Source organism: Xenorhabdus sp. BG5 (assembly GCF_015163665.1).
Lineage (GTDB): Bacteria > Pseudomonadota > Gammaproteobacteria > Enterobacterales > Enterobacteriaceae > Xenorhabdus.
In genome coordinates this window covers 57376-115046 of record NZ_JADEUG010000006.1, presented here as the reverse complement: position 1 = coordinate 115046, position 57671 = coordinate 57376, and the positions used below count along the sequence as shown (strand labels likewise).

The 57671-nt window shown below is 43.4% G+C and carries 56 protein-coding genes (2 of these 56 only partly in view); 10 read left to right on the top strand and 46 right to left on the bottom strand.

What is annotated here, in order from left to right:
- The 3 genes from IQ209_RS05300 to IQ209_RS05290 form a co-directional block, all read left to right on the top strand.
- Nucleotides 1–76, top strand: the 3' portion of a protein-coding gene (locus tag IQ209_RS05300; RefSeq protein WP_193849654.1) for a M4 family metallopeptidase. The gene continues 995 nt to the left of window position 1, outside the view; the window shows 76 of its 1071 coding nt (coding positions 996–1071); its start codon lies beyond the left edge, outside the window; the stop codon is at nucleotides 74–76.
- 232 nt (nucleotides 77–308) lie between these two features.
- Complete coding sequence (locus tag IQ209_RS05295) at nucleotides 309–1367, top strand: M4 family metallopeptidase (RefSeq protein ID WP_193849653.1); 1059 nt, start codon at nucleotides 309–311, stop codon at nucleotides 1365–1367.
- A gap of 219 nt (nucleotides 1368–1586) precedes the next feature.
- A complete protein-coding gene (locus IQ209_RS05290) occupies nucleotides 1587–1808 on the top strand; it encodes a protealysin propeptide domain-containing protein (protein WP_193849652.1) in 222 nt (73 codons plus the stop codon).
- Nucleotides 1809–2058: 250 nt separating this feature from the next.
- Here the strand turns inward: IQ209_RS05290 and der are convergent, their stop codons facing one another.
- The 20 genes from der to trmJ all read right to left on the bottom strand — a co-directional run bounded on the left by der (nucleotide 2059) and on the right by trmJ (nucleotide 20914).
- Nucleotides 2059–3552 (bottom strand): ribosome biogenesis GTPase Der, encoded by a 1494-nt coding sequence (gene der, locus IQ209_RS05285; RefSeq protein ID WP_193849651.1) that lies wholly within the window; start codon nucleotides 3550–3552, stop codon nucleotides 2059–2061.
- Nucleotides 3553–3714: 162 nt separating this feature from the next.
- Nucleotides 3715–4887, bottom strand: coding sequence for an outer membrane protein assembly factor BamB (bamB, locus tag IQ209_RS05280; protein WP_193849650.1), 1173 nt, complete (start codon nucleotides 4885–4887; stop codon nucleotides 3715–3717).
- 16 nt (nucleotides 4888–4903) lie between these two features.
- Nucleotides 4904–5524 (bottom strand): YfgM family protein, encoded by a 621-nt coding sequence (locus tag IQ209_RS05275; RefSeq protein WP_193849649.1) that lies wholly within the window; start codon nucleotides 5522–5524, stop codon nucleotides 4904–4906.
- A gap of 14 nt (nucleotides 5525–5538) precedes the next feature.
- Nucleotides 5539–6816: a histidine--tRNA ligase gene (hisS, locus tag IQ209_RS05270; RefSeq protein WP_193849648.1), complete on the bottom strand. Its 1278-nt coding sequence runs from the start codon at nucleotides 6814–6816 to the stop codon at nucleotides 5539–5541.
- 103 nt (nucleotides 6817–6919) lie between these two features.
- Complete coding sequence (ispG, locus tag IQ209_RS05265; protein ID WP_193849646.1) at nucleotides 6920–8041, bottom strand: flavodoxin-dependent (E)-4-hydroxy-3-methylbut-2-enyl-diphosphate synthase; 1122 nt, start codon at nucleotides 8039–8041, stop codon at nucleotides 6920–6922.
- Between the two features lie 91 nt (nucleotides 8042–8132).
- On the bottom strand, nucleotides 8133–9143 hold the full coding sequence (rodZ, locus tag IQ209_RS05260; RefSeq protein ID WP_193849712.1) for a cytoskeleton protein RodZ: 1011 nt from the start codon (nucleotides 9141–9143) through the stop codon (nucleotides 8133–8135).
- Between the two features lie 123 nt (nucleotides 9144–9266).
- Nucleotides 9267–9638, bottom strand: coding sequence for a fimbrial assembly protein (locus tag IQ209_RS05255; RefSeq protein WP_339378915.1), 372 nt, complete (start codon nucleotides 9636–9638; stop codon nucleotides 9267–9269).
- Between the two features lie 128 nt (nucleotides 9639–9766).
- Complete coding sequence (locus tag IQ209_RS05250) at nucleotides 9767–10945, bottom strand: bifunctional tRNA (adenosine(37)-C2)-methyltransferase TrmG/ribosomal RNA large subunit methyltransferase RlmN (protein WP_193849643.1); 1179 nt, start codon at nucleotides 10943–10945, stop codon at nucleotides 9767–9769.
- 220 nt (nucleotides 10946–11165) lie between these two features.
- The gene (gene ndk, locus IQ209_RS05245) at nucleotides 11166–11594 is read right to left on the bottom strand and encodes a nucleoside-diphosphate kinase (RefSeq protein WP_193849641.1); all 429 of its coding nucleotides are present in this window, start codon (nucleotides 11592–11594) and stop codon (nucleotides 11166–11168) included.
- A gap of 718 nt (nucleotides 11595–12312) precedes the next feature.
- Entirely contained in the window at nucleotides 12313–12741 is a 429-nt protein-coding gene (locus tag IQ209_RS05240) for an enhanced serine sensitivity protein SseB C-terminal domain-containing protein (RefSeq protein ID WP_193849639.1), read from the bottom strand.
- Between the two features lie 98 nt (nucleotides 12742–12839).
- Entirely contained in the window at nucleotides 12840–14135 is a 1296-nt protein-coding gene (gene pepB, locus IQ209_RS05235) for an aminopeptidase PepB (protein ID WP_193849638.1), read from the bottom strand.
- A gap of 156 nt (nucleotides 14136–14291) precedes the next feature.
- Nucleotides 14292–14486, bottom strand: a complete 195-nt coding sequence (iscX, locus tag IQ209_RS05230; protein ID WP_189759909.1) for a Fe-S cluster assembly protein IscX — start codon at nucleotides 14484–14486, stop codon at nucleotides 14292–14294.
- A gap of 14 nt (nucleotides 14487–14500) precedes the next feature.
- Entirely contained in the window at nucleotides 14501–14836 is a 336-nt protein-coding gene (gene fdx / locus IQ209_RS05225) for an ISC system 2Fe-2S type ferredoxin (RefSeq protein WP_193849636.1), read from the bottom strand.
- A gap of 2 nt (nucleotides 14837–14838) precedes the next feature.
- Nucleotides 14839–16686 (bottom strand): Fe-S protein assembly chaperone HscA, encoded by a 1848-nt coding sequence (hscA, locus tag IQ209_RS05220; RefSeq protein ID WP_193849634.1) that lies wholly within the window; start codon nucleotides 16684–16686, stop codon nucleotides 14839–14841.
- Nucleotides 16687–16771: 85 nt separating this feature from the next.
- The gene (hscB, locus tag IQ209_RS05215) at nucleotides 16772–17293 is read right to left on the bottom strand and encodes a co-chaperone HscB (RefSeq protein WP_193849632.1); all 522 of its coding nucleotides are present in this window, start codon (nucleotides 17291–17293) and stop codon (nucleotides 16772–16774) included.
- A 42-nt stretch (nucleotides 17294–17335) separates the two neighbouring features.
- Nucleotides 17336–17659: an iron-sulfur cluster assembly protein IscA gene (gene iscA / locus IQ209_RS05210; RefSeq protein ID WP_193849630.1), complete on the bottom strand. Its 324-nt coding sequence runs from the start codon at nucleotides 17657–17659 to the stop codon at nucleotides 17336–17338.
- A gap of 78 nt (nucleotides 17660–17737) precedes the next feature.
- A complete protein-coding gene (gene iscU / locus IQ209_RS05205; RefSeq protein ID WP_193849628.1) occupies nucleotides 17738–18124 on the bottom strand; it encodes a Fe-S cluster assembly scaffold IscU in 387 nt (128 codons plus the stop codon).
- A gap of 24 nt (nucleotides 18125–18148) precedes the next feature.
- Complete coding sequence (locus IQ209_RS05200) at nucleotides 18149–19363, bottom strand: IscS subfamily cysteine desulfurase (RefSeq protein WP_193849626.1); 1215 nt, start codon at nucleotides 19361–19363, stop codon at nucleotides 18149–18151.
- Between the two features lie 62 nt (nucleotides 19364–19425).
- On the bottom strand, nucleotides 19426–19926 hold the full coding sequence (iscR, locus tag IQ209_RS05195; RefSeq protein WP_193849624.1) for a Fe-S cluster assembly transcriptional regulator IscR: 501 nt from the start codon (nucleotides 19924–19926) through the stop codon (nucleotides 19426–19428).
- Between the two features lie 253 nt (nucleotides 19927–20179).
- Complete coding sequence (gene trmJ, locus IQ209_RS05190) at nucleotides 20180–20914, bottom strand: tRNA (cytosine(32)/uridine(32)-2'-O)-methyltransferase TrmJ (RefSeq protein ID WP_193849622.1); 735 nt, start codon at nucleotides 20912–20914, stop codon at nucleotides 20180–20182.
- Nucleotides 20915–21039: 125 nt separating this feature from the next.
- On the opposite strand from trmJ, the gene suhB reads away from it, so the two are divergent.
- On the top strand, nucleotides 21040–21843 hold the full coding sequence (gene suhB / locus IQ209_RS05185; RefSeq protein ID WP_193849620.1) for an inositol-1-monophosphatase: 804 nt from the start codon (nucleotides 21040–21042) through the stop codon (nucleotides 21841–21843).
- Between the two features lie 86 nt (nucleotides 21844–21929).
- On the opposite strand, the gene IQ209_RS05180 is transcribed toward suhB, so the two are convergent.
- The gene (locus tag IQ209_RS05180) at nucleotides 21930–23171 is read right to left on the bottom strand and encodes a 3-phenylpropionate MFS transporter (RefSeq protein WP_193849618.1); all 1242 of its coding nucleotides are present in this window, start codon (nucleotides 23169–23171) and stop codon (nucleotides 21930–21932) included.
- 87 nt (nucleotides 23172–23258) lie between these two features.
- Nucleotides 23259–24512 carry a serine hydroxymethyltransferase gene (gene glyA, locus IQ209_RS05175; RefSeq protein WP_193849616.1) on the bottom strand — a complete coding sequence of 418 codons (1254 nt, stop codon included), beginning with the start codon at nucleotides 24510–24512 and terminating at the stop codon, nucleotides 23259–23261.
- Between the two features lie 360 nt (nucleotides 24513–24872).
- Between glyA and hmpA the strand changes: the two genes are divergently transcribed.
- Together hmpA and IQ209_RS05165 are read left to right on the top strand one after the other, a co-directional pair.
- Nucleotides 24873–26063 (top strand): NO-inducible flavohemoprotein, encoded by a 1191-nt coding sequence (hmpA, locus tag IQ209_RS05170; protein WP_193849614.1) that lies wholly within the window; start codon nucleotides 24873–24875, stop codon nucleotides 26061–26063.
- A gap of 464 nt (nucleotides 26064–26527) precedes the next feature.
- Nucleotides 26528–27280, top strand: a complete 753-nt coding sequence (locus tag IQ209_RS05165) for a M48 family metalloprotease (protein WP_193849612.1) — start codon at nucleotides 26528–26530, stop codon at nucleotides 27278–27280.
- Between the two features lie 135 nt (nucleotides 27281–27415).
- Here the strand turns inward: IQ209_RS05165 and glnB are convergent, their stop codons facing one another.
- The 6 genes from glnB to purL all read right to left on the bottom strand — a co-directional run bounded on the left by glnB (nucleotide 27416) and on the right by purL (nucleotide 37724).
- Complete coding sequence (glnB, locus tag IQ209_RS05160) at nucleotides 27416–27754, bottom strand: nitrogen regulatory protein P-II (protein ID WP_045971762.1); 339 nt, start codon at nucleotides 27752–27754, stop codon at nucleotides 27416–27418.
- 15 nt (nucleotides 27755–27769) lie between these two features.
- Entirely contained in the window at nucleotides 27770–29392 is a 1623-nt protein-coding gene (locus IQ209_RS05155) for an NAD+ synthase (protein ID WP_193849610.1), read from the bottom strand.
- Nucleotides 29393–29499: 107 nt separating this feature from the next.
- Nucleotides 29500–30837 carry a two-component system response regulator GlrR gene (gene glrR, locus IQ209_RS05150; protein ID WP_193849608.1) on the bottom strand — a complete coding sequence of 446 codons (1338 nt, stop codon included), beginning with the start codon at nucleotides 30835–30837 and terminating at the stop codon, nucleotides 29500–29502.
- Nucleotides 30838–30839: 2 nt separating this feature from the next.
- Nucleotides 30840–31700 carry a two-component system QseEF-associated lipoprotein QseG gene (gene qseG, locus IQ209_RS05145; protein WP_228005728.1) on the bottom strand — a complete coding sequence of 287 codons (861 nt, stop codon included), beginning with the start codon at nucleotides 31698–31700 and terminating at the stop codon, nucleotides 30840–30842.
- Between the two features lie 5 nt (nucleotides 31701–31705).
- Nucleotides 31706–33145, bottom strand: coding sequence for a HAMP domain-containing sensor histidine kinase (locus IQ209_RS05140; RefSeq protein ID WP_193849606.1), 1440 nt, complete (start codon nucleotides 33143–33145; stop codon nucleotides 31706–31708).
- A gap of 694 nt (nucleotides 33146–33839) precedes the next feature.
- A complete protein-coding gene (gene purL, locus IQ209_RS05135; protein ID WP_193849708.1) occupies nucleotides 33840–37724 on the bottom strand; it encodes a phosphoribosylformylglycinamidine synthase in 3885 nt (1294 codons plus the stop codon).
- Nucleotides 37725–37989: 265 nt separating this feature from the next.
- Here purL and mltF point away from each other — a divergent pair, with 265 nt between their 5' ends.
- Nucleotides 37990–39522: a membrane-bound lytic murein transglycosylase MltF gene (gene mltF, locus IQ209_RS05130; protein ID WP_193849604.1), complete on the top strand. Its 1533-nt coding sequence runs from the start codon at nucleotides 37990–37992 to the stop codon at nucleotides 39520–39522.
- 4 nt (nucleotides 39523–39526) lie between these two features.
- On the opposite strand, the gene tadA is transcribed toward mltF, so the two are convergent.
- The 3 genes from tadA to IQ209_RS05115 form a co-directional block, all read right to left on the bottom strand.
- A complete protein-coding gene (tadA, locus tag IQ209_RS05125; protein ID WP_193849602.1) occupies nucleotides 39527–40054 on the bottom strand; it encodes a tRNA adenosine(34) deaminase TadA in 528 nt (175 codons plus the stop codon).
- A gap of 204 nt (nucleotides 40055–40258) precedes the next feature.
- Entirely contained in the window at nucleotides 40259–41164 is a 906-nt protein-coding gene (locus IQ209_RS05120) for a DNA-3-methyladenine glycosylase 2 (RefSeq protein WP_193849600.1), read from the bottom strand.
- An 87-nt stretch (nucleotides 41165–41251) separates the two neighbouring features.
- Nucleotides 41252–41899 carry a hypothetical protein gene (locus IQ209_RS05115; RefSeq protein ID WP_193849598.1) on the bottom strand — a complete coding sequence of 216 codons (648 nt, stop codon included), beginning with the start codon at nucleotides 41897–41899 and terminating at the stop codon, nucleotides 41252–41254.
- 249 nt (nucleotides 41900–42148) lie between these two features.
- Between IQ209_RS05115 and IQ209_RS05110 the strand changes: the two genes are divergently transcribed.
- Nucleotides 42149–42409: a YfhL family 4Fe-4S dicluster ferredoxin gene (locus IQ209_RS05110; RefSeq protein WP_193849596.1), complete on the top strand. Its 261-nt coding sequence runs from the start codon at nucleotides 42149–42151 to the stop codon at nucleotides 42407–42409.
- Nucleotides 42410–42411: 2 nt separating this feature from the next.
- Here the strand turns inward: IQ209_RS05110 and acpS are convergent, their stop codons facing one another.
- From acpS to IQ209_RS05050, 12 genes are all read right to left on the bottom strand, one after another.
- Complete coding sequence (gene acpS / locus IQ209_RS05105; RefSeq protein ID WP_193849593.1) at nucleotides 42412–42792, bottom strand: holo-ACP synthase; 381 nt, start codon at nucleotides 42790–42792, stop codon at nucleotides 42412–42414.
- A complete protein-coding gene (pdxJ, locus tag IQ209_RS05100) occupies nucleotides 42792–43523 on the bottom strand; it encodes a pyridoxine 5'-phosphate synthase (RefSeq protein ID WP_193849591.1) in 732 nt (243 codons plus the stop codon). Before pdxJ ends, acpS begins: the two co-directional genes overlap by 1 nt.
- Nucleotides 43524–43591: 68 nt before the next feature.
- Nucleotides 43592–44329: a DNA repair protein RecO gene (recO, locus tag IQ209_RS05095; RefSeq protein ID WP_193849589.1), complete on the bottom strand. Its 738-nt coding sequence runs from the start codon at nucleotides 44327–44329 to the stop codon at nucleotides 43592–43594.
- A gap of 9 nt (nucleotides 44330–44338) precedes the next feature.
- Nucleotides 44339–45244 carry a GTPase Era gene (gene era, locus IQ209_RS05090; protein ID WP_193849587.1) on the bottom strand — a complete coding sequence of 302 codons (906 nt, stop codon included), beginning with the start codon at nucleotides 45242–45244 and terminating at the stop codon, nucleotides 44339–44341.
- Nucleotides 45241–45921 carry a ribonuclease III gene (rnc, locus tag IQ209_RS05085; RefSeq protein WP_189760412.1) on the bottom strand — a complete coding sequence of 227 codons (681 nt, stop codon included), beginning with the start codon at nucleotides 45919–45921 and terminating at the stop codon, nucleotides 45241–45243. Before rnc ends, era begins: the two co-directional genes overlap by 4 nt.
- A 227-nt stretch (nucleotides 45922–46148) precedes the next feature.
- Complete coding sequence (gene lepB, locus IQ209_RS05080; RefSeq protein ID WP_193849585.1) at nucleotides 46149–47120, bottom strand: signal peptidase I; 972 nt, start codon at nucleotides 47118–47120, stop codon at nucleotides 46149–46151.
- A gap of 22 nt (nucleotides 47121–47142) precedes the next feature.
- Nucleotides 47143–48939, bottom strand: coding sequence for a translation elongation factor 4 (gene lepA / locus IQ209_RS05075; RefSeq protein ID WP_193849583.1), 1797 nt, complete (start codon nucleotides 48937–48939; stop codon nucleotides 47143–47145).
- A 229-nt stretch (nucleotides 48940–49168) separates the two neighbouring features.
- Nucleotides 49169–49633, bottom strand: a complete 465-nt coding sequence (rseC, locus tag IQ209_RS05070) for a SoxR-reducing system protein RseC (protein ID WP_193849581.1) — start codon at nucleotides 49631–49633, stop codon at nucleotides 49169–49171.
- Complete coding sequence (gene rseB, locus IQ209_RS05065; RefSeq protein WP_193849579.1) at nucleotides 49633–50592, bottom strand: sigma-E factor regulatory protein RseB; 960 nt, start codon at nucleotides 50590–50592, stop codon at nucleotides 49633–49635. The genes rseC and rseB overlap by 1 nt, the downstream gene beginning before the upstream one ends.
- On the bottom strand, nucleotides 50592–51239 hold the full coding sequence (gene rseA, locus IQ209_RS05060; protein WP_193849577.1) for an anti-sigma-E factor RseA: 648 nt from the start codon (nucleotides 51237–51239) through the stop codon (nucleotides 50592–50594). Before rseA ends, rseB begins: the two co-directional genes overlap by 1 nt.
- Nucleotides 51240–51285: 46 nt before the next feature.
- On the bottom strand, nucleotides 51286–51861 hold the full coding sequence (gene rpoE / locus IQ209_RS05055) for an RNA polymerase sigma factor RpoE (RefSeq protein ID WP_193849575.1): 576 nt from the start codon (nucleotides 51859–51861) through the stop codon (nucleotides 51286–51288).
- A 279-nt stretch (nucleotides 51862–52140) separates the two neighbouring features.
- Complete coding sequence (locus IQ209_RS05050) at nucleotides 52141–52908, bottom strand: tRNA1(Val) (adenine(37)-N6)-methyltransferase (RefSeq protein ID WP_193849573.1); 768 nt, start codon at nucleotides 52906–52908, stop codon at nucleotides 52141–52143.
- A gap of 142 nt (nucleotides 52909–53050) precedes the next feature.
- Between IQ209_RS05050 and srmB the strand changes: the two genes are divergently transcribed.
- Nucleotides 53051–54391, top strand: a complete 1341-nt coding sequence (gene srmB, locus IQ209_RS05045) for an ATP-dependent RNA helicase SrmB (RefSeq protein WP_193849571.1) — start codon at nucleotides 53051–53053, stop codon at nucleotides 54389–54391.
- A gap of 76 nt (nucleotides 54392–54467) precedes the next feature.
- On the opposite strand, the gene IQ209_RS05040 is transcribed toward srmB, so the two are convergent.
- Both IQ209_RS05040 and grcA read right to left on the bottom strand, forming a co-directional pair.
- Complete coding sequence (locus IQ209_RS05040; protein ID WP_228005727.1) at nucleotides 54468–55511, bottom strand: phospholipase; 1044 nt, start codon at nucleotides 55509–55511, stop codon at nucleotides 54468–54470.
- Nucleotides 55512–55710: 199 nt separating this feature from the next.
- Nucleotides 55711–56094, bottom strand: a complete 384-nt coding sequence (grcA, locus tag IQ209_RS05035) for an autonomous glycyl radical cofactor GrcA (protein WP_193849569.1) — start codon at nucleotides 56092–56094, stop codon at nucleotides 55711–55713.
- 335 nt (nucleotides 56095–56429) lie between these two features.
- On the opposite strand from grcA, the gene ung reads away from it, so the two are divergent.
- Complete coding sequence (gene ung, locus IQ209_RS05030; protein WP_193849567.1) at nucleotides 56430–57110, top strand: uracil-DNA glycosylase; 681 nt, start codon at nucleotides 56430–56432, stop codon at nucleotides 57108–57110.
- 66 nt (nucleotides 57111–57176) lie between these two features.
- Here the strand turns inward: ung and grpE are convergent, their stop codons facing one another.
- Nucleotides 57177–57671: the 3' portion of a nucleotide exchange factor GrpE gene (grpE, locus tag IQ209_RS05025; protein ID WP_193849565.1), read on the bottom strand. It continues 87 nt past the right edge of the window; the window shows 495 of its 582 coding nt (coding positions 88–582); its start codon lies off the right edge, out of view; its stop codon occupies nucleotides 57177–57179.

Sequence of the window (57671 nt, the reverse complement as noted above, 5' to 3'; positions counted from 1 at the left end):
ATTATTCAGCAAGAAAACGTCAGATATTGTTAGTCATGGTTGGAAAGAAGTTGGTGTTCTACTTTCCGAAGAATAATGAAATTACCATTAATAAAATACTAATTCATATTTTAAGCAGTAACGTTAAGATAATCCTAAAATAAATAATAAAGGGTTAAGGATAACCCTTTATGATATTTATAAATTAATATTTTAGATCCAAACAAAAACATCTTCCATTAGTAGCAAATACCATCACTTAGATTAATAATTAATTAAGGCCCTAGAGATAAAAATATGCATAACACCTAAAAAGCGGGGGTATCATTATGCGCAACCATCAAGATAAATTAAATAAATCTGGTATCATCCCACCATTTTTATTGGAATACGTTGTTAAAATTTGCGGCCAAATCGACAAAGCGTACATATTAAAAACATTAGATCATGTTTACAATCTAATGAATAGCTCTGCTGAAATGGATATATTAATTCATGGATATCAGCCAGGTTTTGACAATAAATTAAACAGAACTATCTACAATGCTGAATATAATGATCAATACCCAGGGGATAAATTAATTTTATGCGAGGGCATGGCTATGATTGATGATATTGCAGCCACTGAAGCTTATAACTACCTTGGTAAAACATATGAGTTTTACCATGAAATTTTTGGACGTAATTCAATTGATAACAAGGGTCTTAAATTAGTTTCTACTGTGCATTATCAAAAAAATTATATGAATGCATTTTGGAATAATAATCAAATGGTCTTCGGAGATGGTTATGCCCCTTATTTTAACTGTTTCACCTCCTGCATTGACATTACTGCACATGAACTAACTCATGGAGTAACTGAAAGTGAAGCAAATCTTGATTATGCTTATCAATCGGGTGCATTAAATGAATCGATCTCAGATGTATTCGGTATTATGGTAAAACAGTATGTAAATAACCAAAAGGCTAACGAATCTGATTGGTTGATAGGCCAGGGAATATTTGGCCCAGCACTTAATCCGGACAATGATCCTAATGTTGCCTTGCGGTCATTCAAAAATCCTGGAACAGCAAACCCGAAAGATAATCAAGTGGGTCATATGGACCAATATCAGGATTTATCCGTCAGAGATGATAACGGAGGTGTCCACAAATATTCTGGTATTCCTAATAAGGCATTCTATTTATTGGCAACAGAGTTGGGAGGGTATTCTTGGGAGCAAGCTGGAAAAATTTGGTATAACACCTTATTGGACAAACGATTATCCCACAAAGCCAGTTTTAATGATTTCGCACAGCTGACCATTGATAATGCTAACACATTATTTGGCAAGGAAATTTCAGATATAGTGATGCATTCATGGAAACAAGTCGGAACTTTACTCTAAAAGTTGTAATATCCCTCCAATCATTCAAGACCAGGGAAGGTCTTGATTACGTTTATATATTTATCCTTAATTTATTAAACTAATCATCTTATCCCGCCAAGCCATATCATAAAAAAATTTACATTTTTAGTAGTGACTAACATGGTTAGTTTGGCTACTATTCAGATTAGGCTAAATATACACCAACACGATAACATACATACAAAATAGGGCATTATCATGATTGACAATAGAACAAGAAAACAAAATATAATCCCCCCTTATTTATTAGAATATATTGCAAAAACCTGTGATGTTAACGATAAGAAGTATGTTTTGCAAACATTGGATCATGTTAATAAACTCATGAAGCAATCAACCAAAGAAGATGCCTTAAACTCTGGAGATAATTCTTTATTATATAAAAACAAAAAAAATACTGAACCAGAAGATAGCTATTAATTACCAGGAAAGTAGCGTTACTCTCTGATTTACATACTATTTAATACAATAAAAAAGAAAAGCCTAAATTATTAAAACTAAATTCGCAATAAACCTATTAATAAGTTTGACAGCTTTTCAAAGCTAATTAGATTAATTTTTAAAATTATTCCTATCTGTTCTGTTTTATGATGATTAAACTATTCTTTAAATGCAGAAATAATAAAGGGCTAATAATAGCCCTTCTATTTATATCAATATTTTTAAATAATTACCGTTTTTTCAGATGTTCCATTAAACGCTTACGTTTACGGAGCTGAGTTGCTGTTAATGTATTTTTCTTATCCGCATAAGGGTTAGCCCCTTCTTTAAATTGGATGCGGATAGGTGTTCCCATCACCTTTAAAGAACGACGGAAATAATTCATCAAATAACGCTTATAGGAATCAGGTAAATCTGTTACTTGATTACCGTGGATAACCACAATAGGTGGGTTATATCCACCAGCATGGGCATATTTCATTTTCACCCTACGACCACGGATCATTGGCGGCTGGTGATCATCTTCCGCCATGCGCATTATACGGGTCAATAAGGAAGTACTAACGCGACGGGTTGCACTTTCATAGGCTTCCAGAATTGATTCAAATAAATTCCCAACACCACTACCATGTAGCGCAGAAATAAAGTGAATACGGGCAAAATCAACAAATCCCAAACGCAGCTCAAGCATATCCTTAACGTGATCTTTATCTTCCTGACTCATGCCATCCCATTTGTTGATGGCGATAACCAGGGAACGACCACTGTTAAGAATAAAACCAAGCAGAGAGAGATCTTGATCAGAAATGCCTTCACGAGCATCCACTACCAGCAATACAACATTGGCATCTTCAATCGCCTGAAGCGTTTTAATCACAGAAAATTTTTCAACTGTTTCAGTGACTTTTCCACGCTTACGCACACCCGCGGTATCAATCAAAATATATTCACGGCCATCACGCTCCATGGGAATATAAATGCTGTCACGGGTTGTACCTGGCATATCAAAAACGACAACACGCTCTTCACCGAGAATACGATTGGTTAATGTGGATTTACCTACATTAGGACGACCAACAATCGCAAGTCTCAAAGGCAAAGTTGTGGGATCAAATGCCTCCTCTTCTTTTTCCTGTTCAGCAGAAGCATCTAATTCGGCTTGCTCCATCTCTGCCCAATAAGCTGCGTTAGCTTCTTCCTCAGTTAATTCGACTTCTTCCGTTTCTTCTTTATCAGAAAACGGCAATAACACACGTTCAATCAGTTGTGTCACACCACGACCGTGGGAAGCCGCGATGGAATAAACATCCCCTAAACCGAGTGAATAAAACTCAGCTATCGAAGTATCAATATCGATACCATCGGTTTTATTCGCCACCAGAAAAGTTGCTTTTTCACGGCTACGCAGATGCTTGGCAATCGCATGGTCAGCAGGCATCAATCCCGATCTGGCATCAACCATAAACAGAACAATGTCCGCCTCTTCTATGGCCATCAGAGATTGCGTAGCCATATGCGTTTCTACGCCTTCTTCCGTACCATCGATACCGCCCGTATCAATGATGATGAATTCCTGCCCTTCAACCTCTGCCCGTCCATACTTACGATCACGGGTTAAGCCAGGGAAATCCGCTACCAGCGCATCTCTGGTTCGGGTTAATCGGTTAAATAAGGTGGATTTTCCAACATTGGGGCGCCCAACCAGCGCAACGACAGGTATCATTTTCTTGATGCCTCATGACTAGATTTAAATCGATATCCTGCTGAAAATGGCTTCCCAATATCGTTCACCACAGCAAGATACAAAGATACTAAAAAGACGAAACGGCCCCTGTTATTGTCCAGGAGCCGTATAATTCCGTGTTATGTAAAACACGCTCTGAAATTAGCGGGTATACAGATAAACTGTCCCGTCCTTCGCTTGGAGCATCAGTTTATCGCTGGCAACAACCGGACGACTCAACAGGCCAGAACTATCAACCTTGTTCTGCGCCACAAATTTGCCATCAGCCATATTCAACCAATGCAAGTAACCTTCAACATCACCAACAACCAGATAACCATTGTACATTTCCGGTGCCGTCAGGTTACGGTGCAAGAGATCATTTTGCGACCATAATGTCACACCATCACTCTTACGCAGGGACAAGATACGGTCATCTTGATCAACAATGAAAATATTGCTATCAGTGACTACCATATCATGCACCGATCCCAGATCACGTTTCCAGATAATCTGGCCTGAACGCATATCCATTGCTACCAAATTGCCATTATAAGCAATCGCGTAAATCACATTGTCAGAAATAACCGGAGTCATATCAACATCATTCAGGCGATCTATTTCGGTAGAACCTGTTACCTGAGAAATACGCTGTTGCCAAATGAGTTGCCCCTCAGACAACAGCACCGCACTAATACGGCCATTGTCACCACCTACAATAGCTGCACCATAGGCTACGGCAGGCGCGGATTCACCACGAACGGATAACGAAGGCGTATCCATATTCACTGACCAAGCAATACTACCATCGGTTTCGTTTAATGCTTGCAACATACCATTGCCGGTATGAATCAAGACAAAACCATCACTCACGACAGGGCGGGACAACGCTTCGCCAGCAACCGTTGATTCCCATTCAACCTTACCGTTCGTTGCATCCAGTGCGATGACTTTGGCTTTTTCTGTTCCGACATACAGCCGATCACCGGATACAGTCAAACCACCAGAAAGCAGCGCTGGCAAACGGGATGACAATAAACCTGCTTTTTCTGACAGATCCGTTGCCCATATCTCTTTGCCGCTGTCTATATCAAATGCTTTGACAACACCATGACGGTCAGCAACGTAAGCTGTTGAACCCTGCCAGGTTGGTGATAAATGAGAGTAATACTCTCCCGTACCACTCCCAACGGACTTATCCCAAACGATACGAGGTTTGAATTGATTTTCAACCTTTGGCAACGGTGACATTGTTACCGTATCCTGTTCACTTGAACAACCTGCCAGCAGAACAGAAGCAACCAGCCCAACCAAGAGTGTTTTTCGCAGCTGCATTATGAAGTTGGCTCCCTTAGTTGGATAAATTATTAAGTTTGATTTTCATAAAATCCTTAATTACCTGCGGGCCCTCAAGTCCAAGCCCTGTGGAATAGGCTGCACGAGCGCCAGCAATATCCCCTTTTTTAGCCAGAATATCCCCACGAATATCCTCAACCATAACCTGCCAGCCTTTGCCTTTGACCAAATCCAGCGTTTTCAATGCAACATCTGTTTTATCTTCCGCCAATTGAACCCGGGCCAGACGAAGGTTAGACACTGCTTGCATGTTCCCATCTTTGGCTTTACCGGATGCGGCTAGCAAATTTTTCTCTGCCTGAGCCAAATCATTCTGAGCAGTAGCCTGTTTTGCCAGTTCCAGATCAGCCATAACACCGTAAACATTGTCCGTCTCATTAGCAAATTTTTCTACGGCAACAACATTTTCTTTCGACCCCGACGCCAGTGATTTGTTCAACTCTTCAAATACTGCTGCCGTATTATGCAATTGGTTGGTTTGATGAGTCTGCCAGTAACGCCAACCCAACAAAACACCAATGCCTAGCACCAGACCAACAGCAAGGTATTTACCGTTGGTAGAGAAAAAACGCTTGATCGCGTCAACTTGTTCAGTTTCTGTGGTATAGACTTGCACTAGAGTCTCTCTCCTTAGCCTAACAGTTCGCTCAAACGCGCTGCGACCGCTTGTTGTGACAACGTTTCTTGTTCACCGTTGCGTAAATCTTTCACTGTAATATTGCCTGTCTGAATTTCATCTTCTCCCAGAATCAAGGCAACTTTGGCACCGTGTTTACTCGCACGCGTCAACTGTTTCTTAAAGTTACCACCGCCATGATTGGTCATCAGACGTAATTCTGGCAGTTGATCACGGATTTTTTCGGCCAATATCAATGCCGCTTGCTGGCTACCTTCACCAAAGGAAGAGAAATAAACATCGGCAACGGACAGATCAGCAACAAAGTCAGGATTAACCTCCTGCACCAACAGGACCATACGTTCCATGCCCATGGCAAAACCAACCGCTGGTGTTGCCTTACCGCCCAATTGTTCAACCAAGCCATCGTAACGACCACCAGCACAGATGGTTCCCTGCGCACCCAACGCCGACGTCACCCATTCAAAAACCGTACGGTTGTAATAATCAAGGCCGCGAACCAGACGCTGGTTGATACGGTATTTGATCCCCGCACTATCAAGTAGCTGACACAGTCCATCAAAGTGTTCTTTTGACTCGCTATCAAGATAATCAAACAGCTCCGGTGCATCATTCAAAAGTTGCTGAATTTCAGGGTTTTTAGAGTCCAATACACGCAGTGGATTGGTATACATGCGGCGTTGACAATCCTCGTCCAATTTCTCTTTGTGTTGTTCAAGGAATGCCACCAGTGCCTCACGATAATTGGCGCGTGCCTCTAATGAACCAATGGAGTTCAATTCAAGTGTGACGTGATCCGCAATGCCGAGCTCGCGCCACCAACGTGCTGTCATTAAAATAAGTTCAGCATCAATATCTGGCCCTTGTAAGCCAAACACTTCAGCCCCTAACTGATGGAATTGACGGTAACGGCCTTTTTGTGGACGCTCATAACGGAACATAGGGCCGATATACCATAAGCGCTGTTCCTGATTGTACAGCAGACCATGCTGAATACCGGCACGGACACATCCTGCGGTATTTTCTGGGCGCAGGGTCAAGCTTTCACCATTGCGATCGTCAAAGGTATACATCTCTTTTTCGACAACATCAGTGACTTCCCCAATTGCACGTTTGAATAACGGGGTCTGCTCTACAATCGGTGTCCGAATTTCACTAAAACCGTAACCTGACAGCACACGCTTTACCGTAGATTCAACTCGTTGCCAGATGGACGTTTCAGCAGGAAGGCAGTCGTTCATGCCACGAATAGCTGGGATATTTTTTGTCACGTTTTATCTCTTATTAATATTTATACAATGCCACCGATTATAAAAGCGAATACTTGCAAGGTTCAATCTGCAAGCAAACCTATATGCTCATATCCCCAATAAATTACTCATCAAGCTGATTGATACTGATTCGGTTTTTAGCATCGAGGATAGTTGCCTTCGCCCGGATTTTCGCCTCAAGTTGATCAATCAAATTGTTATTGTCAAAACGCTCTTTTTGACGAATACCATCTTCATAAAAGCCACTTTTTGTTTTCGCACCCGTTACGCCAAGCGTTGAAACTTCTGCTTCCCCTGGGCCATTCACGACACAACCAATGATAGAAACGTCCATCGGGGTGATTAAGTCTTCAAGACGCTGTTCAAGCGCATTAACCGTACCGATAACATCAAATTCTTGGCGCGAACAAGTTGGACAGGCAATGAAATTAATGCCCCGTGAACGAATACGCAATGCTTTCAGAATATCAAAACCGACTTTAACTTCTTCCACTGGATCTGCGGCCAACGAAATACGTAACGTATCGCCAATTCCTTCTGACAACAAAATGCCAAGGCCAATTGAAGATTTCACCGCACCAGCACGGGCTCCACCTGCTTCCGTAATCCCCAAATGCAGCGGTTGATCAATTTTTTGTGCCAGTAAACGGTATGCCCCAACCGCCAGGAAAACGTCCGAGGCCTTGACGCTTACCTTAAATTGGTCGAAGTTCAGGCGATCAAGAATATCCACATGACGCATTGCCGATTCAACCAACGCTTCGGGTGTGGGTTCACCATATTTTTCCTGTAGATCTTTTTCCAGTGAACCACCATTAACCCCAATGCGAATCGGAATGTTATTGTGGCGAGCGCAATCGACAACTTGACGAATACGCTCTTCGTTACCGATATTGCCAGGATTGATGCGCAGACAGTCAACACCATATTCCGCAACTTTCAAGGCAATGCGGTAATCGAAATGAATATCGGCAACAAGAGGGACATTGACTTGCTGTTTGATCGACTTAAACGCTTCGGCTGCATCCATTGTTGGAACAGACACCCGAACGATATCAACACCGACACGCTCTAACGCCTTAATTTGATTGACTGTTGCTTCAACATCAGTTGTTCGTGTGTTAGTCATTGATTGCACTGCAATCGGTGCGCCATCCCCGATAGGCACATTACCGACATAAATACGTGTAGATTTACGTCTTTTTATCGGTGATTCATTATGCATTTTTACATTACTCCCCTACATCCCTGTATTTTTGTTTATAAGAATGACAACTATGCTGTGGTGAATAATTTGGCCAAAACAGTTAAGGCATTTATTTCAGAGTCAATTTAGCCGTGATGCCTTTCTTCACGAAGGAACTCAGATCCACGGGTTTCCCCTGGAACTGCACCTTAACCTTGGATGGTGCGCCAATATTTACCGAATAAGGTAAATTACCGGAAAGTTTTAGGCTATCCCCTTTCTTTTTTATGCCACTAAACAACACCTTACCTTTAGCATCTTCGACTGCCAGCCAACATTCACCGCTGAAATCTATCACTAACTCACCGTTGCTCGCAGTGCTGATACTGTTTACATCAGTCGATGATGGGCTCACAACAACACTATTCGCCTCTACATTAGCAGTCGTATTTTCTGGCGTTGCATTGTTTGCAGGCTGAGTAGTTGCTGTGGATACCGGCGCACTGGAAGATACGGGAGACTTGCTGTTTACTTCTGTGCCATTTGCCTCTGCCGACGATGTTTTTTCTTGGGAAACACCAGATTGAGCAGTCGTTGCGGATTGATTTTCTTTAAGAGGCGCTACATTATTTTCCCCAGCACTTGGAGCCAGTCGGTCATTTTCAGAGCCTGTTACCTGGCTATCCTGGGCATTTGATTGTGTAGCCATTGAAGACAGTTCTGTTTGTTGTACTTTATAATTCTGCCACCACCACAGGAATGTCATTCCCAGCAACACAATAATAACAGCCCATGTTATTTTCATTAACCAACCGTCACGTTTCTTGCGTTTTTTCCCCGCTGAAAAACTTTGCATAGGCGCCGTTTTTATGGCCTTGGAGGGGATCTGTTTATCCAGAGTACTCAAGATTTCAGATTCAGGCACCTGAACCAATTTTGCATAGGCGCGAATATAACCACGAAGGAATGTCGGTGAAATATTTGACGGGATATTATCTTCTTCAATATCACGAACAGTGGACAGTTTAAGACACAAGCGATCTGCCACAGTTTGCTGAGAAAGCTCATGTTTTTCACGAGCCTGACGCAGAATCTGACCTGTTGTCAGATTAGCTTCTTCTGGATAAGTTTCAGTCTTCATTAGCAAGGGATACTGGTACTGTTCTGGGTTAAAGAATTTACGCAAATTAAATGAATAGAACATATCACTTAATTTGTGTAGCGAAATCATCTAAATATTGCATGCTGCGTTGAACGCAAAAAATCATTTATCACAGCGATAGCGACCTGTGTCGCGTTTCATGCTTGCCATACTTTCCATGATCAATTGCTCAGCTTTTTCATACTGCTTTTGTTCACAAAGAAAAATATGGTAGTGATGTACTACGGTATCACTTTCAGCCGCATACTGCATAGCCATTCTATAATGCTGACTGGCGGTTTCAGGACGGCCTGCATATTGTTCATGCAGTGCCATACCCAGATGTGCCTCTGGATGACGAGGCTCCGCCAGCAAGACTTTTTGAAAATGATATTTAGCGGCCGGTAAATTTCGGTCCACCAAATAAGCCTTCCCTAGTTGCAATCGTGTCTCTATGGCAACAACCTGATGGGCGCGATGCGTTGATCGTTCCACACACCCCGTTAACAGGCCAAAACAAACTATAGACCAAATTATTGATTTCCGTATCATACCATCTTCATTTATAAGGATATGTTAAACTTTGCCAGATTTTTAGCCATTCATCGATTTTAAACAAAAAATTAGACTGTTTTTACCTGAATAGGTTCACCTGCAAGGCGTTTTTTCATGGTTCTCTTGGTTCTGTCAATGACATCACCGGCAAGCTGCCCACATGCTGCATCAATATCATCTCCCCTCGTTTTACGCACAATGGTTGTAAAACCGTATCCCATCAGGACCTTGGCAAAACGATCGATGCGGCTGTTTGAGCTGCGCCCATAAGGTGCACCTGGGAACGGGTTCCACGGGATCAGGTTAATCTTGCTGGGAGTATCTTTTAAGCATTCGGCCAATTGATGAGCCTGCTCAACGCTGTCATTGATATGATCAAGCATTACATACTCCACCGTAACACGTCCCTGGTTAGCATTAGATTTTGTCAGGTAACGACGTACTCCCGCCAAGAACTCTTCAATATTGTACTTGCGGTTAATGGGCACAATTTCGTCACGAACGTCGTCAGTGGGTGCATGTAAGGAAATTGCCAGTGCAACATCGATCATATCTCCCAGTTTATCCAGCGCAGGAACAACACCAGATGTTGACAATGTTACACGACGTTTTGACAAACCAAAGCCGAAATCATCCATCATGATTTCCATTGCTGGCACGACATTATTCAAATTGAGTAATGGTTCTCCCATTCCCATCATCACTACGTTGGTAATGGGACGACGACCACTGGATTTCAGTGACCCTATAATCTTAGCGGCGCGCCAGACCTGACCAATAATCTCAGAAACGCGCAGATTACGGTTAAAACCCTGCTGAGCCGTAGAACAAAATTTACACTCTAAAGCACATCCCACCTGAGATGAAACACACAGTGTCGCGCGATCATCTTCTGGGATATAAACCGTTTCAACCTGTTGATCACCGACGGTAATCGCCCATTTGATTGTGCCATCAGCAGAGCGTTGCTCTTCTGCAACTTCGGGTGCTCTGATTTCAGCAACTTGTTGCAATTTCGCCCTGAGCACTTTGTTGATATCGGTCATCTGCTCAAAATCGTCATAGCAATAATGGTAAATCCATTTCATGACCTGATCGGCACGAAAAGGCTTCTCTCCCATATCGACAAAAAATTGACGCATTTGTTTACGGTTAAGATCGAGCAAATTGACTTTACCGTTTTTCTTTTCAGGCGCGACAGATACGGCGGAAGTTGCAGGTGGTACGGTTTCGTTAAGTTGGGACATTGTTACATCGCCTCGTTGTTACACTTTCGGCTCTATGCTGATCTGATTTCAGCATTAAGTTTTCATGCGGTGACTGCCAATTCAATGATCATTCTCTCTTTTAATCAGAGCTATATTGAATGGATATTGAAATAAAATAATAAATGCCCCGCTGAACCAAATCAGTGGGGCGCATCATTGTACAAACTTTACTGTTTATATGCTACTTAAGTGAAAAGCTTTAGAAACGAGGGAAGATTTCATCATCACTGAAAAAGTAAGCAATTTCACGATTTGCAGATTCAATAGAGTCAGAACCGTGAACCGCATTTTCAGTAAAGCTGTCTGCATAATCTGCACGCAGAGTACCCGCCAAGGCATTATCAGGATTCGTGGCACCCATCAGATCGCGGTGACGTTGAACGGCATTTTCACCTTCCAGAACTTGTACCATAATTGGGCCAGAGGTCATGAACGCCACCAGACCATCAAAGAAAGGGCGGCCTTTGTGTTCAGCATAAAAACCTTCCGCTTGTTCACGCGTCAAATGCAACATTTTGGCTGCGATAATTTTAAACCCTGCACTTTCAAAGCGGGCATAGATAGAACCGATAACATCTTTCTTCACTGCATTGGGTTTAATAATGGAAAAAGTACGTTCAATTGTCATTGAGTAACCTCTTTGGCACTTTCAGCGATGATTCATTTTAATTTTTACGCCCCAAACAAAACTGGAGGGCTGCTCTACCCTGTATCTGACAGGGATAAAAATAGGCGTTGATTATAGGAGGAGAGTTTCTGCTTGCCTACAAAAAACATAACATTTTATTAAAACTTTCTTAGCGAAAATATCATTTTTTAGCATAAATCACATTTTCGCTTCGTTATACACGATGAAAATAATCATTTTATAAAATAATGCCCGCTCAGGCGATGAATTCCCAAACAGACATACTGACCAAGATCATTGAATTAGTATTTTTCACTCAATGTCAATTATAAAATCTTCTCTGTGACACATTGAATAAAAGGCTTAACTTCGTTAGCCCTTTCCTTGCTTATATCTTGTTGACTTTCATCAGAGACGATAAATTTTCCTGTGAACTTTTCTTTAGGATCTTGGGGGGTTTTATCTGACGTACCAATAATACTGATAGTATCAGATGTTGGAGTTCCTTACTCCGCGCGGCGCGCGGGATAAGGAATACTCCTGCCATTTTGAAACGCTATTTAGCGTTATCAAATTACATGAAAGTAGATCACAAGAAAGTCACAAGGCAGAATAGGTGAAACAGCAATGTTATGCGTTACGTTTAAAATAAATTCTATTGCTGTAGAGGCTGGTTTCATGACGAAGAAAATAGCGTCATAGTAAAGCAATCAAGTCGTTATTGATTAACAACAGGGATGGTATCACGCAACCAACTCCCTAATTTTCGCTGATAAAAGGGTTGGGTATGATGAATCAAGAAATGGCTGATCCCCCCTTCTTGTTCATCAAGCAGGCAAAAATCGACAGATTCCTCTTCATCAAGATATTTGCAAGCCAGTTCGCCAGCTTCTTGAATCAACAAATTAATCTCATTTTCTGTCAATGTCACACTGAATTCCAAGCCAATTAATACATTGGGTTTTTCATCCACATTTTTATCATGGGCCATAATTAAAAAAGCCTGTCGAACAGATTTATATTGTTTAAATAATTCAATGAGTGACTCAATAAGCTGAGTCGGCGGTTTTTCTGGCTGACTTAGAGTAATAAGGCTTCCGCCAGGAACCTCTATTTCAGTAGCGATAGATCCATTTAATAAGCTCATGAAAATCTCCGACGGTACTGTTTGAATGAAGTTAAGATCATCGATAAATTCAACAATAGCTCCTCCATAAGAGGAGCTATTAAGAAAAGTGTTTTCGCCTATTTCGCTTTTGTCAGCAATAAATTGGCAATGGTACGTACACCATATCCCGTTGCACCCGCAGCCCATTGTTCAACAGAGGATTTACGGTAAATTGCTGAACAGTCAATATGTATCCAACCTTTTTTGTAATTTTCGACAAAGTGCGACAAGAATGCGGCTGCGGTACTTGCTCCTGCCGAATGTGCCGGTGACGCAATGTTGTTCAAATCAGCAAAGTTAGATGGCAGCTGGCTACGATGGAATTCAGCCAGCGGCAAGCGCCAGAACAATTCATTTTCATTATTGGCCGCTGCCATTAAATCAGATACCAGTTGATCATCAAAACTTAATATTGAGTGGTAATCATTGCCTACTGCTGTTTTCGCTGCGCCAGTCAAGGTGGCAGCATCAATAATAAGTTGCGCTTTTTCTACACTGGCATCAATCAAACCATCAGCCAGAACCAGACGCCCTTCTGCATCTGTGTTCATCACTTCAACCGTTTTACCATTGCGGTAGTGAATGATATCGCCCAATTTGAACGCATTACCACTCACCATATTATCTGCGATACTCAGGAACAGTTTTACACGATGTTTTAAGCCACGACTGATTGCCAGAGCCAGTGCTCCCGTTAATGTCGCTGAACCGCCCATATCTGATTTCATAGAATCCATGAAATTAGAAGGCTTGAGGCTGTATCCACCGGAATCGAAGGTAATGCCTTTACCAACCAGGCAGGCAAAGACAGGTGCTTTTGCATCTTTTGTTGGATTGAAATCTAATGTCAGGAACACAGGATCACGAGAAGAGCCACGGCCAACGGTATATACCCCCGCATATCCCTGTTCACGCAACTCATTCCCTTTGATGATACGATAACTAACGGCATCACCCGCTACCCCGCGCAATAAATCAATAGCTCTCTGGGCAAGCTGTTCCGGTCCCAAATCTTCTGCCGGAAGGTTGATGGTATCACGCACCCAATCGACGAATTTGATCCGTCTTTCTAGCTCCTGTTTTTCCGTCGCAGGGAGTTGTGGCCATTCAATTGTGCGCAATCCTTTAGGTGAACGAAAGCCTAGCCAAAATGACCAACTTTTTTCCAGATCCCAGCCATCACCCACTAAAGCAATATTGCGAATTCCTTGCCCGTCAATTTTACGCCCGGCACGTTGAATTGCGCCCAGCTTGCCATTGCCTTTCAAATGGATCGTGATCCCTTGCTCATTTGAGCTAATTAGTGCTTTTTCACCCCAGCAAGCGTTAGCTGGCTCATAAGACAGTGTTATAGGCATGATTTGTTTTGTCATTTTTTCTCACTTCTTATCTTATTTGTTCACTGTTTCACAGTGAGGGTTTATAAAAAAACTGGCCATCGCCAGTTTTCCACTAAATACAGATTATGCCAAGCCATTGAGCAAGAATCGGTGAAATTGTGCTATTTTTTGCCTTGGGCAAATTGCACGTTATTCATATTCATCCAGCCACACCAACAAAATAGCTTCCAGTATTTTTTCGTTGGATTTCTGTGGATCGTCATCAAACCCCTCCAGCTCACAAATCCATTCATGCATGTCGGTGAAACGTACTGTTTTTGGATCTAAATCAGGAAATTTATCATACAGTGCTTCGCCAATATCACGACTGTCAGACCATTTCATTTTCTGTTCTCCTGTCAGTGTTCGCGCGCATGGTTAACGGTGTATTTGGGGATTTCAACGACTAAATCCTCATCGGCAACTTTGGCCTGGCAGCTTAAGCGGCTTTCTGGCTCCAATCCCCATGCCTTATCCAACATGTCATCTTCCAGTTCAGAGCTTTCTTCCAGTGAATCAAAGCCTTCCCTGACAATACAGTGACAAGTGGTACACGCACAGGATTTTTCACAGGCATGTTCAATTTCAATGCCATTACGTAATGCAACATCCAGAATGGATTCGCCTTCCTTCGCTTCCAATACTACCCCTTCAGGGCAAAGTTCGTTATGAGGTAAAAATACAATTTTAGGCATAATTAAATCTCATCCACAGAATGACCCGCCAAAGCCCGGCGGATTGATGTGTCCATACGGCGTGCTGCAAATTCTTGCGTTTGCTTGTCCAATTGTTTTATTGCACTTTCAATTGCCTCAGGGGAGATTCCCTGAGCACTTTCAATTAATACATGTGCAGCAGAATCAATAGCAGCCAACTCTTCTTGGCTCAGCAAATCCGCATCTTTTTCCAATGCACTGGTTAAACTTTCCAGCATTCGAGCCGCTTCTACTTTCTGTTCAGCTAATTTGCGTGCCTGAACATCTTCCTGTGCATTAGACATAGAATCTTTGAGCATATGGGCAATTTCTTCATCCGATAAACCATAGGAAGGTTTCACCTGAATGGAAGCTTCAACACCCGTGGATTTTTCTAATGCACTGACACTCAACAGGCCATCGGCATCAACCTGAAAGGTTACACGAATGTGTGCACCACCAGCCGGTAATGGCGGAAGACCACGCAGTGTGAAACGCGCCAGTGAACGGCAATCACTGACCAGTTCCCTCTCGCCCTGCACCACATGAATGCTCATCGCACTTTGACCATCTTTAAAAGTGGTAAATTCTTGCGCTTTGGCAACGGGAATGGTGGTATTACGTGGAATGACTTTTTCAACCAGCCCTCCCATTGTCTCCAAACCAAGTGACAGCGGGATAACATCAAGTAGCAGCATTTCGCTATCTGGTTTGTTACCCACCAGAATATCGGCCTGAATTGCAGCACCCACTGCGACAACCTTGTCTGGATCGATAGACGTTAATGGTTCGCGGTCAAAGAATTCTCCCACCATGCTGCGTACTAACGGCACGCGCGTTGAACCACCAACCATGACGACCTGCAAAACCTCGTCAATCGTTACACCTGCATCTTTCAGCGCCCGACGGCAGGAGAGTAATGTGCGTTTGACCAAAGCGGCAATCAATTCGTTAAATTCGCTACGGGTAATGCTGCCCTGCCAGTTAGCAATATCGATTTCCACTCTATCTGCCTCACTCAAGGCAATTTTGGTTTGGGTAGCAACATCCAGTAATTGACGCTGTAATCCGTGGCCGTTATCGCTGATCCCAGCCTGCTCACGTATCCAATTTGCTAACAACGAATCAAAATCGTCACCACCAAGAGCGGTATCTCCCCCCGTTGCCAGCACTTCAAACACGCCTCGGCTAAGGCGAAGAATAGAGACATCAAATGTTCCACCACCAAGATCGTAAACAGCGATTATCCCCTCCTGACCGGAATCAAGACCATAAGCAATGGCTGCCGCAGTAGGTTCATTCAAGAGACGCAGAACATGCAAGCCCGCTAAACGAGCTGCATCTTTAGTGCCCTGACGCTGAGCATCGTCGAAATAAGCAGGCACGGTGATCACAACACCATCAAGTTTACCATCCAAGGTTTCTTCTGCCCGTTGCACCAACGATTTCAATATCTCAGAAGAAACCTGAATAGGATCTACCAACCCCGCCACAGTATTGATCAATGGCAAACCATTTTCACTAGCCTGAAGTTGATATGGCAGGTTAGGGTAACGCTGTTGAACGTCAGCCAAAGAGCGTCCCATCATCCGCTTGACTGAACTGATTGTATTGGCAGGATCAGACGCAGCCTGTTGACGCGCCTGCCAACCAACTTGAATCTCTTCTTTACGATACTGTACAACAGAAGGAAGTAGGTGACGGTTATCACTGTCTGCCAATGTTTCCGCCTGACCGCTACGGACGGTCGCAACCAGAGAGTGAGTTGTACCAAGATCAATCCCCGCAGCCAGCCGGCGCTGGTGCGGTGCGGCAGATAAACCCGGTTCGCTGATTTGTAATAAAGCCATATGTGCCCCTATAAATCTATATCAGCCGAAATTTATTCAACTGAAATTCATTCAGCCAAAAATCATGCTAAAGAATACGATTCAGCTAAAAATCATCCAATAACCGCTCTTCCAGTTGTTCAACCTGCTGTTGCAATTTATCCAGAAAGCGTAACTTACGGACGGTATCAGCTGCAATTGACCATTCGGCAGCATTAATTTGCTGTTCCATCTGCTCACTGCGTGTTTTAATCATTGTATGTAAGCGAGAGGAAAAATCATTCAATGCTGTTTCTGAATCTACGCGATGTTCAATGGCCTCAAGCTCTTCACGCAATTCCAACTGCTGCATCAAAAAAACCGTATCCTGCATCGTGTGCTGTTCGTTGGACAGATCAAACCCTTGCTGAGATAGCATATATTCTGCGCGTTTCAGGGGGTGTTTTAGTGTCTGATAACCATCATTAATGGTAGCAGCTTGTTGGAGTGCCAGCGTTTTGTCACGTTCTGGCTGGTTGGCAAAACGATCAGGATGAAACTGGCGTTGCAATTCCTGATAACGGGTCGCCAACTGTTCGCAATCAATCGCATAACGTGCAGGCAGCCCAAATAAAGTAAAATAGTCCATAAGTTACTCTTAGTTTCGCAAAATGCGGGTCAAAAAATGGAGTTAAACGTGGAAACTTTCTCCACAACCGCATTCGCTGGAAACATTGGGGTTGTTGAATTTAAAGCCTTCATTCAGACCTTCTTTAACGAAATCCAACTCAGTACCATCAAGATAAATGACGCTTTTTCCGTCAACGATAACTTTCACGCCCTTATCTTCAAAAATCTGATCTTCTTCATTTATTGCATCAGCAAATTCAATCACATATGCCATACCAGAGCAGCCAGATGTTCTCACTCCCAAGCGCAACCCGACACCTTTTCCTCGATGGGTAAGAAAAGCCAAAATACGTTGGGCTGCACTTTCTGTCAGGGAAATTGACATACAACACCTCACTTTAAAACTAGTAAAGGTGGATATTGCTGCAATATCCACCAGAATTATGTTCTTTTTGCGAAAAAATTATTTGGACTGGCGCTTGCTCTTGTAATCAGCAATAGCCGCTTTGATAGCATCTTCTGCCAGAATCGAGCAATGGATTTTTACTGGCGGCAGCTCTAACTCTTCAGCAATTTGCGTGTTTTTAATTGCCTCAGCCTGTTCCAATGATTTACCTTTCATCCATTCTGTTACCAAAGAACTGGATGCAATGGCCGAACCGCAGCCATAGGTTTTGAAACGTGCGTCCTCAATGATACCTTCATCGTTGACTTTGATTTGCAGTCGCATGACGTCACCGCAAGCGGGTGCCCCTACCATGCCACTACCCACTGTCGGATCTTCGTTATCAAATGAACCAACATTACGTGGGTTTTCATAGTGATCAATTACTTTGTCGCTGTAAGCCATATCGTTACTCCTGAAACCGTCTGATTAATGATGAGACCATTCGATGGTGCTAAGATCCACACCCTGCTTGAACATTTCCCACAATGGAGAAAGATCACGCAAGTGACCAATCGCGTTGTGAATCAACTTGATTGCATAGTCTATTTCTTCTTCTGTGGTAAAACGCCCCAAAGAGAAACGAATAGAACTGTGCGCCAGTTCATCATTCATGCCCAGTGCACGCAGGACATAGGAAGGCTCCAGACTCGCTGAAGTACATGCCGAGCCAGAAGATACTGCCAGATCTTTCAATGACATCATCAATGATTCACCTTCAACATAGTTGAAGCTGACATTCAGAATGTGTGGCGCTCCCTGCTCCAAATCACCATTCAGGTAAACTTCTTCAATATCTTTGATACCGTTCCACAAACGCAGACGCAAACCACGCAGGCGTTCTGCTTCTGATTCCAGCTCTTCTTTCGCAATACGGTAAGCTTCACCCATGCCAACAATCTGGTGAACAGGTAATGTACCTGAACGCATACCGCGTTCATGACCACCACCATGCTGTTGGGCTTCAATACGTACGCGAGGCTTACGGCGAACATACAGTGCACCAATTCCCATCGGGCCATAAAGTTTATGGGCAGAAAAGGACATCAAGTCAACTTTAAGCAGGCTGAGATCGACAGGCAATTTACCAACACTTTGGGTGGCATCAACATGAAAAATAATGCCACGACTGCGGCATAATTCACCAATGGTCATGATATCCTGAACAATACCGATTTCGTTGTTGACGTGCATGATGGAAACCAGAATGGTGTCTGCACGTAGGGTCGCTTCCAACTCTTTCAGATCAATCAGGCCATTGCTCATTGGTGCCAGATATGTGATCTCAAAACCTTCGCGTTCCAGCTGACGACAAGTATCTAAAACCGCTTTATGCTCAGTTTTGCTGGTGATAATGTGCTTGCCTTTCTTCTGATAAAATTTTGCAGCACCTTTAATTGCCAGGTTATCGGATTCTGTCGCACCTGAAGTGAACACGATTTCACGTGGGTCCGCGCCAACTAAGTCAGCAATTTGATTGCGTGCGATATCAACCGCTTCTTCAGCCTGCCAACCGAAACGGTGTGAACGGGAAGCTGGGTTACCGAAGACGCCGTCAATAGTCAAATAGTTCATCATCTTTTCAGCAACACGTGGATCAACTGGTGTTGTTGCTGAATAGTCCAAATAAATGGGTAATTTCATTGCTCACATGCTCCGTAAGACACTTTTAATACTTTCATTGCCACACAAGTATTTGCCGCAAGTTACGCACGCAGATTAACGTTAATCGTCTCTTGAAGTCTGCCGTTAGGGCCAGGGGTACGGCGCTTATCGCCGTCTTGACGATCAGCAACATCCAATACTTCTTGGTTATTTACTAATTCTTCTAAACTGATGCTACTCAGGAAGCTGGTGATACGCTCACTGAGGTCACGCCACAAGGCATGGGTCAAACACCGATCGCCGCCTTGACAACCTTCTCGCCCCTGACAACGAGTGGCATCAACAGATTCATCAACGGCTGAAATCACTTCGGCAACGAAAATTTTACCGGCATTTCTGCCCAATAAATAGCCGCCACCTGGACCACGGACGCTAGAAACCAGACCATTTTTACGCAGGCGGGAAAACAACTGCTCAAGATAGGAAAGAGAAATACCCTGACGTTCAGAAATATCGGCTAATGGCACCGGCCCTTCTTGTGAATGCAACGCCACATCTAGCATGGCTGTTACCGCATAACGTCCTTTTGATGTCAGTCTCATAACAAAAACTCCGTGGTGAAATATGGGTGAAATTGTGGCATTCCTGAGTATTTTAGTCAACTATTTAACCGAGTAATTCACTCAACTATTATTTGACGCTCTTTCGCTTTTTCACTTGCCTATCCCCGCGGCTTTCCCAACTGTTTTCCGCTATTGTCCAGTTACCTGTTATCCCGTTACATTGTATTTTCTAACGGCACTTCCTATTACTTCCTGCCACAGTTTTAACTGTACATTTTTTAACTGCATCAATTTATTTTTTATCCCACTTCTCCATGGAAGTCAGTATACCACGCAGGATATTCAGCTCTTGGGTTTCTGGCCGGGCACGAGTATAAAGACGTCTTAATTTATTCATTATCTGGCCCGGATGCGCTTTGCGAATGAAACCAGACTCTTTTAATACCTGTTCAAGGTGCTGATAAAAACGCTCCATATCTTCGGCCGGTGGATATTCTACTTCGTGCTCTGGAGACGTTACCTCTTTTAATTGCTCTTGAGCCGCAAGGTATGCCATGCGAATTTCATAGCTAACCAACTGAACTGCCATCGCCAAATTCAACGAACCATATTCCGGGTTAGTTGGGATATAAAGGTGATAATTACACTTTTGCAACTCTTCGTTAGTTAAGCCAACACGTTCACGGCCAAAGACAATAGCAACGGGAGAGTGGCTGGCAGTTTCGACACAACGTTCACCACATTCACGTGGCTCAACCATCGGCCAGGATAGAGTTCGGGAACGGGCACTGGTGCCAATGACTAACTCACACCCGGCCAATGCTTCATCCAACGAATTCACAATCGTTGCATTGCCGATAACATCACTTGCACCGGCTGAAAGTGCGATAGCGTGAGAATCAGGTTGGGCAAGCGGATTCACCAGATACAGGTTGGTCAATCCCATTGTTTTCATGGCCCTGGCGGTTGATCCCATGTTCCCCGTATGGGAGGTTTCTACCAGAATAATGCGGATATTCTCTAACATGACGGCTTTTAAATTCAGTATAAGAGCCGAATATCTTAACACAGCATTAGTCATTTTGACGAACTACTGCTATAATGCGCGCCAATTTATTTCCCGTTCTTTAAAATTCTGGTGGAAGATACCCCATGCATCCGATGCTAAACATCGCTATACGCGCTGCGCGTAAGGCCGGCAACTACATTGCCAAAAGCTACGAAACTCCTGATGCTGTTGAAGCAAGCCAAAAAGGCAATAATGATTTCGTTACCAATGTTGATCGTGAAGCAGAAAAGCTGATCATTGACATCATCCGTAAATCTTACCCTAAACATACGATTATCACCGAAGAAAGTGGTGATCACATAGGAGAAGAAGATGACTTCCAATGGGTTATCGATCCACTGGATGGCACCACCAACTTTATTAAACGTCTTCCCCATTTTGCTGTTTCCATTGCCTTACGCATTAAAGGCCGCACAGAAGTGTCCGTGGTTTACGATCCGATGCGCAATGAACTGTTCACCGCAACGCGTGGTCAAGGCGCTCAATTGAACGGCTATCGCCTGCGTGGTACTAATGCCCGCGATCTGAATGGCACTATCCTTGCGACGGGTTTTCCATTCAAAGCTAAGCAGCACACTATCCCTTACATGAATGTACTGGGTAAATTATTTGATCGCTGCGCAGATTTCCGTCGCACGGGTTCTGCGGCACTGGATATGGCGTATGTCGCTGCCGGACGAGTAGATGGTTTCTTCGAAATTGGCTTAAAACCTTGGGATTTCCTGGGCGGTGAATTGTTGGTACGTGAATCAGGTTGTATTGTCACTGATTTCGTTGGTGGCCATAACTATGTCAACTCTGGCAATATCGTTGCAGGTAGCCCACGTATCGTTAAAGACATTCTGTCTGAAATGCGTGAAGAATTGACTGAAGCATTGAAACGTTAATGCGTTATTATTGAATAAATATAATTTGAGCAATGTTGTTTTTAGGGCACCTATCAGGTGCCCTTTTTCTTATCTTCGTTTTTTTATTAGCGCGAAAGTGAATGAGCTTCAACTTTGGGTCTCAGGAACAGGGCGGGCAACGCAACCAGCGCCATCACCCCAAATATGCCACTTCCTATCTGCTCATACATGAATCCAGCAATCATACTCATGACGGCAATACCGCCACCCATAGCTAAAGCAGAGTAAGTTGCCTGCAACCGGATGATTTCGTTTTCCTTTCTGGCGCCAATAAAACGCATCGCGGCCAAATGGCAAACGGTAAAAGTCCCACAATGCAGGATTTGAATAATAATCAACACCGGTAATTCGGTTGAAGTTCCCATGAGCCCCCAACGAACAACACCACAAATTCCTGACAATAAGAGTAAATTACGGGCACTCCAACGACGGAATAATTGCTTGCTAAAAGTAAAGATAACAACTTCAGCCACTACGCCCAAGGACCAGAGATGACCAATGGTTGATGAGGAATAACCCGCTTGCTCCCAATAAATGGAACCAAAACTGTAATATCCCGCATGGGCGGCCTGCAATAAAGTGACACAGAGTAAAAACCGCCACACTGATTTTTCAGATAAGAGTTCTTTAAAAGAAATAGCATTAGTATTGGCAGTTTTAATCTTACCTACTGGCATGATGGAAGGTTTCAACATCATTCCCAGTAACATGGCTATGACACTGAATAGCAAAAAAGCAAGAATGATATGGTGTGTACCAAATAACTCGTGACCGATCCAATGATTCAAACGATCAAACGATATATTCCAGCCAAAATTCAGACTGCTGATTGAGAAATTTATCCCATTGGCAGACATCAATATGCCCGCCAATGAAGAACTAATAACAAATGCAATCGAACCCCAAACCCTTACCTTGCCATAATCAAACGTAAACTGCTTTTGCCATGTTCCTGCCAAAGCATCTGATAAGGGGACTAGTGGTGAGAAGAATAGGTTGAAACCGACCATGATAAAGAAAAGCCATGCCCAATGGCTACCGAATACAAAGCCAATGGCAAAAAGCAATGCCAATAATGAGAGGAGACGCAATGCATTAATTAATTTAGCGGGGTTTTTTACCGTAGGAGAGATAACCAGACTGCCGACAAAGCGAGCTACCATTCCAACACCTAGCAAGATACCTATCATTGAGGCATCAATGCCTTCACCTTTTAACCAGACAGACCAAAAAGGCAAGAATATACCGTAAGAGAAAAAATAGGTGAAATAGCTCAGGCTTAACCAAAATGTCGATGGAACAACCATCCAAATGCCCCCGTTTTTAATATAAAAAAACCCGCTCAAAACTAACGTTATGAGTCGGGCTTATTACTAAACTACATTTTATTTAAATTATGCGTAAACCGGATATTTTGCGCAGATATCTAATACTTTTTGCTTAACACTTTCAATGGCTGCTTCATCATTGATGTTATCCATCACATCACACATCCAGCCAGCCAGTTCACGGGATTCTGCTTCCTTGAAGCCACGGCGGGTAATTGCAGGTGTTCCGATACGGATACCAGAGGTGACGAATGGGCTGCGTGGATCATTAGGTACGCTATTTTTGTTAACGGTGATATTGGCACGTCCCAAGGCCGCATCAGCATCTTTACCCGTAATGTCTTTGTCCACCAGATCCAGCAAGAACAAATGGTTTTCGGTTTCTCCAGAAACCACTTTGTAACCGCGTTGCAGGAATACTTCTACCATCACTTTCGCGTTCTTAGCAACTTGGTGTTGGTAAGCTTTGAATTCAGGCTCCATCGCTTCTTTCAATGCAACTGCCTTACCAGCAATAACGTGCATCAACGGACCACCCTGGGAACCAGGGAAAACAGAGGAATTCAGTTTCTTGTAAAACGCTTCATCGCCACCTTTCGCCAAAATCAAGCCGCCACGTGGGCCAGCCAATGTTTTGTGCGTTGTGGTTGTCACAACGTGTGCATGAGGTACTGGGTTTGGATAAACCCCTGCGGCAACCAGACCTGCTACGTGAGCCATGTCAACGAACAGATAGGCGCCGATTTCATCCGCAATTTCACGCATCTTCGCCCAATCGACAACGCCAGAATACGCAGAGAAGCCACCGATGATCATTTTAGGCTGATGTTTTTGCGCTTGATTACGAATATCGTCGTAATCAATTTTGCCATTTTCATCAATACCATAAGGCACGATGTTATAAAGTTTACCAGAGAAGTTAACTGGAGAGCCGTGAGTCAGATGGCCACCATGCGCCAGATTCATCCCTAAAACCGTATCGCCGGGTTTTAGCAGTGTCATATACACCGCAGCATTTGCCTGAGAACCAGAGTGTGGCTGGACATTAGCATAATCTGCACCAAACAGCGCTTTTGCGCGGTCAATTGCAAGCTGTTCAACTACATCGACATACTCACAGCCACCGTAGTAACGTTTACCCGGATAACCTTCCGCATACTTGTTAGTAAGCTGAGAGCCTTGTGCCTGCATGACTCTTGGGCTGGTGTAGTTTTCAGAAGCAATCAATTCAATGTGTTCTTCTTGACGACAAACTTCCTGTTCCATCGCTTGCCACAGTTCGGGATCGTAATTCGCAATATTCATTTCACGCTTTAACATTTGGTTCTCCTGACTCAGCTACATCTCTAAAAAAATACCCCTGAGGGCCAGAATGGCACACAGTGTAAACTCTTTTTATCGAATGAGATAGTCTTGACAAAATAAATTACGCAAACGTTTGCATTGCACCCTGACAGCCCATTAGCAGCTAAATAACCTACTGTTTCGCTAATGATTACGGATTTATTACTGATATTTGTGATCCTGGCCCCGATTCATTGTGATTAAAATTCTATTTTTTTGACTTAAGGTGAGATAATTTCCTTTTCTCAATGTGAGATATTCCCAAATCCTATAAGTTGCATTTAAAATACAACTTATAGATTTCAGCTTTATGTGAGAAAAATTCAGGAGATCCCCATGCTAGATAGCCAAGTTATCGCAACCATCAAATCGACCATTCCATTAATTGTTTCTACAGGCCCTAAGCTAACTGCGCATTTTTACGAACGTATGTTCAAGCATAATCCTGAATTAAAAGATATTTTTAATATGAGTCACCAGATCAACGGTGATCAGCGTGAAGCACTTTTCAATGCCCTTTGCGCTTATGCTGGCAATATCGATAATCTGTCAGCACTCTTACCTGCCGTAGAAAAAATCGCCCATAAACATGCCAGCCTCAGTATTCAACCTGAGCATTATCAAATTGTAGGTAAGCACCTGCTGGCAACGATTGATGAAATGTTTCATCCCGGTGACGAAGTTCTCAGCGCCTGGGGAAAAGCCTACAACGTATTAGCTAATGTCTTTATCAATCGTGAAGAGGAAATTTATCAAAGTGGTGAATCCCTGGAAGGTGGTTGGCGTGATCTGCGTCAGTTTCGTGTTAGCCGGAAACAACCACAAAGTGATGTCATCACTAGCTTTGAATTTGTACCTGTTGATGGTGGCAAGGTCATGGATTACAAACCAGGGCAATATTTGGCGATCTATATAGAAGATCCAGCACTTGAAAACCGTGAAATCCGCCAATATTCGCTGACCGCCGCCCCAAATGGAACCAGTTATCAAATTGCCATCAAGCGTGAACCTCAAGGCAAAATTTCAAACTACCTGCACGATAAGGTACAGGAAGGGGATATTGTGATGCTGGCAGCACCATACGGTGATTTCTTCCTTGATGTGCAATCTGATACGCCAGTTACGTTGATTTCTGCCGGGGTTGGTTTGACACCGATGATGAGTATGCTGCAATCGCTGCATAACCAGCATCATATTGGCTCAGTAAATTGGTTCCACGCCGCAGAACATGGCGGCTATCATGCTTTTGCAAATAAAGTGAATGAAATTTCCCAGTCTATGCCTAATTTGTATTCACAAGTTTGGTATCGTGAACCCAGAGAGAGAGATCAGAAAGGCATACATTACCAACACACCGAACTTATGGATCTCTCTCTCGTGAAGGATGCAATAGCGGTGGCAGGGATGCAATTCTATTTCTGTGGGCCAGTGGCTTTCATGCAACATATCGCCAAGCAGTTGCTGGCAATGGGCATTGATGAACAATATATCCATTACGAATGTTTTGGTCCACATAAAGTCATTTAGTACGGTTTACCCAATACACCCGAATTCTGGATAGGAAATTGAACTAAAAGCCTGTTCCAAGATCAGTATCTTAGACCAATAAAATACCGATCTAAAAAGGAGCAGGTTATGGACAAGTTATTTGAAATTTTCTTTTATATCAAAGACTTTTTCCGATTTTCCTTCCTCAATGGGAACAATTTTGTTTCGACAATGAGCGTCGTCGGTAAGAGAAAGCAAGCTGGCATTTTGAGAACTCATTTAAATAAACGAAAAGCCACTTTAGTAAAAAAAATTAAACTAAATTATTTTGTTTATGATTTAATTATTTTGTTTATGATTTAATTATTTTTAAAAAATGTTACCGCATTCACATAATCATAAATATTAGCGTTTATTCCTATTGTTATTTTTAGCAAAATTCATAGTCTTTTAACGCTTTTAAAAAACTATAGTTGCATGTATTGCAAAGGAAAAACAATATTATGAAAATTAAAGCTCTTGTTGCAGTCGCTGTTTCTGCTGCACTTCTGACAGGTTGTAAGAATATTGATCAGGGAATGCTGGCTCATTCTGGAATGCAATTATTCCAGGCGGCAACACTAAGTGATTCTGATGTCAAACAGTTATCTGACCAAGCATGTAAGGATATGGATGCACAGAATAAAATTGCACCAGCATCCAGCCAATATACTAAGCGTCTGAACAAAATCGCCAAAGCATTAGGTAACGAAGTTAACGGTACATCGGTTAACTATAAAGTTTATCTGACTAAGGATGTGAATGCATGGGCAATGGCTAACGGTTGTGTGCGTGTATACAGCGGCCTGATGGACATGATGAACAACAATGAAGTAGAAGGCGTTCTGGGCCATGAAATGGGGCACGTTGCACTGGGCCACACCCGTAAAGCAATGCAGGTTGCTTATGCTACAGTTGCTGCACGTACCGCAGCTGCATCAGCCGGTGGCGTAGCCGCGCAACTGAGCGATTCTCAGCTTGCAGCACTGGGTGAAAAACTGATCAGCTCGCAGTTCTCGCAGCATCAGGAAAGTCAGGCTGATGACTTCTCTTATGATCTGATGAAAAAACGTAATATCAAAACTGAAGGTTTAGCAACCGGCTTCGAGAAACTGGCTAAATTGGGCAGCGGTGAAACCAGCATGTTTGATTCACACCCCCCTTCACAGGAGCGTGCTCAACACGTTCGTGATCGTATCGCAGCAGATAAGAAATAATAAGTTCTGTACAATATAAGATAAGTGATAACGGATTGAAAATCGGACATCTCCGCACGTCATCTCCCATTATGGGTGTGGGCTAACCGATAATATTGCCGTTATCACTTTTTTCAGATGATTTTAGTGGCTTGATTAAATCGCTTCTTCGTCCTGCTCACCGGTACGGATACGCACAACACGGGCAACATCGAAAACAAAAATTTTGCCATCACCAATTTTGCCTGTTTGTGCAACCTGCATGATTGTTTCGACGCAGGTATCAACAATATCATCCGGTACGACAATTTCTATTTTTACCTTTGGCAGAAAATCCACCATATATTCTGCGCCGCGATACAGTTCAGTATGCCCTTTCTGACGGCCAAATCCTTTCACTTCTGTCACCGTCATACCAGTGATACCCACTTCTGCCAGAGCTTCACGCACATCATCCAGCTTGAAGGGTTTGATAATTGCATCAATCTTTTTCATGAAGTTTTCCTGTAATTACCAATTCTTACGTCCGAAACCGGAAGTAATCGGGTAGCGCCGATCTTTACCAAAATCACGCTGCGTAATGCGTGGGCCAATCGGTGCCTGACGACGTTTATATTCATTGATGTCAACCAGTCGGATCACCTTGCGCACAATGGCTTCATCGAAGCCTTCAAATACCAGATCAGCCACTGATTTATCTTTTTCAACATACCCTTCAAGAATCGCATCCAGAATGTCATAGGGAGGAAGGCTGTCCTGATCCAGTTGATTTGGTGCTAACTCCGCTGACGGTGGACGATCAATCACACGCTGAGGAATAGCCGGAGATACGGTATTACGATATTTAGCCAATGCAAATACCATCGTTTTAGGAACATCTTTCAAAGCATTAAAGCCACCCGCCATATCGCCGTACAGGGTTGAGTACCCCACTGCCGATTCACTTTTGTTACTGGTAGTCAATACCAGGCGACGACGCTTGTTAGACATTGCCATTAAAATCACTGCGCGGCAACGTGCCTGTAAATTCTCTTCTGTCGTATCTTTTTCTGTTCCCGCAAACATGGGTTCAAGCTGTGCCATAAACGCATCAAACATGGGTTCGATGGAAACAACGTCAAATTCAACCCCCAGCAATTTGGCTTGTTCTCTGGCATCGTGGATACTCATTTCTGAGGTATAGCGGAATGGCATCATGACCGCCTGCACGTGATCTTTACCTAAAGCATCCACGGCAATCGCCAATGTCAACCCTGAATCAATTCCGCCTGACAAACCAAGCAAAGCACCTTTAAAACCGTTTTTTTGCACATAATCACGTACAGACAGCACCAGCGCCTTATAAATTTGCGCCAGAGGTGGCAATTGAGGGATCGGATTTGCCATGGGTTCAATGTTCATCTCATTGAAACGACATTGCTCAACCTGTTCGTCAAATGCCGCCATGCGATGGGTGATTTCACCATTAGCATCAAAGACCTTAGAACAACCATCAAAGATGAGCTGATCTTGCCCACCCACCTGATTAAGATAAATAATTGGCAAATGAGTACGCTGGCAGTGGGACTTAATTAATGTACCACGGATATTCGGTTTTTCACGATTATAAGGAGAAGCATTAATCGACAAGACGATTTCTGCCCCCGCCTGTTTCAAGGCATCAATGGGGGCATCAAACCACAAATCTTCACAAATCAACAAACCAAGGTTATAACCCTTGAATGGGATAACACAGTTTTGATCACCCGCGTCGAAATAACGCTCTTCATCAAAAACGCCATAGTTTGGCAATAACTGTTTGAAGTAACGAGCCACAATTTCCCCTCGCCAAAACAGGGAAAGTGCGTTGTAAAGTTTGCCATCCTGTTGCCACGGATGCCCTACCAAGATACCAACCTGAGCGCTTGCTTGTTGCAAACGTACCAATTGTTCATGGCAACGCTGATGTAAATCAGAACGGAATAACAAATCTTCAGGAAAATAGCCAGACAGCGCCAGCTCAGAAAACATAACCAGATCAGCGCCTTTTGCCTGCTGCTCCCGAACTGTCTGCAACATACGTTCGCTGTTGCCTTCAATGTCTCCTACCAACCAATTTAACTGGGCAAGAGCGATATTAAGAGTACGACTCATAGAATGCGGCTCTCCTGGGCCATAAATCATCTATCTGCTTTACTGGGTTTTAGCAGCAAAGCAATTTATTTCTATCCAGTGTAAGAATTTTTGCGGTAGCAGAAAAGTTATTCCTTAAAATCGTTAGCATCCAGCTCGTGGCGTGCCAGCAATTTATAAAATTCGGTCCGGTTACGCCCTGCCATACGGGCAGCATGGGTCACATTACCTTTGGTTATCTGCAACAATTTACGCAGGTAATTCAGTTCAAACTGTCCACGGGCTTCCACGAACGTCGGCAATGCCGTATTTTCCCCTTCCAATGCCTGAGTAACCAGAGCATCACTAATGACCGGAGCCATCGTCAATGCCACACACTGTTCGATGACATTAACCAATTGACGAACATTGCCCGGCCAACTTGCTGCCATCAGGCATTTCATGGCCGTAGTGGAAAAACTGCGAACAAAAGGCTTATGGCGTTTGGCAGCGTCACGTAACAGATGATTAGCCAATAGAGGAATATCTTCAGCGCGTTCGTTTAAGGCAGGAATTTTCAAATTAACAACGTTCAATCGATAATAGAGATCTTCCCGAAACTCATTACGTTGCATGGCTTTAGGCAGATCACGGTGGGTTGCAGAAATAATTCTGACATCAATGTCGATATCCCGATTACTCCCCAATGGGCGAATCTTGCGTTCCTGTAGCACTCGCAAAAGCTTAACTTGCAGCGCCATCGGCATATCACCAATCTCATCAAGGAATAATGTTCCTCCTTGCGCCGCTAAAAATAACCCTTCCCGACTGCTGACGGCCCCCGTAAACGCGCCTTTGGCATGACCAAATAATTCAGATTCAAGTAATTGCTCAGGCAAAGCTCCACAGTTAATAGCAATAAAAGGCTTCTTCACTCTGGGACTTGCCCGATGAATAGCTTGAGCCAATACCTCTTTACCGGTTCCACTTTGCCCGTTAATCAGAACACGCACATCGGATTGAGCCACCATCTTTGCCTGTTCCAATAAACGCAACATCAAAGGGCTTCGGGTGACGATTTTTTCGCTCCATTGCCCATCAATGGCTGGCGTTGAGAGTTCCAGTGCATCATCAATGGCTTTATAAAGTGCGTCACGATCAACAGGCTTGGTCAGAAAACTAAATACCCCTTGCTGCGTTGCTGCCACCGCATCAGGAATAGAACCATGTGCAGTCAGAATAATGACAGGCATACCGGGATGCTGTTTCTGGATCTCGGCAAACAGTGCCATACCATCCATTTCATCCATGCGTAAGTCACTGATCACTAAATCTACTTTTTCTCTCGCCAGTATACGTAACGCTTCATGACCACTCTCTGCGGTCGTGACACGAAAGCCTTCACTGGTCAAACGCATTCCCAATAGTTTTAACAAGCCGGGATCATCATCAACTAAAAGAAGATGGGCGGAATTGCGTACTGTCATTATTATTCAGCTCCTTTTTCTTCTGATTTTTCTTCTGAAGGATTGGCTTCCGCGTTTGTGGCGGGTTTCTCTTTCAGTTCTGCTTTATCATCCGGTGACGTGTTCGTATTAGGAGTAGCAACACTACTTTGTTCTTGTTTACGGGAGGAAAGTTGGCGTTCAATATCGGTCAGATTTTCCAGTTTGCGGGACATTGAATGAAGCTCATATTCTAAACGTGCTCGTGTTTCTTTCAGATGATCAATTTTGTTATCACTGTCAGACTGGAAACGCTGGAATTTGGCTCTTTCTTCAGCAAGATTAATTTTCAGATATTGCTGCTCACGCCACAATTGGAGTAATGGCCGTAAAGCGATAGGGAATTGGGCGCTATACTGATTAAAATTTTCCACCGTTTTCCTGCGTTCAGCTAATACAGAAGTTGCCCTGCCAATTAAAATACTTTGCTTAAGCACTTGATGCCAATCAGTCGGCGTCTCTGGGGCAAAACGTTTCGCTGTCTCACGAGCTTCTGCCGAAGACAACCGATCCGTACAATCGATAAATCTCAACCAATAAAGCCCGTTTTCCATCGCCGCAGGCTTCGTGATATCCCAGATTGCATCACAATCCTTAAGACGATAATCGGTGACATTTTGTTCTGGCAGGATAGACTGCGCCAGGGTTGTCAAATTGTCTGATCCACCCGTTTTAACGCATCCTGCCAGCAAATAAGGAACGCACAATAACAATATCGCCCGCAAGCGCAGGGTCGAAGCACGTGCCAAGATAGATGGCCTGACAACCCTTTTTTTCATTGGGTTAGTCACAATATTTTGCTGTTCCGTCTCCGTCATAAAGCGGTAAGTAAACCTGTTATACATATTATTTAGTCATTCTCTGCGGTTAATGGCAGTTCAATTCGAAAACATACATCAGCAAATTCGGATTCTACCAGGCAAAGCTCCCCCTGCATTTGTTTAATGCAATCTTGCGCGATGCTCAAACCAAGGCCGCTTCCTTTAACTGCACCTTTTCGTTGAAGTTTTCCTTGGTAAAATGGTTCGAAGATCATACTTTTCTCTAACTCTGGGATAGGCGTTCCTGTATTGGCAATGTCAATTTGAAGGTTTTTCCCCACTTGCCGACTCGCAATCCAAATGTTACCGGATTCAGCGCCATAGTGCACTGCATTGGAATAGAGATTATCAATCACCCGTGTTAATAAACCAGGCTCTGCCCAACAATAATCCATATCTAATTGAATTTCAGTGTAAATATTTTTTGTCCGCGCCGGCAATTGGTGTGATAATACGACACCATCCACAATTTCTTTTAAAGAAACAATCTGATGTTCGGCAGCGCCATCCGCTAATTTACGGTTATATTCCAGTAATTGCTCAATGAGCTGCTGTAAATGCCTGCTACTGCTATCCAAAATACTGACAACCTCTCTTTGGTCTGCTGTCAGAGGCCCAGCAATTTCGTCAGCCAATAGCTCTGTTCCTTCACGCATACTTGCCAGAGGGGTTTTCAGTTCGTGGGAAATATGGCGTAAAAACTCATGACGCTGAGACTCAAGCCAGGATAAACGCTCACTCAGCCAAATAATGCGTTGGGCCAATGATCGCAATTCCCGTGGTCCTTTAAAGGAATCAATCTGATTTTCCAATGATTGCCCTTCTCCAAGCCGATTGATCATCCGTTCAATGCCTTTTACTGGCCCAATGATCATACGCGTAAACAAGGTTATCAAGAAAGCACTTAACAAGAATAAAATAAGGCTCTGCCAACCGAAAAATTGCCCTTTATCGGCGATATCTTTTTGCAGTTGTTCACCACGGCTAAAAATAATATTACGGGTTTCCTGTACCAACAGATTATTAGCCCTGGAGAATTCTTCAAGTAATTTAGACGAAGTTGCTTCTGGCACCCCATTACTACAAGTAATGTTGCTCAAGCCCGACAGTAATTCATTGAATTTCTTCGTATACTCCGCATTAGCTAACATCGCCATCTGATTACCAAGCATATTCATGTACTGCCGATATTGGCGTTGATAAAGCTTTTCTAGCCGACTATCGCCTAATACACAATATTGGCGGTAACTACGCTCCATCTCAAGGGCGACGCCAACCATCGCTTCGCTACGGCGGGCATCCACCAGCGTTGAACGATTAATCTCAGCAGCCTGGGTACTCAGCTGATCAAGACTTTGATAAGCCTGATAAGCCAAAACCAAGAGTGGCAATAACACCAACCAGAAAGCCATAACAACCAACTGGCGCAATGAACGTGGAAATAAACGCCATTTTTTCAAAGAAATCATCTCATAACCTGTAATGATATTGATGCTACAGTGACTTTTCTCTTATTGAAAATGGTCAAAATAATAGTTGAAAACGGCAGATAATTGAAACAATGAGTCATTGAAAGCGATGCGGATGCATACATAAACAGGGTGGGCTGCAATAATAATGATGGCGGGATAGTAATTTTTTTACCATCCCGCCAGCGAGGATCCTTCATGTGAACATGTAGGCGGTGCCTCACTCCACGTGTCGTCCTGTGTTTGATAAGGCCTGAAGGCGAGTATCATTAAGTTGGACGGTAGGCACCTTACTTTGGCGTCATTCCGGGCTTTATGTGGCATGTTTCCACCCAATTGCGGGCCGACATAAAAAAGTTGAATGAGCAACTGCCCTGTATTATGCACATTACATGCCAACTTACAAAATTATTTTTAATCATTTGATATTATTGAAAATAAATAAAAATATAGATTTATTGCATTTTCTTATCGGTATTTATTCATATTTGATCAGTATAAGTGTCGCCTATTTATGACACCTCACCATAAAAAATATTTTCCAAGTTATATCAACCAATTAAATGTCTCTTTTTTGAGACACCCAAAAACACCTTTGTCGCGGTATGGAGACACAGCAAAAGAAAAGGATTAATAACACCAAAGCGCCAGATAAAAAAACAAAGGCCCTGATGTATTTTCAGGGCCTTTACCGTTAACCTAACTGTTTGCGTGCATTACGGAAAATGCGCATCCACGGACTATCTTCTCCCCATTCCTTAGGATGCCAGGAGTTGCTAACTGTGCGGTATACTCTTTCAGGATGAGGCATCATCACGGTGACTCTGCCGTCGAGGCTGGTCACAGAAGTAATGCCTTTCACCGAACCATTCGGGTTTGCCGGATAGTTTTCTGTCACTGAACCGTAGTTATCCACAAAACGCAATGCGACTTGCTGATGCTTTTCAAGTTCCATCAAACTCAGGTCGTCTCTGAACTCCACCTGCCCTTCACCATGAGCCACTGCGATCGGCAAGCGAGAACCGGCCATATCTTTCAGGAACAATGAAGGGCTGTTTGCTACTTCCACTAAGCTAAAGCGGGCTTCATAGCGTTCTGAACGGTTACGGACAAAGCGCGGCCAGTGTTTTGTGCCAGGGATCAATTCATGCAAGTTAGACATCATTTGACACCCGTTACATACGCCAAGTGCTAAGGTATCCGGCCTTGCGAAGAAACTCGCAAAATCATCACGTACCCGTGGATTAAACAGAATGGACTTCGCCCAACCTTCACCCGCGCCAAGCACATCCCCATATGAGAAGCCACCACAGGCAACCAATGTTTGGAATTGATCTAATGTGATCCGCCCCGCCAATAAGTCACTCATATGAACATCCACCGCCTCAAAGCCTGCCCGGTGGAATGCCGCCGCCATCTCAACATGGGAGTTAACTCCCTGTTCACGCAATACAGCAACGCGCGGGCGCACTTGTTTTGCAATATAGCAAGCAGCGATATCTTCCGCAGGGTTGAAGGTTAATTTCACATTTAAGCCCGGATCATCCACATCCTGTTTTGTCTGATGTTCTTGATCTGCGCACTCTGGGTTATCACGCAGACGCTGCATTTGCCACGTTGTTTCTGCCCACCATAAGCGCAATGTGCTGCGCTTCTGACGATAAACTTCCATATTGCCACTGGAAATCACAAAATCATCGCCCGCCAGGGCCTTACCCAGATAGTGCACACATTCATTTAATCCATAATCTGCCAACAGGTTCTCAATCTGCTCTCTGTCAGTCTCACGAATTTGGATCACCGCACCCAGTTCTTCATTAAATAATGCGGCCAGGATATCTTCATCAAATGCACTGATATCGGCGTGTAAACCGCAGTGGCCGGCAAAAGCCATTTCAGCTAATGTCACTAATAGCCCACCATCCGAACGATCATGGTAAGCCAGTAATTTTTGTTCTGAAATCAAATGCTGGATCGCATTAAAGAAGCCCGCTAATTGCTCGACGTTGCGAACATCTGCGGTTTTATCCCCCAGTTGGCGATAAACCTGCGCCAATGCTGTTCCACCCAGCGCATTTTGCCCTTTACCCAGATCGATCAGCAGCAACGCATTGTCATCTTCAGTAGATAGCTCTGGCGTCACGGTACGGCGCACATCTTCTACTCGTGCGAAGGCACTGATAACCAATGAAAGTGGTGAAGTCATTTCACGCTCTTCCCCATTTTGACGCCAGCGGGTTTTCATTGACATCGAATCCTTGCCAACGGGAATGGTCAACCCCAATGCAGGGCACAACTCCTCACCCACTGCCTTGACGGCGGCATACAAACCCGCATCTTCACCAGTATGACCTGATGCCGACATCCAGTTAGCTGATAACTTCACGCGTTTCAGATCCTGGACATAGGCGCAGGCGATATTGGTCAGAGCTTCACCCACCGCCATACGCGCCGATGCCGCAAAGTCCAATAATGCAATCGGCGCTCGCTCACCCATTGACATGGCTTCGCCATAATAACTGTCCAAACTGGCGGTCGTAACAGCACAATCTGCGACTGGAATTTGCCAAGGGCCAACCATTTGGTCACGGGCAACCATACCAGTGATGGAGCGATCTCCAATCGTAATCAGGAATGTTTTTTCCGCTACGGCAGGCAAATGCAAGACACGTTTTACCGCTTCTGTGAGATCAATACCCTTGCGATCCACACTTTGCCCTTGAGCTTGCAAGACCTGCACATTTTTCACCATCTTTGGCGTCTTACCGAGCAAGATATCTAACGGCATATCGATTGGCTGATTATCAAAATGGTTGTCATTCAATAGCAAATGTCGCTCTTCCGTTGCTTCCCCAATCACGGCATAAGGAGCACGTTCACGACGGCATATTTCTTCAAACAGGGCTAACTGCTCTGGTGCTACCGCCAAAACATAACGTTCCTGGGATTCATTGCACCATAACTGCAATGGGCTCATGCCGGGTTCATCGTTAAGAATATTGCGTAACTCAAAACACCCGCCTCGACCGCCATCATTGACTAATTCAGGCATGGCATTTGACAAACCACCGGCGCCAACGTCATGGATAAATAAAATCGGATTCTTATCCCCCAATTGCCAGCAACTGTCGATAACTTCCTGGCAACGACGCTCCATCTCCGCATTGTCACGCTGCACAGAGGCAAAATCCAAGTCAGCATCAGACTGACCGGATGTCATTGAAGATGCCGCACCGCCCCCTAAACCGATATTCATGCTTGGTCCACCCAACACAATCAATTTTGCGCCGACCGAAATATCCCCTTTCTGGACATGTTCTTCACGGATATTGCCGATCCCGCCTGCCAACATGATGGGCTTGTGATAACCACGCAATTCTGTACCGTTATGGGAACAGACTTTTTCTTCATAGGTTCTGAAATACCCAGCCAATGCCGGACGCCCAAATTCATTATTAAACGCTGCACCGCCTAATGGGCCTTCCAGCATGATATCCAACGCACTGACAATGCGATCAGGTTTACCAAAATCTTCTTCCCACGGTTGTTCAAACCCAGGAATTCTCAAGTTTGAAACTGAAAAACCGACCAGCCCGGCTTTCGGTTTGGCTCCCCGTCCAGTTGCGCCTTCATCACGAATTTCACCACCTGAACCCGTCGCTGCACCAGGCCAAGGCGAAATCGCGGTTGGATGGTTATGAGTTTCCACTTTCATTAAGATATGGGCGGGCTCTTGATGGTAGTCATAAACACCGGTGGAGTCAGGGAAAAAGCGGCCAACATCAGAGCCTTCCATAACCGCTGCGTTATCTTTATAAGCAGAAAGCACGTAATCCGGCGTCTGCTCAAACGTGTTTTTGATCATTTTGAACAAAGACTTGGGTTGAGCCTGACCATCAATAACCCAATCTGCATTGAAAATTTTGTGGCGACAATGCTCAGAATTTGCCTGGGCAAACATATACAGCTCAACATCCGTTGGATTGCGTCCCAACGCCTGAAAAGCTTGCATCAGATAATCAATTTCATCGGTAGCCAGAGCCAGCCCTAATTCAATATTTGCCGATTCCAGTGCTGCCCGCCCTGATTGTAAGATATCAATCTGTTTTAACGGCGCAGGTTGCTGATGAGAAAACAGAACTTCGGCTTGTTCAAACTGAGTGAACACACTTTCCATCATACGATCGTGCAATAAGGCCGACAACGTTTGCCATTGCCCGTCATCCATGCCAATACTCTGAATATAATAGGCAATTCCTCTTTCTAAACGGACAATCTGCTTCAGTCCACAATTGTGGGCAATGTCTGTCGCTTTCGATGACCAAGGGGATATCGTGCCAGGACGCGGAGTGACTAATATGAGGTGTCCTTTAGGCTCAAGTTCAGCCAAAGAGGGGCCATATTTTAATAGCTGATTTAATTTCTCTCGCTCATCGTCCGTGATTGGGGCATTAACTTCTGCAAAATGCACATATTCTGCATAAATGTCGGTAACAGGGAGATGTTGATCTTGACACTGGGAAAGGAGCTTAGTGATACGAAATGCCGATAAAGCGGGTGAGCCACGCAGAATTTCCATAATAATAGGTTCTCTCATCTTAGAAGCAAAGCCTGACTGATGCCTCAGGGAAACTGCAAGCATTATAGAGGAATGTTTCCTCCGACGAAACCGTTTGCGTGGTGATTTATCCACCCAACAATACACTCAATAAAATACCAAAATAGGTTTAATAGGGTTGCACATCCCCCTTTTGTTACGCAAAATTCTCGATTACTGGAAATTTAACCATGCTATTATCTTGCACTTCACACGGTTTTCAATCGTTCGGAAAAGAGATAACTACTTGAATAAAATAAAGATAAATTATTTTGTTATCGTAATTATCGCGCTCCTCTCTGCTGCCATCATCGGCCTTAATATCAATTGGCCCAATAAACAGCAGGAGCAGATAAACAAAATTCTGGCACGAGGAGAGCTACGGGTTAGTACTATCAGCTCTCCTCTGCTCTCTCTTAACAGCAAAAATGAACCAACAGGATTCGACTATGAGTTAATCAAGCGGTTTGCCGATTATCTGGGAGTTAAACTTGTGATTAAGTTTCGTCCCAACATTAAGCAACTTTTTGACGACTTGGAAAACGATAAAGCCGATTTCCTGGCGGCTGGGCTTATCTACAATAAAGACAGGCTAGACCAAACACGTACTGGCCCTGCCTACGCTTCCGTCATACAACAACTGGTTTATCGCAAAGGGGAGGCACGACCACATTCGTTTAGCGATCTAAAAGGTAAACTCATTGTCACGGCAGGTTCAGCCCATGTAAGCGAACTGAAAAAGTGGAAAGAAAAGTCTTATCCTGAGCTAACCTGGGAAGAAACCTCGCGCAAAAATACCCAACAACTGCTTGAGCAACTCTCTGAGGGAAAAATAGACTACACCATCAGCGATTCTCTCAGTTTAGCCTTGCAACAGCGTATTCATCCCAATCTGGCCGTTGCTTTTGATGTCAGTGAAGAAAGTCCCCTGACCTGGTATCTAAAGCGCGATAGTGATTATAGTCTCTACTCTGCCATGCTCGATTTTTTCAGTATGTTGACTGAAAACGGCATTATGTCGCGGCTACAAGAAAAATATTTCAGTCATGTCGGTTCATTCGATTATTTCGACACTATTTCATTTATTCGTGCCATCAATAAGCTCTTACCAACTTATCAGCCAATTTTTCAACAATACGCGGGATCGCTTGATTGGCAATTGGTGGCGGCCATTGCATGGCAAGAATCACATTGGGACCCACAAGCCACTTCACCGACTGGTGTTCGTGGATTGATGATGCTCACCCGCCCAACAGCAGAATGGGCTGGAATTCATGATCGGCTGGATCCAGAAGAGAGTGTAAAAGGAGGAATGGCTTATCTGAACTACCTGATGGAGCGTTTGCCAAAAACCATTCCTGAAGATGAGCGCATTTGGTTTGCCCTTGCCGCTTACAACATGGGGTATGGGCACCTTCTTGATGCCCGTAAGTTAACAGCGGCGCAAAAAAGTAATCCAGACAGTTGGCTGGATGTTAAAACGCGTCTTCCCTTGCTCAGCAAGAAAAAATATTACGCCAATACAACATATGGTTATGCCCGTGGCTATGAAGCTTATCGCTACGTTGAAAATATTCGGCGTTACTATTTGAGCCTGGAGGGATACCTTAGGGCAAAAGCCAACCGCGAGAAAGTGGAAGGGAGTGAAGTGGCAACGGATACTACTATCACTCCTCCCCAAGCTGAAAATGACAAAATAACAGGCAATAACGTTGAATCTCACGAAAAAGCGTCGGAGAATAAAACACCGACGCAATCTGAAACAACCATTAAGCCCTAATTGATTAGGGCATTTCCTGTTGCTGAGCTTTCATTTTTTTCAACGCCTTATGCTGCTCCCTGCGTTGTTTAAAAAAAGCACTCAACATAGTGGAGCACTCTTCCGCCAAAACACCGCCGATAATGTCAATTTGGTGATTCATGCCTGGATGGCGCAAGATATCAATCAATGAGCCTGCCGCTCCCGTTTTCATATCGCTGGCACCATAAACTAACCGTTGTATCCGGCTGTGTACCATCGCACCTGCGCACATGACACAAGGCTCTAAGGTGACATACAGTGTCGTATTTAACAAACGATAATTCTGCAATTGCCTCCCGCCCTGCCGTAACGCAATAATTTCTGCATGGGCGGTAGGATCATGGTCAGTGATTGGGTGGTTAAATCCCTCAGCTATCACCTTATTATCAGCTACCAATACAGCACCAACAGGAATTTCTCCCTTGGCCTGTGCTTGCATGGCTAAATCTATTGCCCGACGCATCCAATATTCATCACTAAAATTTTCGGTCACTGTATCTATTTCTGTCACTGCCCATTCTCTTGCTTATAAAAATTCTGCCTATTATACCCAATGACCTCAATCTGCTAGTTCAATCTCATCAAGAAAAGCATCAAGGAACAATTTCGTCCGCGCTGTCCTTTCACTCACCGTTTTTCTACCGGATACCGTCTGAAACCTTGATTCAATTTTATCTTGCCAGTCAAAGCACCTGACAAGGAAGTTCGGATGGTATTAATATCCACTACTGGATTGCTGTTGCCATAAGTGCGCGCCCACCAACGCTTTCCAGGGAGAAAAATCTGCCAACCATTTTTCCGCCTGTTCCGCACTCACTTTGTTTTCCTGGCTGAGCAAATATTGGAGATTACGCCTGACGGCAACATCACCATGTAGTGAACCATCCAGATAATTGAATCCCCGTAGCAAAGCATAATTCACTGTCCATATGCCGATGCCCTTGATAGCAAGTAAACCCTCTGTCAGTCGTTTTATTTCATTTTCTCTTTCTGAAATATTGAGTTCCAACTCTCCTGAGTTAATCAATTGGCAAACATTCAATAAGGCATTGGCTTTACCCACAGACAAACCACACTGACGGAGATCATGCTGCGAATATTGCATAACCTGATTATAATTCGGGAAACACAGTAACCCAGAAGAGTGCTGACGCCCCACCGCCTGAATAAAACGCCGTCTAATGGAAATTGCAGCGCTTAAACTAATTTGTTGCCCAATAATCGCCCAACTAAGCGCTTCAAAAGCTGTCGCGGACTGATAAATGCGTAAGCCCGTTTGTCTGTTAACCAATTCTCCAATAACAGGATGATCTTGATAGATAGATTCAAATATATCGACAGATTGTTTTAAACCAAGCATATGGGAGGCTAACGTCGATAACGCTTCACGTTGTGAAGAACAATCTTTACCACCATCAATATCAAGCTGTATTTTCGCTCTATTCTTTTCTATTGTGATGGTTAAAAGAGACGGATTTTCATACCAAATAATCCCTTTTTTTATTTGATTATATTGTACTATTTCAGAAACGCCCATTTCATCCCGCTGATGAAAGGCCAAAAAATCGTTCGTGTGATAATTATTGGGTAATATAACTTCCGTTAAGCAGCTTGATTTCATTGGGATAGCTCCAGAAGACACGCGAAATGAATATCACTATCTAACAGACTTTAAGTTTAGATACAATGACAATTCAATAAATACCGTCTATAAAGAAACATCATCGATTTTATATTTAATTAATTCCTTATTTAATTTTTTTATTTGATATTTTGATGGGCTTAATATTGATAGATAAATACCAATCGCCATCAGTAAAATCATACTTAACATGACTAAAAAGAAATCTAAAGCATTACTAATGGTATTACTCAAGGCATCAACTTTGAACAAAAATGCTACCAATACAACGAATGCCAATGTAAAAAAATACGTTGAAAATACTCTTTCAAAACAATAAGTAAAATAATAATAAGGACCAATATTAACTTGTACCACGCCAGAATTTAATACAGTATATGCTTTCAACTTTTTAAGAACATCCATATATTCCGGGCTCAACCCATCTTGTTTTAGCTTAATAAATATCTTTCTAAATTTATCAGATTTTATCTTTGTAACATCAAACATTATTTCAGATGCAATTTGATGTTTAATATATTCTTTACTCAAATCATCTAAATAAACATTATATTCATTGAGATATTTGATATACTTTATGGCCTTTCTCTCTCTAAACACACACACATCGGCATAAAGCTTCTTTAATACAGACAGAATAATACCAATAAAAGTCCCAATAGATCCCAAGACTTTCACGATATCATTGCCATGTTTTACGATGTATTCAAGCATGTTTTTACTCTAACGTATTGAAAACATATTTAAGTATATACCATGATAAAAGTATTGGACTGCTTTCTAATGTGTTAATATCTACCCCAGATAGCTTTTCTTTGCACAATGCATTTAGTTGTAACCATGTTTTGTAAGATGTATTTTTTGTAAATATATTGTATGTAATAACAAAGGATGGTCTGGAGCAACAAATCAGGAAGAATTAAGTCTGCAACTTAAAAGACTTAATTGATGTAAGAGGTTGAAATGGCACTATTAATTACCAAACGCTGCATTAATTGTGATATGTGTGAACCCGAATGCCCTAATCAGGCCATCACAATGGGCGAAGAGATCTACGAAATTGAGCCTGAACGCTGTACCGAATGTATCGGGCATTACGAAAAGCCAACTTGCCAATCCGTCTGCCCCATCACGAACACCATTATCCTTGACCCTAACCATCAGGAAACTGAAGAGCAGTTATGGGATAAGTTTGTGCTCCTGCATCATGCTGATAAGATCTGAATTTAATTTTCCAATATCACCGTCGCACAGGCATAACGCCGTTCATCTGCCAGTGTGACATGCATGGATTTTACCCCCAGTTTGTTAGCCAGCACTTCGGCCTCTCCATGAAGTTTCAACGTGGGTTTTCCCAGTGGATCGTTAATCACTTCAAATTGATTAAAGGCCAGTCCATTGCGGATACCTGTTCCAAAAGCTTTAGCGGCCGCTTCCTTGACCGCAAACCGTTTTGCAAGGAAGCGGACAGGCTGGTTATGCTGTTGATATTGCTGCCATTCCCTATCACTCAGAACTCGCCTTGCCAGACGTTCGCCTGAACGCCCAACAATTTCTTCAATGCGGGATATTTCAACAATATCTGTGCCTAATCCAAGAATGGCCATTAACGGCGGGCTTCCCGTAACAAAGTTTTCATATCCGCAACAGCCGCAGATAAGCCACTGAATACAGCACGGCCAATAATGGCATGTCCTATATTCAATTCATAAATTTCAGGTAAGGCTGCAATACGCTGCACATTGTGATAGGTCAAACCGTGGCCTGCATTAACTTTAAGCCCTTTCGCGGCTGCATAGGTTACGGCTTCTTTGATACGCTGAAACTCTTTTTCCTGCTGTCTCTCATTCTCTGCATCTGCATACGCACCCGTGTGAATTTCAATAAATGGCGCCCCAACTTCGACAGCTGCATCAATTTGTTGGTGATCCGCATCAATGAACAAAGACACTAAAATCCCTGCTTCTGATAAAGTCTTCACAGCCGCAGCAATGTGTTCTTTTTGTCCAAACACATCCAGTCCACCTTCAGTTGTGACCTCTTGACGCTTTTCAGGCACTAAGCAACAGAAAGCAGGTTTGATTTGGCAAGCAATCCCCACCATCTCATCTGTCACCGCCATCTCAAGGTTCATCCGGGTTTGGATTGTGTTTTTTAATAATTGAACATCTCTGTCAGTAATATGGCGGCGATCTTCACGTAGGTGAACCGTTATACCATCTGCTCCCGCTTGCTCTGCAACAAATGCTGCCTGAACGGGATCGGGATACTGTGTCCCACGGGCATTACGCAAGGTTGCAATGTGATCAATGTTGATACCTAACAATACCTCAGCCATTTTTAGCTCCTGCAATAACATAAGATTCAATAAAGTCTACACTCTTCGTCATGAAAAGGTGGCTTACTTTAGTTTTCATTTTTCTTGTTGGGGTTATCAGTTTTTTTACGTACGAATTGACGAAATAGCTCACGGCTTTTTAACGGTTTTCCCCCCAGATAAGGTTTCAAGGCAATGCGAGTGAAACGCTTTGCCGCTTTCAAGGTCACCTGATCGGGAAATTCGCTATTTGCCAGTGCCTTGAGTTCATAACCTGTAAAACTGTAGTGATCCACAACCAAACTGGCGATAAACCCTTTTTCTTCACGATAACGGTAAGTCATAGTATCCGATACAGGTTCACCACTTCCTGCACAATGCAGATAATCGACTCCGTATCCCATATTGGTTAGTAGCGCTAATTCAAAACGACGCAATGCACATTCTGGTGTGTATTCACTCGCTGCAAGCGCTTGTAAACATTGGAGGTAATCAAAAAAAAGTGCGGGATATGCCGCTCCTTGCTCAAGGAGTCTGGACAAGAGTTCATTCACATACAAACCGCTATAGAGCACACTTCCCGTTAAGGGAAGAGCCAATGAGATAGGTTCTGCGTCTCTTAATGTCTTGATTTCACCCCGTCCACTCCAACGAATAAGCAGCGGGGTGAAAGGTTGCAAGCAACCTTTTAGGTTGGAGCGACGGCTGCGCGCCCCTTTCGCTAAAACACGTACCCGCCCTTCATGTTCAGTAAAAAAATCCAGCAATAAACTGGTTTCACTGTAAGGGCGCCCGTGAAGCACAAAGGCTCTCTGCCAGCCGTCCACAAATCAGCCTTATAAGTCGTCGACGTAACCGAGGCTACGCAGCGCCCGTTCGTCATCAGCCCAACCGGATTTCACTTTTACCCACAATTCCAAATGGACTTTCATATCAAACAGCTTTTCCATATCTTGACGAGCTTCTATGCCAATCTTCTTGATTTTGCTGCCTTTATTGCCAATCACCATTTTCTTCTGGCCATCACGCTCTACCAGAATCAAACCGTGGATGGTATAGCCTCCACGTTCATTGGTAACAAATTGCTCAATTTCCACTGTCACAGAATAGGGGAGTTCATCGCCCAAAAAACGCATCAGTTTTTCACGGATGATTTCTGATGCCATAAAACGCTGTGAGCGATCAGTAATGTAATCCTCAGGGAAGTGATGATCTGCCTGTGGCATATGATCATGTACGATGTTGGCAATAGTATCGACATTCATGCCTTTTTCGGCGCTAATCGGCACAACATCGAGAAAATTCATCTGTTGGCTAAGAAAACCGATATGTGGCAGAAGAAGGGTTTTATCCGTTACATTGTCCACTTTATTAATAGCCAGTAAGACAGGACAACGCAAATGACGTAACTTATTCACCACCATTTCATCATCGGGTGTCCAATGCGTACCTTCCACAACAAAAATAACCAGTTCGACATCACCAATAGAGCTGCTCGCCGCACGGTTCATCAGGCGGTTTATCGCCCGCTTTTCTTCAATATGCAGACCCGGTGTATCAACATAGATGGTTTGGTAAGCCCCTTCCGTATGGATCCCCATGATGCGATGCCGCGTCGTTTGAGGTTTACGGGAAGTGATGGATACTTTTTGGCCCAATAACTGATTCAATAACGTTGATTTACCAACATTAGGCCGACCGACTATTGCAACGAATCCGCAATAGTTTTTTTCTTCGCTCATTCAAGCTCCAGTTGTTTTAATGCTTGTTCCGCAGCCGCCTGCTCTGCCTTGCGGCGACTGGAACCGACTCCTCTGACCGGTTGTTCAAATCCACTGACCTGACAGTGAATTGTAAATTCCTGATCATGGGCTTCCCCACGAACCTGAACAACCAGATATGTAGGCAACGGCAGATGACGCCCTTGCAAATATTCTTGTAAACGTGTTTTCGGATCTTTTTGCTTATCGCCTGGGCTAATTTCATTCAAACGGGTTTCATACCAATTCAGGATAATCTTTTCGACTGTCTGAATATCGCTATCAAGAAAAATAGCGCCGATTAAGGCTTCAATGCTATCCGCTAAAATGGATTCGCGACGATGTCCTCCACTCTTTAACTCACCCGGCCCCAAACGCAGACATTCACCTAACTCAAATTCCCTGGCTAGCTCTGCCAGAGTATTACCACGCACCAATGTTGCCCGCATGCGGCTCATGTCCCCTTCATCAACACGGGGAAAACGATGGTAAAGGGCATTAGCAATGACAAAACTCAGGATTGAGTCACCAAGAAATTCCAAACGTTCATTATGCTTACTGCTGGCACTGCGGTGAGTCAATGCTTGAAGCAACAAATCGTGCTGTTTAAAGCTATATCCTAGCTTATGTTGTAACCGGTTCGTTATTATGGGGTTCATGTGCTACCAATTCAGTTAGAATTCATCAAATAAAAAGCACACGCAACAGACCTGTGAGGCGATATTAACCCGCAATTTCTCTTGGGGATATTTTTGCGGTATGCCTTACAAAACTGTTGCGTTTGCACTGGCTCCCAAAGTATTCATCCTCTTCAGGAGCCAGTCATCTCGTTTGAAAGAATATTCTACACTGTGAGATAAATTAATGCTGCGCTAATCTATAAATATTAGTGAATTCCACCAATTCGACTGAAACGCACGCCAGTAGGCCATTCACCTTCCTGTTTTTCAAAGCTCATCCAAATGGCGGTTGCACGGCCTACCAGATTTTTCTCCGGTACAAATCCCCATGAACGACTATCATCACTATTGTCACGGTTATCGCCCATGGCAAAATATTGTCCCTTAGGAACAACCCAAGTCCCCATTGGCAAGCCTTCTTGAGAGAAACCAGGGAAACGCTGTATGACAGGAATAGTCAAAATATGGTGTGGCACATTACCTAAAGTTTCGACTCTTTCGCCCTGGCGAAGAGCGTGTGGCCCTACTGGTTCATTAACAGGAACTTGATAAACACCACTTATACGAACGCCTTCTGGTGTCACATTTTCTTTTATTGTCCATTCACTTGGGAACACATTCCGGTAAGTAACCGGTAAATCGCCCTTACATTGCGTATTCCAGCCACAACCAGGGTAAACCTGAAGCTCTTTATTGACGTAATCGTAAACGATCTTATCCCCAGGCAAGCCAATAATTCGTTTTACAAAATCTATGCTTGGGTTCTTCGGATATTTGAAAACCGCAATATCTCCACGCTTAGGCTCGCCAGTCTTAATTAAGGTTGTTTGCGTAATGGGATCTTTTAAACCATAAGCAAATTTTTCAACCAGAATGAAATCCCCGATCAACAATGTCGGCATCATTGAACCAGAAGGGATCTGAAAAGGTTCATAAACGAAAGAGCGCAGAACCAACACAATGGCTAACACTGGAAAGACAGATGCAAGTGTTTCAAACCATGAAGGTTTGTTAAATCCTTTAGCCAAAGCTTCCTGAGCTTCTGCTCCTGTCGCCTGTTCCTGAATATGAGCAAGTTTTTTCTTACGTTCAGGTGCGAACTTAAATCGCTCTATGCACCAGAGAATACCGGTGATTAACGTTGCTAACGTTAATATCAAGGCAAAAGTGTTAGCCATTTGAACTCCTTACGACCTTGTGTTAATTATCTTTGCCAACATGCAGAATCGCTAAGAAGGCTTCCTGCGGCAGTTCAACATTTCCGACCTGCTTCATGCGTTTTTTACCTTCTTTCTGTTTCTGCAATAACTTTTTCTTACGACTGACGTCACCACCATAACATTTCGCCAATACGTTTTTACGTAATTGCTTAACGGTAGCACGCGCAATAATGTGAGTTCCTATGGCAGCCTGAATGGCAATGTCAAATTGCTGGCGTGGGATCAGCTCTTTCATTTTTTCCACCAGCTCACGTCCACGGTACTGGGAATTGTCACGGTGAGTAATCAACGCTAGGGCATCAACACGCTCACCGTTGATCAAAACATCCACACGGACCATGTCTGAGTCCTGGAAGCGGATAAAATTGTAATCCAACGAGGCGTAACCACGGGATGTTGATTTCAAGCGATCAAAGAAATCCAGAACCACTTCAGCCATTGGAATTTCATAAGTCAGCGCAACCTGATTACCGTGATAAACCATATTTGTCTGCACACCGCGTTTTTCTACGCAAAGTGTAATAACGTTACCAAGGTACTCTTTCGGCAACAACATGTGACATTCTGCAATCGGTTCACGCAGCTCCTCAATATTGTTTAATGGTGGCAACTTGGATGGACTATCAACATAGATAATATCACCACTGGTTGTCTCAACTTCATAAACAACTGTTGGCGCCGTTGTGATCAAATCGAGATCATATTCACGTTCCAGGCGTTCCTGAATGATTTCCATGTGCAGCAAGCCAAGGAAGCCACAGCGAAAACCAAAGCCCAACGCAGTCGAACTTTCTGGTTCGTAGAATAATGACGCATCATTTAAGCTCAGTTTGCCCAACGCATCACGGAATGCTTCATAGTCATCAGAGCTTACCGGGAACAGACCAGCATAAACTTGCGGTTTGACCTTTTTAAAACCAGGCAGGGCTTTTTCCGCAGGTTGACGAGCCGTTGTCAGCGTATCCCCAACGGGTGCCCCAAGAATATCTTTGATGGCGCAGACCAACCAGCCTACTTCACCACAATTCAACACATCACGATCAATACGTTTCGGTGTGAAGATACCCAGTCGGTCAGCGTTGTATACCTGTCCGGTGCTCATTACCTTAATTTTGTCACCTTTACGCAACGTACCGTTTTTAATACGGACAAGTGAAACAACACCAAGGTAATTATCAAACCATGAGTCAATAATCAGGGCCTGTAATGGCGCATCAGGATCGCCTTTTGGTGGCGGTATCTCTTCCACCAGACGTTCAATAACATCCTGTACGCCCACCCCCGTTTTTGCAGAACAACGAACTGCATTGGTTGCATCAATACCAACAATGTCTTCGATTTCTTCAGCGACACGCTCTGGTTCAGCCGCAGGAAGGTCAATTTTATTCAGAACTGGAACGACTTCCAGATCCATTTCAATGGCGGTATAGCAGTTAGCCAATGTCTGGGCTTCAACTCCCTGGCCTGCATCAACAACCAGCAAGGCACCTTCACAAGCAGCCAGTGAACGGGAAACTTCGTAAGAGAAGTCAACATGCCCTGGCGTATCGATAAAGTTTAATTGGTAGATTTGCCCGTCATTCGCCTTGTAATCAAGGGTTACACTTTGTGCTTTGATCGTGATCCCACGTTCACGCTCAAGATCCATTGAATCCAGTACTTGTGCTGCCATTTCGCGATCAGACAGACCACCACAGATTTGAATAATCCGATCAGAGAGCGTGGACTTACCATGGTCAATGTGGGCGATAATGGAGAAATTTCTTATTTGCTTCATTATTAAATCTTTTTTGCCTTAATATTTCTGAATCATTCGCCTATGGACACATTGATGGACATAAAGCGACAGTTTATTGGTTCGGCCACTGGCCTGAGGAGCTGTATTCTACATGTCAATCCCGTGAAAACCAAACCCGTGAAAACTTAGCTATGCCTGTCGTTTTCAGTATGACCCAGTCGTTTTCAGTAATGATAAATTAAAGTTGAAACTCATAAGGTAAAACAGATTATTCTTGCTGTAGAACCTTAATAGAATCAGGAGGTAAGCCAATTTGTAACACAACAGGCTGGTACGCTTGCAAATTATCCCAATACGCAGCAATCTTGCGGGCAATAAAGAAACCAGCAAACCCACCGCCAATTCCACCTAAACAGATCCACAATTGGTCAACCGTCCAAAATTGGAAAAGTGAGGCTGCCAAAAACAACCCCAGCAATGGCGTCAAATAAACCAACATCGCTGAACGTAGCAGGCTGCTTTCAGGAATACCGACTTCCACTTTCTGGCCTGGTTGGAGAGGTTGGGAAATTTCCAATTCCAACTGATGAATATTTTCTGGCCCTATTTTTTCCAGTAAATGAGAACCACAGCCCGCTTTGGCCTGACAGCTACCACAGCCTGAGGATGATCCATAACGTAATAATGCCCGGCCGTTATGCCAACGGACAACCGTTGCCCACTCTTTAACCATCAGTTTTCTCCCGTAAACATCACGCTTGCTGCAATTTGTTCAGCTGTTGCAAAAGGCAGCTCACCAATGACTGTTATGCTGTTTTTGCCTCTGGTCAAAGTATAAACCGTTCTTCTGCCTTGTCGAAATGGTTGTTCATCAACAACCTTTTTATCTGAGTTCACCACATTTACAGAAAAATTAAACAATCCATCACTATACATGATGGATTCTAACCATTCTGCCTCTGATAGCTTCCGGCTGTTACGTGAAATTTCTTTGAAGCCGTCAGGCATTTTTCCAACCAACCAATTGAATTTCAACTTATCAGCAGGAGGAATGAGTAACATAGGTGGTAATTTCAAATCAGTAATCACATTCAATTCCGTTTTAATATAGTCATTCACAGTTGATGACACGACACGGAATTGCTCAATGACTGTTTTATTGTCCTTATCTAATAGGTCAATCAGCAGAGGAAGATGGTTTTTCTCATCAATCAACAAGTTATAGTTATAGCGGGATTTATCTTTCGATATGATGCGTACAAAATTCACAGGATGATCGCCAACATTCGTGCTGCCTGCATCAATAAAACGATAAAATTTTTGCAATTGGGCAAAATCGGCAAAGATGATCGGTGGAAGATAATCGACGATATGGAAGCCACGGATGCTAAATGAGTCTAATCCAGGTTCGTAATAGCTGATTTGGTCACCGCGCTGGATAATTTCTCTACGTGAGCCATCCATTTGGATAATTTGAGCAATAACCTGCTCATCAATAATGGCATGACGGTAACGCAAGGGAACAAGAAATTGCTGCGCTAAGATGATGAAGCCAAGCTCATAATCCAGCGTTTGCACTGCCTTACTCATATCCTGTAACAAAGCCTCAGCGTTACTTTGTTGCGCTGAGGCTTTTAGAGGATTTATCAGGCTACTCGCCAATAAAAAAACGACAACCCAAATACGTTTCATCACTGTTGTTGTGACTGTTGAGGCGCTTGCTCTTCAGGAACCTGATTAGCCTGAGTGACACCATAATTTTTTTCAGAATGAATGCGCCGGGCGAGTTCATATTGCTGCAACATCGCATCAATTCGTTTATTGCTTTCCCGCACTTGCATGCTCAGATCACCACCGAAAGTTTCTTCTTCAACAGGGGTTGCTAAACCAACTGTTGAAGCTGTACCCATCACCGGCAATGTGTTAAAAGCTGGCGCCTCAAATTGGTTATCTATTTCAACACTGTTATCACTATTATACTGCTGGACACCGATAATCACGGTCAGCGATACACAGGCTGCAACACCAATTTGTGCAATTTGACTCTTCCATGCGCGAATTTTATGCCAGAATGGCATGTTAGCCCATGTTTCAGGTTTTGGCTGAGATTCCAGAACAGCCGCTGGATTAATATGAATGGGTTCTTTTTCAAGTGCCAACGCGACTTGACTTGCAATATCCAAATGCAATACATCCCCCACATCGCCACGCAGCACATCACGCACCAGGTGATAGCGTTCCCACTGTTTCTGCATGACCGCATCTTCAGAGACCAAATGAACTACTTCACTATCAAGAGCTTCTCCATCCATTAATGCGGAAAGTTTCTCTCTTTGCATGCCAAAGTACCCTTCAATATTGTTTTGTCCCACTGTTTTCCACTCGTTATTGTTGGATCAGTGGTTGAACTTTATTATCAATTGCTTCCCTTGCCCGAAAAATTCGTGAACGCACAGTGCCTACAGGACATTCCATGATGTCGGCTATCTCTTCATAGCTCAATCCATCCAACTCCCTCAACGTGATCGCTACTCTCAAATCTTCTGGAAGCGATTCAATAGTGCGGAAAACGACTTCCTTTAATTCTTCAGACAACATTAAGTTCTCAGGGTTCGAAATTTCTTTTAATGAACTTGACGTATCATAATTTTCTGCATCGTTGGCATCCAAATCATTGGATGGTGGGCGGCGCCCCTGAGCAACTAAATAATTTTTCGCAGTATTAACGGCAATACGGTACAACCATGTATAAAATGCACTATCACCCCGGAAAGAAGACAGTGCCCGATAAGTCTTAATGAAAACCTCCTGAGCAACATCGGGAACGTCGCCTTGAGGTACGTAACGAGCAATCAAGCTCGCTACTTTGTGCTGGTATCTCATCACCAGCAAATTAAATGCTTTTTGGTCGCCCTTCTGGACGCGTTCAATTAGCATTTGATCCGTTAACTGCTCGCTCATCCGAGGTTCACTCTCCTGAGGTAAAACTCCACATTTATACTTAAATTAAACCAATATGATGTTCTGATTTCCCGAACAAGCATGACTTTGAGTATCAGTTCACTGTGAAGTTCAACTTTAGTTGTAATTTTGATTACAACCACCTGTTATTTTCGTATTGCACTTTTCTAAATCATAGCCGCTATTTTACAGGACACGCGATTTTAAACTGAGAAAAAGAAAACCTTTGTTTTATTATACCGAAAAGTCCAATTTTCCATCCCAATAGTGCTAACATCATCAATAATAAAGATAAAAATCTGTTATTAACTGACGAAAGTCGTCTGAATACGTGTCATTTGAGGAGCGAATCGTTAATTCACTCACCTGGATGTCCTGTTCTTGCCGTGACAATCCTAGTAATAGACGATGCGACGGCTTATCTTGCCTGTCACGAACATTGACGCTGAAATGGGTAAACCATCCCAAATCTAACGCCATTTTTTCAAATTGTTTCCCAATTTCATACGGAAGTACCAGACAAAATAACCCTGTCGGCGTAATCAATGTCCGTACACACGTCAATAACCCCTGATGCGTCAATGACTCCGTATAGCGCGCCTGATTGCGAGCTGCGTTTCGACATGCAATAGCTGGCTCAAAATAGGGAGGATTGCTAACAATCAAATCGTATTGAGAATTAATTTTCCGCAACTCATTTTGTTGCATATGTTGTCGCACGAAATCATGAATATCCTGCTGATATACCGTAATGCGGGAAGGCCACGGTGATTGCTGTACATTATCCACTGCCTGCATTGCAGCAAGGCCATCCAGCTCCACCGCATCAATAATGGTTTCTGCTTTTGTACGTTGGGCTATCATCAACGCAATCAAACCACTGCCACATCCAATATCCAGGCATCTTTTCCTGTTATATACTGGCGCCCAGGCTCCCAACAACACACCATCCGTCCCGACTTTCATCGCACATTTATCATGTCCAACAAAAAACTGTTTAAATGTAAAACCACCGCGGCGAAAAGCGGGTTTCTGTATCGATGCCATAACCTATTCTGCTGAAATTAGAATTTGTCATAGCATAAATCTTATGGCCGGCGGATAAAAGTAACCTACTTATTGGATGCTTTTATAGGATGAAGAATACGCTTAACCTGTTTATAATCGGCGGCCCAAACAGAGGTATATGATGACTGCGACAAACTTTTCCGAATTCGAACTTGATGAATCCTTGCTTGAAGCACTGAACGACAAAGGCTACAAACTCCCAACCGCTATTCAGGCGGCAGCCATTCCTGCGGCTATGAACGGACGTGATGTATTAGGCTCAGCACCAACCGGTACCGGTAAGACCGCCGCTTACCTGCTACCGGCGCTACAGCATTTACTGGATTTCCCTCGCAAAAAATCGGGACCTCCACGCATCCTGATTTTGACGCCAACCCGTGAACTGGCAATGCAGGTGGCAGAACAGGCAAAAGAACTGGCGGCCCATACACATTTGGACATTGCCACAATCACGGGTGGTGTTGCTTACATGAATCATGCGGAAGTATTCAGTGAGAATCAGGATATTGTTGTCGCAACGACAGGGCGTTTGCTGCAATACATCAAAGAAGAAAATTTCGACTGCCGTGCAGTGGAAACGCTGATCCTTGATGAAGCTGATCGCATGTTGGATATGGGATTCGCCAATGATGTCGAAACGATTGCAGGTGAAACCCGCTGGCGTAAACAAACGTTATTATTCTCCGCAACGCTAGAAGGGGAATCCATCCGTGATTTTGCCGAGCGTCTATTAACCGATCCTGTTGAGATCGATGCCGAACCTTCTCGCCGTGAGCGCAAGAAAATTCAGCAATTTTACTATCGGGCTGATTCGTTAGAGCATAAAACAGCCCTGCTGTGCCACCTCCTCCAGCAACCTGAAGTGACTAAATCCATTGTTTTCGTGCGCAAACGAGAGCGTGTTCGCGAACTTGTCGATTGGCTGATCCAAGCAGGTATTCAAGCGTGTTTTCTTGAAGGTGAAATGGTGCAAGCCAAGCGCACAGATGCCGTAAAACGCTTGAATGATGGTAAAGTCAAAGTGTTGGTCGCAACCGACGTGGCTTCCCGTGGATTGGATATCGAGAATGTTAGCCATGTCTTTAACTTCGATTTGCCTCGTACCGCAGATGTTTACTTGCACCGAATTGGTCGTACTGCTCGCGCAGGCCGTAAAGGAACTGCCGTTGCTCTGGTTGAAGCACACGATCACCTACTTTTGGGTAAAATCAGCCGTTACCTCAAAGAACCTTTGAAAATACGAGTGGTTGATGAGCTTCGCCCGCAATCCAAAGCGCCAAGTGAGAAAAAGAGCAATAAACCATCCAAAAAAGTACTGGTAAAACGTAAAGAGAAGAAGAAAACAGAAGAGACAAAGAAAAACCGCGTGAAAGTTCGTCATCGCGATAGCAAAAATATCGGTAAACGCCGCGCTCCTTCTGGCAATCCCAGACCAGAATTAACTGAATCTAGCAATGATTAACTAATAGCCGATTGTAGAACATGGGCAAAGCCATACAGTGACTTCGCCCATGTTCCGGCAAACTGAGTGCTAAATATTACACAGCATAATGCTGCTCACTTTGCTGCGATGTGATATCTGTGTCTGTAACGTCCGTTGACGCCAACATAGTATTGTTATTGTTCAACCAAGGCTTTTGCTCCGCCATCAATTCGAGGACAGCTTCCAAAAAATGCGCCTTAAAGATATGTAAGCCATATCGATTAGGCAACATGACATCCCATATACTCTCTAATTCATATTCATACTTAAGCTCTATTTTGTGCCCCATCGGTTGACGAATTGGCAATGTTTTTTGCAAGTTACCCAGCCAATCGTGTTCAACGGTATAATGGCGTATTAAACCACTGTCAGCCAATTCACGAGCAACTTCAGGTGATACGCCCATATGTTTCAATGTAGCGTCAGAAACACTCACAGAATTGTAAATAACTGCTGGTTTTCCAGTTGCCAATGCAGCCACTGTTGCTAATCCACCCCCCAATGAATGCCCGGTGAAAATGACGTTTTCACCAAATACGCCTAACGCCTTATGGGCCAATTCTACGGCTTGATTATATTGCTTTTCATTGTAACCAAGCCCTTGACGAATACTTACCATAAAATCCTTTAATTCATTCGATCCTGTGAAAGAAACAATATATAGCCCCTTATTATGGTAAACACCGGCCTGAAACCCTGTTGAATAATCATTCAGAGTGTCAGGATCAATACCCAATTTTGATAAATCCTCATCAGACAGGCGCACATAATCGCCAATCCCTAAACTCGTTTGTCGATAAACATCGCGGGTAACCAACGTCAAGTTATAATCGACCCGTTTAGATTGTTTTCCCGCAATATCATTAGCTTTCAATTCAGGAGCTGCCATCGTGCTGGCATTTAAATTATTAACCAATGATTGATAGAGAGTATTAACCTGCTTGGTATTTTCTGAAAGTGAAATGCTCGAAGAAGAAATGTGATCAACTTTGTCAGGTGGTGATTGAGCTGAAGAATGAGGTTGAGGTTGTAGCGTATTTCCTTGTAATGAATAGATCCCTAGGCTACTGAAAAAATCGGTATTAACGGATAAAGTCATAAAATTCTCCTATAGATTAAATTTGGTGTGGTTTAAAAGCCCAAACTCTCTATCGGCAGAATTTTTAACAATATTAAAACAAATTTAATCTTTAATTAACAAAATTAATTTCCATAATTAAAACATGGAAATAAAAAAGGGAATATTGATTCTCCCTTTAGATTTTTTTGCTTGATGCTTGATACAAGATTTACAAGCTTTACAAGCTTTCTGTAAAAGTGCGCGCAATAACATCACGTTGCTGTTCTGGAGTCAGTGAGTTAAAACGTACAGCATAACCAGATACACGAATAGTGAGTTGAGGATACTTTTCCGGGTGTTTTACTGCATCTTCCAACGTTTCACGACGCAAAACATTAACATTTAGATGTTGCCCGCCTTCTACACGTACAGCCGGCTTGACCTCCAGCGGGATCTCGCGATATTCAAATTGCCCCAGCTCCTCTTTAGCAACAATCTGGCCTTCATCGTAATCTGCTTTGGCACAGATGCAACGTGCTTCATTTTTTTCATCATCCAACAGCCAAAAAGAATTCATCAATGCAGTGTTATCAGATTGGGTAATTTGAATCCCAGTAATCATTTATACCTCCAACATCATCAACTTAGTTATTCAGCCAAATCATTATTTAATCAACCATCGTTCTTGATTTCCTGTATACCAGCACAAATGAGAAGATTCTTTGATTGTAATCAACTAATTTCATAAGGTTATTGACAATAAATTAATAACATTATGTTTTAAATCGGTTTTTACAGCAGGATTGAATGAAATTATTTTCATATTTTTTCAAAAAAATTTATAAAAATAGATTTTCATCCTGATAATTAAGCTTAGATTGGGATCTGAGGGTTTCCCTATCCCAAGGGAATCGGTAAGCTTAAGTCATCTGATAATCATTTAGAAAGGGATTGGCTATGTCCGCACCTCTCACATGGCACGATGTCATCGGCAATGAAAAGAAACAGCCTTATTTTGTTGATACATTGGCTTATGTTGCCAATGAACGTCAGGCTGGAAAAACCATTTATCCGCCTCAAGCAGATGTTTTTAATGCATTTCGCTATACCGAATTAGCTGATGTAAAAGTCGTGATTTTAGGACAAGATCCTTACCACGGCCCGAATCAAGCCCACGGTTTGGCTTTCTCTGTACAGCCGGGTATTCCTGCACCACCTTCTCTCGTCAATATGTACAAAGAACTGGAATCGGATATTGCTGGATTTACTCGCCCAAATCACGGTTGCTTGATCAGCTGGGCAAAACAGGGGGTATTATTACTCAATACCGTACTCACTGTTGAACGTGGTAACGCACATTCTCATGCTCATTTGGGTTGGGAAACGTTCACTGACAAAGTCATTGCAGCAATCAATGAACATCGCAATGGAGTCATTTTCTTGCTTTGGGGATCTCATGCCCAGAAAAAAGGCCATTTTATTGATATCCAGCGCCATCATGTATTAAAAGCCCCCCATCCTTCACCTTTGTCTGCCCATCGTGGTTTCTTAGGCTGTAAACATTTTTCACAGGCCAACAACTTATTGAAAGAACAAGAATTATCTCCAATAGATTGGGAACCTCAATTACCCCAATAACCGATCTCTGCCTACAAAAATGCCGCCTTTCTAATGGCGGCATTGCATCACGAGAGACCGTAACATTTATTTAGAAACAGCAACCATTGCAGGACGCAATAGACGACCATTCAAGGTATAACCTTTCTGCATCACCAACATAACCTGATTAGGTTCATGCTGATCTGATTCCATCATGGTCATCGCCTGATGCACTTCTGGATTGAAAGGTACATTGGTGTCACAGACCACTTCAACACCAAACTTACCCACTGAATCGATAAAAGATTTCAGCGTCAGTTCAATACCTTCAATCATTGGCAGTAACGCTTCATTGGTACGATCAGCCGCATCTAATGCACGCTCCAGATTGTCGATGACCGGCAGAAGTTCATTGGCGAATTTTTCCAATGCAAATTTATGTGCCTTTTCTATATCCTGCTCAGTACGACGGCGAATGTTTTCGATTTCAGCACGTGTACGCAACAAAGCATCACGTTCATTAGTCTGAGCCTGTTTCAGTTGTTCTTCCAACTCAGCAACACGCGGATCAACAACGTTTTCAGTCTCTGGCGCATCTGC

What these genes read in the sequence shown, in the direction of transcription:
- IQ209_RS05295 (WP_193849653.1), top strand. Translation starts at nt 309, where the DNA reads ATGCGCAACCATCAAGATAAATTAAATAAATCTGGTATCATCCCACCA.
- IQ209_RS05290 (WP_193849652.1), top strand. Translation starts at nt 1,587, where the DNA reads ATGATTGACAATAGAACAAGAAAACAAAATATAATCCCCCCTTATTTA.
- der (WP_193849651.1), bottom strand. Translation starts at nt 3,552, where the DNA reads ATGATACCTGTCGTTGCGCTGGTTGGGCGCCCCAATGTTGGAAAATCC.
- bamB (WP_193849650.1), bottom strand. Translation starts at nt 4,887, where the DNA reads ATGCAGCTGCGAAAAACACTCTTGGTTGGGCTGGTTGCTTCTGTTCTG.
- ispG (WP_193849646.1), bottom strand. Translation starts at nt 8,041, where the DNA reads ATGCATAATGAATCACCGATAAAAAGACGTAAATCTACACGTATTTAT.
- rodZ (WP_193849712.1), bottom strand. Translation starts at nt 9,143, where the DNA reads ATGAAGACTGAAACTTATCCAGAAGAAGCTAATCTGACAACAGGTCAG.
- IQ209_RS05250 (WP_193849643.1), bottom strand. Translation starts at nt 10,945, where the DNA reads ATGTCCCAACTTAACGAAACCGTACCACCTGCAACTTCCGCCGTATCT.
- ndk (WP_193849641.1), bottom strand. Translation starts at nt 11,594, where the DNA reads ATGACAATTGAACGTACTTTTTCCATTATTAAACCCAATGCAGTGAAG.
- IQ209_RS05240 (WP_193849639.1), bottom strand. Translation starts at nt 12,741, where the DNA reads ATGAGCTTATTAAATGGATCTATCGCTACTGAAATAGAGGTTCCTGGC.
- pepB (WP_193849638.1), bottom strand. Translation starts at nt 14,135, where the DNA reads ATGACAAAACAAATCATGCCTATAACACTGTCTTATGAGCCAGCTAAC.
- iscX (WP_189759909.1), bottom strand. Translation starts at nt 14,486, where the DNA reads ATGAAATGGTCTGACAGTCGTGATATTGGCGAAGCACTGTATGATAAA.
- fdx (WP_193849636.1), bottom strand. Translation starts at nt 14,836, where the DNA reads ATGCCTAAAATTGTATTTTTACCTCATAACGAACTTTGCCCTGAAGGG.
- hscA (WP_193849634.1), bottom strand. Translation starts at nt 16,686, where the DNA reads ATGGCTTTATTACAAATCAGCGAACCGGGTTTATCTGCCGCACCGCAC.
- hscB (WP_193849632.1), bottom strand. Translation starts at nt 17,293, where the DNA reads ATGGACTATTTTACTTTATTTGGGCTGCCTGCACGTTATGCGATTGAT.
- iscA (WP_193849630.1), bottom strand. Translation starts at nt 17,659, where the DNA reads ATGTCAATTTCCCTGACAGAAAGTGCAGCCCAACGTATTTTGGCTTTT.
- iscU (WP_193849628.1), bottom strand. Translation starts at nt 18,124, where the DNA reads ATGGCTTACAGCGACAAAGTAATTGATCACTATGAAAACCCACGTAAT.
- IQ209_RS05200 (WP_193849626.1), bottom strand. Translation starts at nt 19,363, where the DNA reads ATGAAATTACCCATTTATTTGGACTATTCAGCAACAACACCAGTTGAT.
- iscR (WP_193849624.1), bottom strand. Translation starts at nt 19,926, where the DNA reads ATGAGACTGACATCAAAAGGACGTTATGCGGTAACAGCCATGCTAGAT.
- trmJ (WP_193849622.1), bottom strand. Translation starts at nt 20,914, where the DNA reads ATGTTAGAGAATATCCGCATTATTCTGGTAGAAACCTCCCATACGGGG.
- suhB (WP_193849620.1), top strand. Translation starts at nt 21,040, where the DNA reads ATGCATCCGATGCTAAACATCGCTATACGCGCTGCGCGTAAGGCCGGC.
- IQ209_RS05180 (WP_193849618.1), bottom strand. Translation starts at nt 23,171, where the DNA reads ATGGTTGTTCCATCGACATTTTGGTTAAGCCTGAGCTATTTCACCTAT.
- glyA (WP_193849616.1), bottom strand. Translation starts at nt 24,512, where the DNA reads ATGTTAAAGCGTGAAATGAATATTGCGAATTACGATCCCGAACTGTGG.
- hmpA (WP_193849614.1), top strand. Translation starts at nt 24,873, where the DNA reads ATGCTAGATAGCCAAGTTATCGCAACCATCAAATCGACCATTCCATTA.
- IQ209_RS05165 (WP_193849612.1), top strand. Translation starts at nt 26,528, where the DNA reads ATGAAAATTAAAGCTCTTGTTGCAGTCGCTGTTTCTGCTGCACTTCTG.
- glnB (WP_045971762.1), bottom strand. Translation starts at nt 27,754, where the DNA reads ATGAAAAAGATTGATGCAATTATCAAACCCTTCAAGCTGGATGATGTG.
- IQ209_RS05155 (WP_193849610.1), bottom strand. Translation starts at nt 29,392, where the DNA reads ATGAGTCGTACTCTTAATATCGCTCTTGCCCAGTTAAATTGGTTGGTA.
- glrR (WP_193849608.1), bottom strand. Translation starts at nt 30,837, where the DNA reads ATGACAGTACGCAATTCCGCCCATCTTCTTTTAGTTGATGATGATCCC.
- qseG (WP_228005728.1), bottom strand. Translation starts at nt 31,700, where the DNA reads ATGTATAACAGGTTTACTTACCGCTTTATGACGGAGACGGAACAGCAA.
- IQ209_RS05140 (WP_193849606.1), bottom strand. Translation starts at nt 33,145, where the DNA reads ATGATTTCTTTGAAAAAATGGCGTTTATTTCCACGTTCATTGCGCCAG.
- purL (WP_193849708.1), bottom strand. Translation starts at nt 37,724, where the DNA reads ATGGAAATTCTGCGTGGCTCACCCGCTTTATCGGCATTTCGTATCACT.
- IQ209_RS05120 (WP_193849600.1), bottom strand. Translation starts at nt 41,164, where the DNA reads ATGAAATCAAGCTGCTTAACGGAAGTTATATTACCCAATAATTATCAC.
- IQ209_RS05115 (WP_193849598.1), bottom strand. Translation starts at nt 41,899, where the DNA reads ATGCTTGAATACATCGTAAAACATGGCAATGATATCGTGAAAGTCTTG.
- IQ209_RS05110 (WP_193849596.1), top strand. Translation starts at nt 42,149, where the DNA reads ATGGCACTATTAATTACCAAACGCTGCATTAATTGTGATATGTGTGAA.
- acpS (WP_193849593.1), bottom strand. Translation starts at nt 42,792, where the DNA reads ATGGCCATTCTTGGATTAGGCACAGATATTGTTGAAATATCCCGCATT.
- pdxJ (WP_193849591.1), bottom strand. Translation starts at nt 43,523, where the DNA reads ATGGCTGAGGTATTGTTAGGTATCAACATTGATCACATTGCAACCTTG.
- era (WP_193849587.1), bottom strand. Translation starts at nt 45,244, where the DNA reads ATGAGCGAAGAAAAAAACTATTGCGGATTCGTTGCAATAGTCGGTCGG.
- rnc (WP_189760412.1), bottom strand. Translation starts at nt 45,921, where the DNA reads ATGAACCCCATAATAACGAACCGGTTACAACATAAGCTAGGATATAGC.
- lepB (WP_193849585.1), bottom strand. Translation starts at nt 47,120, where the DNA reads ATGGCTAACACTTTTGCCTTGATATTAACGTTAGCAACGTTAATCACC.
- lepA (WP_193849583.1), bottom strand. Translation starts at nt 48,939, where the DNA reads ATGAAGCAAATAAGAAATTTCTCCATTATCGCCCACATTGACCATGGT.
- rseC (WP_193849581.1), bottom strand. Translation starts at nt 49,633, where the DNA reads ATGGTTAAAGAGTGGGCAACGGTTGTCCGTTGGCATAACGGCCGGGCA.
- rseB (WP_193849579.1), bottom strand. Translation starts at nt 50,592, where the DNA reads ATGAAACGTATTTGGGTTGTCGTTTTTTTATTGGCGAGTAGCCTGATA.
- rseA (WP_193849577.1), bottom strand. Translation starts at nt 51,239, where the DNA reads ATGCAAAGAGAGAAACTTTCCGCATTAATGGATGGAGAAGCTCTTGAT.
- rpoE (WP_193849575.1), bottom strand. Translation starts at nt 51,861, where the DNA reads ATGAGCGAGCAGTTAACGGATCAAATGCTAATTGAACGCGTCCAGAAG.
- IQ209_RS05050 (WP_193849573.1), bottom strand. Translation starts at nt 52,908, where the DNA reads ATGGCATCGATACAGAAACCCGCTTTTCGCCGCGGTGGTTTTACATTT.
- srmB (WP_193849571.1), top strand. Translation starts at nt 53,051, where the DNA reads ATGACTGCGACAAACTTTTCCGAATTCGAACTTGATGAATCCTTGCTT.
- IQ209_RS05040 (WP_228005727.1), bottom strand. Translation starts at nt 55,511, where the DNA reads ATGACTTTATCCGTTAATACCGATTTTTTCAGTAGCCTAGGGATCTAT.
- grcA (WP_193849569.1), bottom strand. Translation starts at nt 56,094, where the DNA reads ATGATTACTGGGATTCAAATTACCCAATCTGATAACACTGCATTGATG.
- ung (WP_193849567.1), top strand. Translation starts at nt 56,430, where the DNA reads ATGTCCGCACCTCTCACATGGCACGATGTCATCGGCAATGAAAAGAAA.